Source organism: Stenotrophomonas sp. YJH_SMC_6 (assembly GCF_059371335.1).
The window spans coordinates 1-56002 of record NZ_JCAFUM010000020.1; the positions used below are offsets into that span (position 1 = coordinate 1).

Annotated in this window: 52 protein-coding genes (1 of these 52 cut by a window edge); 27 read left to right on the forward strand and 25 right to left on the reverse strand. The window is 66.8% G+C overall.

Going from position 1 to position 56002, the window contains the following annotated elements:
- Nucleotides 1-30 precede the first annotated feature (30 nt).
- Entirely contained in the window at nt 31-3321 is a 3291-nt protein-coding gene (locus AC5P9N_RS20165) for an Rne/Rng family ribonuclease (RefSeq protein ID WP_099473671.1), read from the reverse strand.
- Between the two features lie 407 nt (nt 3322-3728).
- Between AC5P9N_RS20165 and AC5P9N_RS20170 the strand changes: the two genes are divergently transcribed.
- Complete coding sequence (locus AC5P9N_RS20170) at nt 3729-4703, forward strand: RluA family pseudouridine synthase (protein ID WP_012480803.1); 975 nt, start codon at nt 3729-3731, stop codon at nt 4701-4703.
- Between the two features lie 411 nt (nt 4704-5114).
- On the opposite strand, the gene zupT is transcribed toward AC5P9N_RS20170, so the two are convergent.
- From zupT to AC5P9N_RS20185, 3 genes are all read right to left on the reverse strand, one after another.
- On the reverse strand, nt 5115-5924 hold the full coding sequence (gene zupT / locus AC5P9N_RS20175; protein WP_012480802.1) for a zinc transporter ZupT: 810 nt from the start codon (nt 5922-5924) through the stop codon (nt 5115-5117).
- A gap of 98 nt (nt 5925-6022) precedes the next feature.
- Nucleotides 6023-6439 (reverse strand): energy transducer TonB, encoded by a 417-nt coding sequence (locus tag AC5P9N_RS20180; protein ID WP_005410316.1) that lies wholly within the window; start codon nt 6437-6439, stop codon nt 6023-6025.
- On the reverse strand, nt 6436-6786 hold the full coding sequence (locus AC5P9N_RS20185) for a 4a-hydroxytetrahydrobiopterin dehydratase (protein ID WP_005410315.1): 351 nt from the start codon (nt 6784-6786) through the stop codon (nt 6436-6438). Before AC5P9N_RS20185 ends, AC5P9N_RS20180 begins: the two co-directional genes overlap by 4 nt.
- A 90-nt stretch (nt 6787-6876) precedes the next feature.
- On the opposite strand from AC5P9N_RS20185, the gene AC5P9N_RS20190 reads away from it, so the two are divergent.
- Together AC5P9N_RS20190 and AC5P9N_RS20195 are read left to right on the forward strand one after the other, a co-directional pair.
- A complete protein-coding gene (locus AC5P9N_RS20190; RefSeq protein ID WP_005410314.1) occupies nt 6877-7476 on the forward strand; it encodes an NfuA family Fe-S biogenesis protein in 600 nt (199 codons plus the stop codon).
- Nucleotides 7477-7486: 10 nt separating this feature from the next.
- On the forward strand, nt 7487-9253 hold the full coding sequence (locus AC5P9N_RS20195; RefSeq protein ID WP_099484808.1) for a hypothetical protein: 1767 nt from the start codon (nt 7487-7489) through the stop codon (nt 9251-9253).
- Between the two features lie 104 nt (nt 9254-9357).
- Here the strand turns inward: AC5P9N_RS20195 and AC5P9N_RS20200 are convergent, their stop codons facing one another.
- Together AC5P9N_RS20200 and AC5P9N_RS20205 are read right to left on the reverse strand one after the other, a co-directional pair.
- Entirely contained in the window at nt 9358-9771 is a 414-nt protein-coding gene (locus tag AC5P9N_RS20200; protein ID WP_032129660.1) for a barstar family protein, read from the reverse strand.
- The gene (locus AC5P9N_RS20205; protein ID WP_005410311.1) at nt 9771-10223 is read right to left on the reverse strand and encodes a guanyl-specific ribonuclease; all 453 of its coding nucleotides are present in this window, start codon (nt 10221-10223) and stop codon (nt 9771-9773) included. The genes AC5P9N_RS20200 and AC5P9N_RS20205 overlap by 1 nt, the downstream gene beginning before the upstream one ends.
- A 221-nt stretch (nt 10224-10444) precedes the next feature.
- Between AC5P9N_RS20205 and AC5P9N_RS20210 the strand changes: the two genes are divergently transcribed.
- On the forward strand, nt 10445-11056 hold the full coding sequence (locus tag AC5P9N_RS20210) for a superoxide dismutase (protein WP_005410310.1): 612 nt from the start codon (nt 10445-10447) through the stop codon (nt 11054-11056).
- A 118-nt stretch (nt 11057-11174) separates the two neighbouring features.
- Here the strand turns inward: AC5P9N_RS20210 and AC5P9N_RS20215 are convergent, their stop codons facing one another.
- Nucleotides 11175-12023: an endonuclease/exonuclease/phosphatase family protein gene (locus AC5P9N_RS20215; protein ID WP_043034725.1), complete on the reverse strand. Its 849-nt coding sequence runs from the start codon at nt 12021-12023 to the stop codon at nt 11175-11177.
- Nucleotides 12024-12186: 163 nt separating this feature from the next.
- On the opposite strand from AC5P9N_RS20215, the gene AC5P9N_RS20220 reads away from it, so the two are divergent.
- Together AC5P9N_RS20220 and AC5P9N_RS20225 are read left to right on the forward strand one after the other, a co-directional pair.
- Entirely contained in the window at nt 12187-13752 is a 1566-nt protein-coding gene (locus AC5P9N_RS20220; RefSeq protein WP_024956638.1) for a POT-type proton-dependent oligopeptide transporter, read from the forward strand.
- A gap of 7 nt (nt 13753-13759) precedes the next feature.
- Nucleotides 13760-14386, forward strand: a complete 627-nt coding sequence (locus tag AC5P9N_RS20225; protein ID WP_005410307.1) for a rhomboid family intramembrane serine protease — start codon at nt 13760-13762, stop codon at nt 14384-14386.
- A gap of 55 nt (nt 14387-14441) precedes the next feature.
- Here the strand turns inward: AC5P9N_RS20225 and AC5P9N_RS20230 are convergent, their stop codons facing one another.
- Entirely contained in the window at nt 14442-14603 is a 162-nt protein-coding gene (locus AC5P9N_RS20230) for a hypothetical protein (RefSeq protein WP_005413966.1), read from the reverse strand.
- 209 nt (nt 14604-14812) lie between these two features.
- Between AC5P9N_RS20230 and AC5P9N_RS20235 the strand changes: the two genes are divergently transcribed.
- From AC5P9N_RS20235 to AC5P9N_RS20250, 4 genes are all read left to right on the forward strand, one after another.
- Entirely contained in the window at nt 14813-15115 is a 303-nt protein-coding gene (locus AC5P9N_RS20235; protein WP_005410305.1) for a GNAT family N-acetyltransferase, read from the forward strand.
- A gap of 37 nt (nt 15116-15152) precedes the next feature.
- On the forward strand, nt 15153-16034 hold the full coding sequence (locus AC5P9N_RS20240; RefSeq protein ID WP_099484807.1) for a DUF3298 and DUF4163 domain-containing protein: 882 nt from the start codon (nt 15153-15155) through the stop codon (nt 16032-16034).
- 19 nt (nt 16035-16053) lie between these two features.
- On the forward strand, nt 16054-17169 hold the full coding sequence (gene cfa, locus AC5P9N_RS20245) for a cyclopropane fatty acyl phospholipid synthase (RefSeq protein ID WP_065183473.1): 1116 nt from the start codon (nt 16054-16056) through the stop codon (nt 17167-17169).
- Nucleotides 17170-17311: 142 nt separating this feature from the next.
- Nucleotides 17312-18073: a hypothetical protein gene (locus AC5P9N_RS20250; protein ID WP_060380779.1), complete on the forward strand. Its 762-nt coding sequence runs from the start codon at nt 17312-17314 to the stop codon at nt 18071-18073.
- A 202-nt stretch (nt 18074-18275) separates the two neighbouring features.
- On the opposite strand, the gene AC5P9N_RS20255 is transcribed toward AC5P9N_RS20250, so the two are convergent.
- Nucleotides 18276-20444: a M3 family metallopeptidase gene (locus tag AC5P9N_RS20255; protein ID WP_005410302.1), complete on the reverse strand. Its 2169-nt coding sequence runs from the start codon at nt 20442-20444 to the stop codon at nt 18276-18278.
- Nucleotides 20445-20574: 130 nt separating this feature from the next.
- Between AC5P9N_RS20255 and AC5P9N_RS20260 the strand changes: the two genes are divergently transcribed.
- On the forward strand, nt 20575-21054 hold the full coding sequence (locus AC5P9N_RS20260) for a glutathione peroxidase (RefSeq protein WP_005413962.1): 480 nt from the start codon (nt 20575-20577) through the stop codon (nt 21052-21054).
- Between the two features lie 74 nt (nt 21055-21128).
- Here the strand turns inward: AC5P9N_RS20260 and AC5P9N_RS20265 are convergent, their stop codons facing one another.
- From AC5P9N_RS20265 to AC5P9N_RS20280, 4 genes are all read right to left on the reverse strand, one after another.
- Nucleotides 21129-21908: a ferredoxin--NADP reductase gene (locus AC5P9N_RS20265; protein WP_005410300.1), complete on the reverse strand. Its 780-nt coding sequence runs from the start codon at nt 21906-21908 to the stop codon at nt 21129-21131.
- An 80-nt stretch (nt 21909-21988) separates the two neighbouring features.
- Nucleotides 21989-23860: an ABC transporter ATP-binding protein gene (locus AC5P9N_RS20270; RefSeq protein ID WP_024956642.1), complete on the reverse strand. Its 1872-nt coding sequence runs from the start codon at nt 23858-23860 to the stop codon at nt 21989-21991.
- Nucleotides 23861-24099: 239 nt separating this feature from the next.
- The gene (locus AC5P9N_RS20275) at nt 24100-24552 is read right to left on the reverse strand and encodes a carboxymuconolactone decarboxylase family protein (RefSeq protein ID WP_005413960.1); all 453 of its coding nucleotides are present in this window, start codon (nt 24550-24552) and stop codon (nt 24100-24102) included.
- A gap of 36 nt (nt 24553-24588) precedes the next feature.
- Nucleotides 24589-25485: an RNA polymerase sigma-70 factor gene (locus AC5P9N_RS20280; RefSeq protein WP_043034723.1), complete on the reverse strand. Its 897-nt coding sequence runs from the start codon at nt 25483-25485 to the stop codon at nt 24589-24591.
- Nucleotides 25486-25631: 146 nt separating this feature from the next.
- Here AC5P9N_RS20280 and AC5P9N_RS20285 point away from each other — a divergent pair, with 146 nt between their 5' ends.
- The 3 genes from AC5P9N_RS20285 (at nt 25632) to AC5P9N_RS20295 (ending at nt 28308) form a co-directional block, all read left to right on the forward strand.
- Nucleotides 25632-27149, forward strand: a complete 1518-nt coding sequence (locus tag AC5P9N_RS20285; protein ID WP_005410296.1) for a fumarate hydratase — start codon at nt 25632-25634, stop codon at nt 27147-27149.
- A gap of 126 nt (nt 27150-27275) precedes the next feature.
- Nucleotides 27276-27614: a hypothetical protein gene (locus tag AC5P9N_RS20290; RefSeq protein WP_043034722.1), complete on the forward strand. Its 339-nt coding sequence runs from the start codon at nt 27276-27278 to the stop codon at nt 27612-27614.
- A gap of 58 nt (nt 27615-27672) precedes the next feature.
- Complete coding sequence (locus AC5P9N_RS20295) at nt 27673-28308, forward strand: glutathione S-transferase family protein (protein ID WP_049397922.1); 636 nt, start codon at nt 27673-27675, stop codon at nt 28306-28308.
- Nucleotides 28309-28496: 188 nt separating this feature from the next.
- Here the strand turns inward: AC5P9N_RS20295 and arsC are convergent, their stop codons facing one another.
- The 3 genes from arsC to AC5P9N_RS20310 form a co-directional block, all read right to left on the reverse strand.
- The gene (gene arsC, locus AC5P9N_RS20300; RefSeq protein WP_005413954.1) at nt 28497-28838 is read right to left on the reverse strand and encodes an arsenate reductase (glutaredoxin); all 342 of its coding nucleotides are present in this window, start codon (nt 28836-28838) and stop codon (nt 28497-28499) included.
- Nucleotides 28838-29992 carry a phospholipase A gene (locus AC5P9N_RS20305; protein WP_005413953.1) on the reverse strand — a complete coding sequence of 385 codons (1155 nt, stop codon included), beginning with the start codon at nt 29990-29992 and terminating at the stop codon, nt 28838-28840. The genes arsC and AC5P9N_RS20305 overlap by 1 nt, the downstream gene beginning before the upstream one ends.
- Nucleotides 29993-30111: 119 nt before the next feature.
- Nucleotides 30112-30597, reverse strand: coding sequence for a DUF456 domain-containing protein (locus tag AC5P9N_RS20310; RefSeq protein ID WP_043034719.1), 486 nt, complete (start codon nt 30595-30597; stop codon nt 30112-30114).
- Between the two features lie 236 nt (nt 30598-30833).
- On the opposite strand from AC5P9N_RS20310, the gene AC5P9N_RS20315 reads away from it, so the two are divergent.
- Nucleotides 30834-31043, forward strand: a complete 210-nt coding sequence (locus AC5P9N_RS20315; RefSeq protein WP_005410290.1) for a cold-shock protein — start codon at nt 30834-30836, stop codon at nt 31041-31043.
- Nucleotides 31044-31116: 73 nt separating this feature from the next.
- Here AC5P9N_RS20315 and AC5P9N_RS20320 read toward each other — a convergent pair whose 3' ends face one another.
- On the reverse strand, nt 31117-31611 hold the full coding sequence (locus AC5P9N_RS20320) for a glycine zipper 2TM domain-containing protein (protein ID WP_005410289.1): 495 nt from the start codon (nt 31609-31611) through the stop codon (nt 31117-31119).
- A 136-nt stretch (nt 31612-31747) separates the two neighbouring features.
- The gene (locus AC5P9N_RS20325; RefSeq protein WP_012480790.1) at nt 31748-32182 is read right to left on the reverse strand and encodes a hypothetical protein; all 435 of its coding nucleotides are present in this window, start codon (nt 32180-32182) and stop codon (nt 31748-31750) included.
- A gap of 80 nt (nt 32183-32262) precedes the next feature.
- On the opposite strand from AC5P9N_RS20325, the gene AC5P9N_RS20330 reads away from it, so the two are divergent.
- Complete coding sequence (locus AC5P9N_RS20330; protein ID WP_005410287.1) at nt 32263-33087, forward strand: tRNA threonylcarbamoyladenosine dehydratase; 825 nt, start codon at nt 32263-32265, stop codon at nt 33085-33087.
- A gap of 34 nt (nt 33088-33121) precedes the next feature.
- Here the strand turns inward: AC5P9N_RS20330 and AC5P9N_RS20335 are convergent, their stop codons facing one another.
- Nucleotides 33122-33895, reverse strand: a complete 774-nt coding sequence (locus tag AC5P9N_RS20335) for a TatD family hydrolase (RefSeq protein WP_012480789.1) — start codon at nt 33893-33895, stop codon at nt 33122-33124.
- Nucleotides 33892-34110 (reverse strand): DUF6116 family protein, encoded by a 219-nt coding sequence (locus AC5P9N_RS20340; protein ID WP_005410285.1) that lies wholly within the window; start codon nt 34108-34110, stop codon nt 33892-33894. Before AC5P9N_RS20340 ends, AC5P9N_RS20335 begins: the two co-directional genes overlap by 4 nt.
- A 163-nt stretch (nt 34111-34273) precedes the next feature.
- On the opposite strand from AC5P9N_RS20340, the gene AC5P9N_RS20345 reads away from it, so the two are divergent.
- The 11 genes from AC5P9N_RS20345 (at nt 34274) to AC5P9N_RS20395 (ending at nt 47855) form a co-directional block, all read left to right on the forward strand.
- A complete protein-coding gene (locus AC5P9N_RS20345; protein ID WP_005410284.1) occupies nt 34274-35116 on the forward strand; it encodes a glycine zipper 2TM domain-containing protein in 843 nt (280 codons plus the stop codon).
- A gap of 123 nt (nt 35117-35239) precedes the next feature.
- Nucleotides 35240-35782, forward strand: coding sequence for a GNAT family N-acetyltransferase (locus AC5P9N_RS20350; protein WP_005410283.1), 543 nt, complete (start codon nt 35240-35242; stop codon nt 35780-35782).
- Between the two features lie 176 nt (nt 35783-35958).
- On the forward strand, nt 35959-36615 hold the full coding sequence (locus tag AC5P9N_RS20355) for a glutathione S-transferase family protein (protein ID WP_005410282.1): 657 nt from the start codon (nt 35959-35961) through the stop codon (nt 36613-36615).
- A gap of 62 nt (nt 36616-36677) precedes the next feature.
- Nucleotides 36678-38957 (forward strand): transketolase C-terminal domain-containing protein, encoded by a 2280-nt coding sequence (locus tag AC5P9N_RS20360; protein WP_495223879.1) that lies wholly within the window; start codon nt 36678-36680, stop codon nt 38955-38957.
- A 3-nt stretch (nt 38958-38960) separates the two neighbouring features.
- Nucleotides 38961-40904, forward strand: a complete 1944-nt coding sequence (gene asnB, locus AC5P9N_RS20365; RefSeq protein ID WP_154329552.1) for an asparagine synthase (glutamine-hydrolyzing) — start codon at nt 38961-38963, stop codon at nt 40902-40904.
- A gap of 66 nt (nt 40905-40970) precedes the next feature.
- On the forward strand, nt 40971-41531 hold the full coding sequence (locus tag AC5P9N_RS20370) for an NADPH-dependent FMN reductase (RefSeq protein WP_099473686.1): 561 nt from the start codon (nt 40971-40973) through the stop codon (nt 41529-41531).
- A gap of 317 nt (nt 41532-41848) precedes the next feature.
- Complete coding sequence (locus tag AC5P9N_RS20375; RefSeq protein WP_005410278.1) at nt 41849-43279, forward strand: replicative DNA helicase; 1431 nt, start codon at nt 41849-41851, stop codon at nt 43277-43279.
- A 173-nt stretch (nt 43280-43452) separates the two neighbouring features.
- Nucleotides 43453-45696 carry a TonB-dependent receptor family protein gene (locus AC5P9N_RS20380; RefSeq protein WP_164212630.1) on the forward strand — a complete coding sequence of 748 codons (2244 nt, stop codon included), beginning with the start codon at nt 43453-43455 and terminating at the stop codon, nt 45694-45696.
- The gene (locus AC5P9N_RS20385) at nt 45696-47285 is read left to right on the forward strand and encodes an alkaline phosphatase D family protein (RefSeq protein ID WP_012480785.1); all 1590 of its coding nucleotides are present in this window, start codon (nt 45696-45698) and stop codon (nt 47283-47285) included. The genes AC5P9N_RS20380 and AC5P9N_RS20385 overlap by 1 nt, the downstream gene beginning before the upstream one ends.
- A gap of 115 nt (nt 47286-47400) precedes the next feature.
- Nucleotides 47401-47613 carry a hypothetical protein gene (locus AC5P9N_RS20390; RefSeq protein ID WP_005410275.1) on the forward strand — a complete coding sequence of 71 codons (213 nt, stop codon included), beginning with the start codon at nt 47401-47403 and terminating at the stop codon, nt 47611-47613.
- A complete protein-coding gene (locus tag AC5P9N_RS20395) occupies nt 47610-47855 on the forward strand; it encodes a hypothetical protein (protein ID WP_005410274.1) in 246 nt (81 codons plus the stop codon). Before AC5P9N_RS20390 ends, AC5P9N_RS20395 begins: the two co-directional genes overlap by 4 nt.
- Before the next feature lie 161 nt (nt 47856-48016).
- On the opposite strand, the gene lpdA is transcribed toward AC5P9N_RS20395, so the two are convergent.
- From lpdA to AC5P9N_RS20420, 5 genes are all read right to left on the reverse strand, one after another.
- Nucleotides 48017-49453, reverse strand: a complete 1437-nt coding sequence (gene lpdA / locus AC5P9N_RS20400) for a dihydrolipoyl dehydrogenase (RefSeq protein WP_005410273.1) — start codon at nt 49451-49453, stop codon at nt 48017-48019.
- Nucleotides 49454-49516: 63 nt separating this feature from the next.
- Nucleotides 49517-50713: a dihydrolipoyllysine-residue succinyltransferase gene (gene sucB, locus AC5P9N_RS20405; protein ID WP_049472821.1), complete on the reverse strand. Its 1197-nt coding sequence runs from the start codon at nt 50711-50713 to the stop codon at nt 49517-49519.
- Nucleotides 50714-50753: 40 nt separating this feature from the next.
- Nucleotides 50754-53585 (reverse strand): 2-oxoglutarate dehydrogenase E1 component, encoded by a 2832-nt coding sequence (locus tag AC5P9N_RS20410; RefSeq protein WP_005413939.1) that lies wholly within the window; start codon nt 53583-53585, stop codon nt 50754-50756.
- 186 nt (nt 53586-53771) lie between these two features.
- The gene (locus AC5P9N_RS20415) at nt 53772-54668 is read right to left on the reverse strand and encodes a GNAT family N-acetyltransferase (RefSeq protein ID WP_043034712.1); all 897 of its coding nucleotides are present in this window, start codon (nt 54666-54668) and stop codon (nt 53772-53774) included.
- Between the two features lie 8 nt (nt 54669-54676).
- Nucleotides 54677-56002: the 3' portion of a ribosomal protein uL16 3-hydroxylase gene (locus AC5P9N_RS20420; protein WP_012480783.1), read on the reverse strand. It continues 90 nt past the right edge of the window; the window shows 1326 of its 1416 coding nt (coding positions 91-1416); its start codon lies beyond the right edge, outside the window; the stop codon is at nt 54677-54679.

The window sequence follows — 56002 nt, forward strand, 5'->3', positions numbered from 1 at the left end:
CCGTTTCGCTTTCACGCTATCAAGGAGCGATCAGTTCGCCGGCGGCGTGCGCTTGGCGGCCTCTTCGTCTTCTTCATCAGCCTTGGCTTCTGCAGCTTGGGCTGCAGCGTCGGCATGGCCATCGGCGACCGGATCGATCGACGGCGTCACCACCGCATCAGCGCTCGGGGCGGCGGCTTCGATCGGTGCGGCTTCGACCGCCACCGGAGCGACCGGCTGTTCCACGATCGGCGCAGTCTCGACGACCGGCGTGGCTTCAACGGCCGGGGCGGCCTCCACCACCGGGGCACTCTCACTGGCCACCGGCTTGGTTTCAACCACCGGGGTTGCTTCAACCACCTGCGGCTTCGATTCCACGACCGGCGCGGCCTCGACTGCGACCGGCTTCGCTTCGATCACCGGTGCGGCTTCAACCACCGCGGCCGTTTCAGCCACAACCGGCTTTGCTTCGATGGCCGGCGCAGCAGCGTCCACCACCGGAGTGGCGTTGGCGACCGGTGCGGCAGCGGCGACCGGCTGGACCGGGGTCGCGGCGTCGATGGCATCGAGCATGCTGGTCTGCACCGGCGAGGACACCGCTTCGGTCTTCGCAGCTTCGACCGGTGCCTGCACTTCAGCCACGACCGGGGCGGCGGCTTCGACCACAGCGCTGCTCACCACGGCAACCGGCGCGGCGACAACAGCGGCGGCAGCACGGGCTGGCTTCTCGGCTTCGACAGCGACCGGCTCGGCTTCGTCATCGAAGTCGAACTCCGGCTGCGAACGCGTGGGCTGCACAGCCGCGACCGGCGCAGTGCCGGCAGTGCTGTCGATGTTCGGCTCGGCGCCGTCGGCGTCATCACCGTCATCACCCTCGTCCTGGTCATCACCCAGGGCGTCGCTGCCGGCGGCGTTCTCGGCGCCACCGCGACGACGACGACGGCCACCACGACGGCCACGGCGACGGCGGGTTGCGCCTTCGCCAGCCTGCTCGCCATTGGCGTCGGTTGCAGCCTCTTCACCGGCAACTGCAACCACGTCGGTCGCACTGGCCGCATTGGCAGCGGTGTCGACCGGTGCGGCCGCTTCCACCGGGGCGACCGGGGCGACCGGCGCGGTGGCTTCCTGCGCGTTCACCCCATTGGCGGCGACGGCCGTAGCGGCTACGGCTGCAGCTGCGGTCACGGCTTCGGCAGGTGCTTCGGCGGCATTGCGCTGCGGCTTCTCGGCCGGCTTGTCACCGTCCTGCTGCTGCGGGCGCGGCTGCTTGGGCTGCTTCAGCTTCGGTTGCTGGTTCTGGTTCTGGCCCTGCTGCTCGTTGCGCGGCTTGTTCTGCTGCTGCGGCGGCTGCTGGCCATCCTTGTGCTGAGGCTCCTTCTGCTTGCCCTGCTGCGGCTGCTGCTGCTGCGCATTGCCGTTATTGCCGTTGCGGCCGTCCTTGCGCTGCTCGCCGCGGTCCTTGCGGTTGCCGCCATCCTTCTGCTGCTGCGCGTTGCCATTGCCACGATTGTCGTCGCGACGGTCCTTGCGGTCCTTGTTGCGATCCTTGTTGCGGTCCTTGCGACCGCCGTCCTGCTGCTGGCGTGCAGCCGGGGCGGCCGGTGCCGGCGCAGGCGCCGGTTCGCCACCGAACACGCGCTTGAGCCAACCGATCACGCCGCCCGCCGGGGCCGGCGCAACAGGCGCTGCAGCGACCGGGGCCGGAGCGGCCGCGGCCGGCTCCACTTCCTCGCGCACCGGGGCCGGGGAGGTGTGCTTGACCTGGGTCACCGCCGGCGGCGGGATGTTCAGCTGGCCCTTGGTCAGCGCGTGCACCGGCAGCTTGCGCGGGGTGCCGCGCTGGTAGCTGGGCTTGCTGCTTTCTTCACCCAGCTCGTTCTCGCGCAGGCGGGTCACGGTGTAGTGCGGGGTGTGCAGCTGCTCGTCGGCGACGATCACGATCGGCGCCTCGTGGCGCTGTTCGATCTCGCGCAGGGCGCTGCGCTTCTCGTTCAGCAGGTAATTGGCGATCTCCACCGGGGCCTGCACCAGCACCTGCCCGGTGTTCTCCTTCATCGCATGCTCTTCAGCCACGCGGATGATCGACAGCGACAGCGACTCGACGCTGCGCATGCGGCCGTGGCCGTCACAACGCGGGCAGACGATCTGGCTGGACTCGCCCAGGCTCGGGCGCAGGCGCTGGCGGCTCATTTCCAGCAGGCCGAAGCGCGAGATGCGGCCCACCTGCACGCGCGCGCGGTCGTACTTCAGCGCGTTGGCGAGGCGGTTCTCGACTTCGCGCTGGTGCTTGTTGGACGCCATGTCGATGAAGTCGATCACCACCAGGCCGCCCAGGTCACGCAGGCGCAGCTGGCGGGCCACTTCCTCGGCCGCTTCCAGGTTGGTCTGGAACGCGGTGTCCTCGATGTCGCTGCCCTTGGTGGCACGCGAGGAGTTCACGTCGACTGCGGTCAGCGCTTCAGTCTGGTCGACCACGATCGAGCCGCCCGACGGCAGGCGCACGTTGCGCTCGTAGGCGCCTTCGATCTGCGATTCGATCTGGAAGCGGTTGAACAGCGGAATGTCGTCCTTGTAGTGCTTGAGCTTGCGCAGGGTCTGCGGCATCACCTGCTGCATGAATTCGCGGGCGTGCTCGTACATTTCCTCGGTGTCCACCAGGATCTCGCCGATGTCGGCGCGCAGGTAGTCACGCAGGGCGCGCACGATCAGGCGCGATTCCTGGTAGATCAGGAACGGGGCGGGTTTGCTCAGTGCCGCTTCGGCAATGGCGCGCCAGACATTGAGCAGGTAGTCCAGATCCCACTGCAGCTCTTCCGCATCGCGGCCGACGCCGGCGGTACGGATGATCACGCCCATGTCATCGGGGATGTTCAGCTTGTCCAGGGCGTCCTTCAGCGCGGCCCGGTCTTCGCCCTCGATGCGGCGCGACACGCCGCCGGCGCTGGGCGAGTTCGGCATCAGTACCATGTAGCGGCCGGCCAGCGAAATGAACGTGGTCAGGGCGGCGCCCTTGTTGCCACGCTCTTCCTTGTCGACCTGGACGACGATCTCCTGACCTTCCTTCAGCAGCTCGCGGATGCCGGCCTTGTTGTGGTCGACACCGGCCTGGAAGTAGTCGCGGGAGATTTCCTTCAGCGGCAGGAAGCCATGGCGGCCACCGCCGTACTCGACGAAGGCCGCTTCCAGCGAGGGCTCGATGCGGAAGATCCGGCCCTTGTAGATGTTGGACTTCTTCTGTTCCTTCGACGGCTGTTCGATGTCGATGTCATACAACGACTGGCCATCCACGATGGCAACACGCAGCTCTTCAGCCTGCGTAGCGTTGATCAGCATTCGCTTCATTGTTGCGTTCCTCGCAAGCGGCTACCGCGCGGAACGCCATGGGGTTTCGCCTCTGGACACGGCTCGCCGCCCATTCGCGCAAGCGCGGGGAGGGCGGCTTGGGTTTCCAGCGCTACGACACCACGGCAGGCCGCGGGAGCGCTTCACTCTTATGGTTTTTGGGTGTTGCAGGGCCGCAGGCAGCTGTCAGCCAGGCTGGAGCGCCACGCGGGACATGTTCAGCACGGTTGCGTGTCAGGCATCCGGCGATGGCCGGGAAGGCCGGTGAGCCGCTAACATGGCCGCCCCGCGGGCGGTGGTCGCGCACTGTGCCGGATTCGTCGGAAGCTGGGCTTCTGGCCCTGAGTAACTTCCAACGAAATCAATCCCTTATCTCGCCCCCCGAGTGTAACAGAATAAACAGCCTGATGACCGCCCAAGACCCCACCAAGCCCGCCGGCGACAAGCCTTCCGTGCGCATGATCACCGTTCCCGCCGACCGCGCCGGCCAGCGCCTGGACAACTTCCTGCTCGGCCAGCTGAAGGGCGCCCCGCGCAGCCTGGTCTACAAGCTGGTGCGCAGTGGCCAGGTACGGGTGAACGGCGGCCGCGCCAAGGCCGAGCGCAAGCTGGAGGCGGGCGACGAAGTGCGCGTGCCGCCGGTTCGTCTCACCGAAGAGGGAGACAAGGTGGGTCCCCCGGAGGCATTCATGCGCCGGCTGGAGCAGGCCATCGTGTTCGAGGACGCGCGCCTGCTGGCCCTGAACAAGCCCACCGGCGTGGCCAGCCACGGCGGCAGCGGCATCAGCTTCGGCGCCATCGAGACCCTGCGCGCGCTGCGCCCGGGGCAGACCCTGGAGCTGGTCCACCGGCTGGATCGCGACACCTCGGGCCTGCTGATCGTGGCCAAGAAGCGCTCGGCGCTGAGCGAACTGCAGGCGCTGCTGCGTGAAGACCACGGTGCCGGCATCCGCAAGCGCTACCTGACCCTGCTGGCCGGACGCATGCCCGACGGGGTGATGACGGTCGATGCGCCGCTGCATGTCGGCCTGCGCCAGGGCGGCGAGCGCCATGTGCAGGTCAACGCGATCGGCAAGGAATCGATCAGCCACTTCCGGGTGCTGGAGCGCCGCGGCGGCCATTCCTATTGCGAGGTGCGCATCGAGACCGGCCGTACCCACCAGATCCGCGTGCATGCCCAGCACCTGGGTCATCCGGTGGCCGGCGACGACAAGTACGGCGATCCGGCGGTTAACAAGCGGCTTCGTGAGCAGATCGGGCTGAAGCGCCTGTTCCTGCACGCGGCCTCGCTGGAGTTCGCGCTGGACGACGGCAAGAGCCCGTATGTGCTGAACGCGCCGCTGGCCGATGAGCTGGTCGAGGCGCTGGACCGCCTGCGCTGACGGCAGTTCGGCGGCGCCGGGCGCTTGGTCGGCGCCATTCGCAGCGCTCAGACACCCGCGCCTCTTCGCCCTCGCCGGACCTGCGGTGCTCGGCTCGCTACAAGGCGGACCCGGACATCCGCAGCGTAGGCCCATACCCGCACGCAGCCTTTGTAGACTCGAGTCGTACTCGACTCACGCGCGCAGCGCGCGCTTCGCTCTTCAATCTTTTCATCGCGCGGCTGGCGTGCACGGAAGAATGACGGGGCACGGGCGGGGCCGGCTTGCAGGGGTGTCTGCGGCATGGATGCCGCGGACAAGTCCCCATGGACGGGTTCACGGCGTCCCCTGCAAGCCGGCCCCGCCCGTGACCTCTCGATACTGCGGAACGTGCCAGCCGCGAGGGGGCTCAGCCCGTTGGCCGGGAACCCCTCACCACTTGAACAGCACCAGGCTGATCGCCAGGGTGCCCATGCCGGCCACCAGGCCATATACCGTCTCGTGGCCCTTGGCATAGCGCTTGGCTGCCGGCAGCAGCTCGTCCAGCGCCAGGAACACCATCACGCCGGCGATCAGTCCGAACACCCAGCCAAACGTGGCGTGCGACAGCGATCCTGACAACAACCAGTAGCCCAGCGCCGCGCCCACCGGCTCAGCCAGGCCGGACAGCAGGCTGGCACTGAACGCATAGAACTTGTTCTGGGTGGCGAAGTACACCGGCACCGCGATCGCGATGCCCTCGGGAATGTTGTGGATGGCGATGGCGAAGGCCAGCGGCATGCCCACCGACGGGCTTTCCAGCGTAGCGAAGAAGGTCGCCAGGCCTTCCGGGAAATTGTGCGCGGTGATCGCCACCGAGGTCAGCAGCGCGACCCGCTTCAGGTACTCGCGGCTGTTCTCGCGGAACGCAGGGTCCTGTTTGTCCAGGCTGTCATGCGGATTGGGAATGAAGTGATCGATCAGCACGATCACGATCACGCCGGCCAGGAAGGCCAGCGTGCCGTAGGTGAAGCCGGTGCGCTCGCCATAGGCCAGGGCGAACGATGCGATGGATTTGTTGAGGATTTCCGATAGCGACACGTAAACCATCGCGCCGCCGGCGAAGGCCAGGCCGAACGCCAGCAGGCGCGGATTGGGGCGGCGCGAGAACAGCACCAGCAGGCTGCCGATGGCAGTGGCCAGGCCGGCCGCGAGGGTGACCGCCAGTGCGATCCAGACATTTTCGGGGGGAATCTGCAGCATGTACCGACGCGGTCCTGGTCAACAGACAGCCGCCCCGGATGAGCCCGGGGCGGGGAGGGCGAGGCGGGCGTCGGCTGGCCTCGTCGGGGCGCGCGCGATCAGCCGCCGCGGCGCAGGCGTTCTTCGATGGCGAAGCACTGATCGGGCTTCGGCTGCGGCGGGTTGAAGCTGACCGGCACCTGGATGGTGGCCGGCACGGCAGCGCCATTGCGGGTGGCGGCCTTGAACTGCCAGCCCTGAACGGCCGTTTTGGCCAGTTCGTCCAGCTGCGGGTTGCCGGCGCCGGTCAACAGGGCGACCTCGCTTGGCTTGCCGTCGGTGCCGATGGTCACCTTGAAGGTGCTGGTGCCGCCTACGCCCATGCAGGCCAGTTCAAGCGGGTACTGCGGTGGCGGCGTCTTCACCGCGGCCACTTCGGTCGGCGGCGGCGGCGGTGGTGCCGGCGGTTCCGACGGGCCACAACCGGCCAGGCCGGTCGCAGCAATCAGGGACAGGCTCAGCAAGCGTACGTTCATGGCAGTTGCTCCGTCAGGGCCGAAGTCTTCGCAGCGCAGATGAAGTCGTTCTCGCTCAGGCCGCCCACGTCGTGGGTGGAAAAGCGCACCACAGCGCGGTCGTAGTGCACGCCCAGGTCCGGATGGTGGTCCTCGCGGTGGGCAATCCAGGCCAGCGCGTTCACGAAGGCCATGGTGGCGTAGTAATCCTTGAAGCGGAAGGTGCGCGTCAGGGCCTGTCCGCCCTCGCTCAGCTCCCAGCCGGGAATCTGCGGCAGCAGTTCGGCCAGGCGGGCTTCACCGAGCTTGTGGTCGCTGCCTTTGCGCGGCACGCAACGGGCCTGGGCCAGTGGAATCAGGTCGGCCATGGGAATCTCCACCTCGTGTTGACTGAACAATGCGCCGGACGGTGTATAAATCGAATGAGCGGCTGACGCTTACTTGGCTAGAATAGCCTGATGATCCAGATCTCCGACACTGCCCAGACCCATTTCCGCAAGCTGATCGAACGCGAGGGCGTGCCCGGCATGGGTGTGCGCTTGAGCGCGGTCGATCCCGGCACCCCGCGCGCCGACGCCCGGCTGGAGTTCGCCGAACCGACCGACCTGCTCGGCGACGAGTGGGCGGTGGACTGCGACGGTTTCACGCTCTATGTTGATGCTGGCAGCGTCGGTTGGCTCGATGGCGCCGAGATCGACATCGTCGCCGGCAGTGCCGGTACCCAGCAGCTGACCATCAAGGCACCGCGCATCAAGGGCGAAGCGCCCGGCGATGCCGCCTCGCTGGTCGAGCGCGTGCACTGGGTGGTGGAAAACGAAATCAATCCGCAGCTGGCCTCGCATGGCGGCAAGGTGGCCGTGCAGGAAGTTTCGGCCGAAGGCGTGGTGCTGCTGCGCTTCGGTGGCGGTTGCCAGGGCTGCGGCATGGCCGACGTGACCCTCAAGCAGGGCATTGAAAAGACCCTGATGGGCCGCGTGCCGGGCGTGACCGCCGTGCGCGACGCGACCGACCACGACAGTGGCCACGCGCCGTATATCCCTCGCGGCAACGCCGCCTGATCGCTGACGCGTGCCTCTGACCCGGGCCGAGCAGTTCATCGACCTGCTGCTGGCCCGCCAGCAGCCCAGGGCCGTCCTCGAGAAAACCACGCGCCTGCCGTATGGCTGGGCGCTGTGGCTGCGCTCGCTCGGTCCGTTGCCGAGGCCGCTGCACGCCAGCGAGTTGATCGCGGTGCTGCTGCCGCGTCCGCTGCCGGGGCCACCCGGGCAGTTGCCCCGGTTGTCACCCTTGCAAGCGTTGCGCCGTCTGTTCTGGCAGGACTGGGATGCTGCGCCGCGCGACCAGCGCTGGATGCGTTGGGTCTCGGCCTTGGCCAGTGCGCTGCTGCATCTGCTGTTCTTCATGCTGCTGCTATGGGTGGCAGTGATCCGCACCTCGGCACCGGAAGAACAAGGCGCCGAGGGCGAGCGCGTGCAGGTGGAGTTCGTCGGTCGCGCTACCCAGGAGGGCGGTGGCGATCAGCCAGGTGCGGAAGCGGCGGCCGCTGCACCGCCGGGCCAGGTTGCAGCTGGCCAGAACGCAGGGGCCGCAACGGCGCCTGAGTCGCGTCCGGCGTCCGCGTCGGCAGCTGCGTCCGCACCCGCTCCGGCTGCAGTGGCCAGCGTGCCACCGCCGCCCGCCGAATCCGAGCCGGCGCCGGTCGCGGCACCGCCGCCGTCTCCGGTGCAGGCCACCGAAGTAGCCGAGGCCAGTGCGGATTTCGTGGTGCCACCTGTCAGCGTGCCGCGCACGGAGATCAGCATCGTGCCGCGCGACACGGTACCGACGGTGCGCGAGCGCAGCGTGCAGCCGGTGCAGGCGCCGCCGGCCCCGGCCGCACTGCGTGCGCCGGAGATCGCGGTGCGGACGCCGCAGCTGCGTGACATCCCGGTGCAGGAGCGTGAAATCAGTACGGTCGATGCACCGGCGATATCGCAGCCGCTGCGCACGGCCGATGTACAGGTCCGTGTGCCGCAGCGCGATGTGCAGGTGCGCGAGCGCGAAGTGCAGGCCGTGGTCGATCCGCAGGTACGGATGGCTGCTGTGGCCGGGCGCGAGCCGACCGTGCGTGCGCCGGCAGGCCGTGACCTGCAGGTGCGCGAGCGCGAAGTTGCGTCGGCACCCGCGGCGGCGCCTTCAACGTCCAGTGGCAGCGCGCCAGCGGCAACGCCCGCGCCTGCGGCCAGTAGCACTGCAACCCAGGCCAACAGCAGCACGCCACGGCCATCCGCCTCCAGCACGACACCGGCCCAGGCCGGCGCGCGTCCGGCTCCCAACCCGGGCAACTGGGCTACGCCTGCCAAGGGCGACGACTGGGGCGCGTCGAGCCGCAACCACGACGGCGCCAGCAGGGGCGCAAGCCAGGCCAGTGCCGCCGGCAAGGGCAATGGCCTGTTCAATGCCGACGGCAGCGTGCGCGTGCCGGGGCAGGAAGGTGGCGGTCACGCCGAACGTGGTGCCCCCGGTGGCGCCAACGATGGCTGGAGCAAGGAGCGCATCGCGCAGTCTGGCACCTGGTTGAAGCGACCGCCGTACGATTACACGCCGACCTCGTTCGACAAGTATTGGGTGCCGCAGGAATCACTGCTGGCCGAATGGGTGCGCAAGGGCATCAAGTCGATGGAGATTCCGTTGCCGGGCACCGGTACGAAGATCTCCTGCGTGATCTCGATCCTGCAGGCGGGTGGCGGCTGCGGCCTCACCAATCCGAACATGCAGGACCAGCCGGCGGTGGCACGGCCGCCGCCGGACATTCCGTTCAAGAAAGAGCTGCAGGAAGATAACGGGAGCCGCTAGGCAAGGCGCGCGCGCCACACGCTGGCCGGCTCGCGTTTGGGTAGGTGCCAACCTTGGTTGGCACAGGAACGCCGACCAAGGTCGGCCTCTACCAGGGCATTGCCCTACGCGCTCTGCGACAGGAACACCCAGAACGGCACGTCGCGGCCGACCCAGTCGCGGCTGGCTTCGTCCATCACGTCCAGCAACGTGTCGAAATCCTTCTGTGTGGAGGCGCGCAACGTATCCACGTCGGCCAGGAACAGCGCGTAACCGTTGGCCGGCAGCCATTGCAGATCACGCAGGTTGTCCGACAGTGCATCCCAGTTGCCACCGAAGCCAGCCGGGAAATCCAGCTGCGCCGCCAGCCGGGCGAGCAGGGTGCGCTTGTCGGCCACGCCTTCCAGGTCGATGCGGATCACCTTCAGGCCGGCATCGCGCATCGCTGCGGCCAGTGCGCCGATGTCGTCGCTGTCGATGGCGTAGACGCCGGCATTGTTGATGTCATGCAGGCCGAGGCCGAAATCGTCGTGGCTCATCACTGCGCTCCTTGGGCCGGTACGGTGAAGCTGCGGAACGATTCGTAGTGGTCGTCGGTGTAGTACCACGCCTCCGGCGGATCGCCGCCGGTGACGATGCGGCGCGTGCCACGGGTGCGCGCGCCGGGGGTGTCCACGGTGTATTCGCGGTAGTAACCGCGCGGACGCTGCGGCAGCTGCTGTTCGCGGTTACCGAAGGTGCTGCCATCCTGGCGGTGCGGGAACGGCCCGCCGCGCTGGATCAGCGCGATCGTCTGCAGGGCTTCGGCGGGCAGGAAGGCGGGCAGACCGTTGCCCTTGCCGGGCGTGGCCGTGGCCGGTGCGCGCGCGGCAGTCGCACCCTGCAGGTCCGGCGCGAACTGCGGCGCCGGCGGGCGCTGCATGAAATGGTTGACGACCAGGCCGAGCAGCAGCAGGGCGATGGCGGTGATCAGCAGCCGGGGGTTGCGCATGGGCAAGGAAGCGGGCGAGGGTGGTGCTCGCACTGTAGCGCCTGCGCGCTGCACGGTGCATGAGGACGGCGCCGCGTCACCGCTGCGTAACAATTGCCGTCGTGCTCACCGGCAGGACGCAATTTCCTTTACATCCCCCTTGGTAATCTGGCGGTCTGTCCCCATCATTCACCGCGCAACGCCCGACACCGTCGGGTGCCCTCGCAATCAGGAGATGCATCATGGCCTATACCCTGCCCAAGCTGTCCTACGCCTACGACGCGCTGGAACCGCATATCGATGCGGCGACGATGGAAATCCATCACACCAAGCATCACCAGACCTACATCAACAACGTCAACGCGGCGCTGGAAGGCACCGAGTACGCTGACCTGCCGGTCGAAGAACTGGTGAAGAAGCTCAAGTCGCTGCCGGAGAACCTGCAGGGTCCGGTGCGCAACAACGGTGGCGGCCATGCCAACCACTCGCTGTTCTGGACCGTGATGGCACCGAACGCGGGCGGTAACCCGGTGGGCGACGTGGCCAAGGCCATCGACAAGGACCTGGGCGGCTTCGACAAGTTCAAGGACGCCTTCACCAAGGCAGCGCTGACCCGTTTCGGCAGCGGCTGGGCCTGGCTGAGCGTGACTCCGGACAAGAAGGTGGTGGTCGAGAGCACCGGCAACCAGGACAGCCCGCTGATGGAAGGCAACACCCCCATCCTCGGCCTGGACGTGTGGGAACACGCGTACTACCTGAAGTACCAGAACCGCCGCCCGGAATACATCGGCGCGTTCTTCAACGTCATCGACTGGAACGAAGTCGAGCGCCGTTACCAGGAAGCGATTGCCTGATCGTGGTAACAGGATGAACAGAAAAGGCCGGGGGAAACCCCGGCCTTTTTGTTTTCCGCATTGGTAGTGCCGGCCGCTGGCCGGCAGCCTTGGAATGCCGGCCAGCGGCCGGCACTACCTATTCGGCCGTGGCCGCATCGCCCTGCAGGCGCAGGGTGGCCATTACGCCCAGACGCAGGCCCGGCAGGTCGCCGTCGGCCGGCAGCAGGATCGGCTGCTGGCGGATGCCGCCGAAGTGCTTGACCTGGAACAGCACGTCCAGGCCATGACCACTGGCGCCACCGCCGCTGGCCGCCGGCGGCTCGGGGCGGCCACCCGGATTGCGCCGGGCCGGCTGGAACCCCGGGGTACTGCGCACGAGCTCGACGGTGGTTGCCGAGAAATCACCGGCGATCAGGCTGGGCATGCCCTCGGCGGTGGCGCCGATCCAGGTCATCAGGTCGCTGGTCTGGTGCTGGCGGGCAGTGGCCTCGTCCGGGTCCGGGCGCAGCCGTGCCACATAGATGTTTACCAGCGCCTGGCCCAGCTTCAGCCGCATCATGCCGGCGGCGCTGAAGGTGCCGGGTGGGTGCAGCAGGGTCACGCCATCCTCGCTGACCGGCAGCCGGGTCAGCATCGCGTTGCCGTGCCGCAACGGCTGGCTGGGCGGATCGGCGGTAACGAAGTCGCAGCTGTAGCGCAGCCGGCTGGCCAGCCAGCAGGCCGGATTGCGGCCCTGCTGCTGCAGCACCTGCTGTACGGAGATCACGTCCGGCTGCAGCTCGGTGAGCAGGTGCGCCACCTGTTCGCGGCGCTGCTTCCACTGCGCATCATCGCGGCTGGGCAATTCCAGCGCGGCCACGGTCAGCTGCCGGGGCTCGGCCTCACCGCTGGCGGCGGCCGGTGCCTGCGGCCGCGCCTGTGCCTGCAACGCCAGCAGCAGCACGAGACAGCTGAGCAGGAGACGGGCGTGGGCGAGGGGGCGCATAACGATAAGTTTACGCTTTTGTCGTGCAGGTGCCGTGACTTCCGGCATGTAGTGACGTTGCCTGCCACGGATTGGCACCGTTGTCATGCAGCCCTGCAGCGTGCTTCGCAAGCCCCGCTTCCGGTAACCTTGCGCCTTTCGCTTTGCAGGATTGCCTTACAGGATGAGCCACGACGCAGTTGCCCCCATCGCCGGCCAGGGAAAGATGCCGCGCCAGATCCCGTACATCATCGGCAATGAGGCCTGCGAGCGGTTCAGTTTCTACGGGATGCGCAACATCCTGGTGCAGTTCCTGATCACCTCGCTGCTGCTGCAGGAAATCACTGCGGAAGGCCGTGCCGGTGAAGCCAAGGACATCATGCACAGCTTCATGATCGGCGTGTATTTCTTCCCGCTGCTCGGAGGCTGGCTGGCCGACAGGTTCTTCGGCAAGTACCACACCATTCTCTGGTTCAGCCTGGTCTACTGTGCCGGCCATCTGTGCCTGGCGCTATTCGAGAACAGCCGCGAGGGCTTCTTCCTCGGCCTGGGCCTGATCGCGCTGGGTGCCGGTGGCATCAAGCCGCTGGTGGCCTCGTTCATGGGCGACCAGTTCGACCAGAGCAACAAGCACCTGGCCAAGATCGTTTTCGACGCCTTCTACTGGATCATCAACTTCGGCTCGCTGTTCGCCTCGCTGCTGATCCCGCTGGTGCTGAAGAACTGGGGCCCGCAGTGGGCGTTCGGCATCCCGGGCATCCTGATGTTCATCGCGACCTTCGTGTTCTGGCTGGGCCGCAAGCGCTACGTGCTGGTGCCGCTGCCGCCGAAGGACCCGCATTCGTTCGCCAACGTGGTGCGTACCGCGCTGACCACGCGCGTGGCCGGCCAGGGCCGTCCGGGCCTGGTGATCGCCGTACTCGGCCTGGTGCTGGCAGTGGCCTCGTTCGGCCTGGTTGGGTCGCTGGGCATCGTCATCTGCCTGTGCCTGGCGCTGGTGTCGATCCTGGCCGGTATTGGCGGTGGCACCTGGCTGCAGCTCGATCGCGCCCGTGGCCTGCACCCGACCGAAGCCGTGGAAGGTGTGCGCTCCGTGCTGCGCGTGCTGGTGATCTTCGCGCTGACCACGCCGTTCTTCTCGCTGTTCGACCAGAAGGCCTCGACCTGGGTCCTGCAGGGCCAGCAGATGCAGATGCCGAGCTGGTTCACCGCCTCGCAGATGCAGGCGCTGAACCCGCTGCTGGTGATGATCCTGATTCCGTTCAACAACCTGGTGCTGTACCCGGCCCTGCGCCGCTTCGGCTTCGAGCCGACCGCGCTGCGCCGCATGACCGCCGGCATCGCCTTCAGCGGCCTGGCCTGGATCGTGGTCGGCGGCATCCAGGTGGTGATGGACGGTGGCAATGCCATGTCGATCTTCTGGCAGATGCTGCCGTATGCGCTGCTGACCTTCGGTGAGGTGCTGGTCTCGGCCACCGGCCTGGAGTTCGCCTACAGCCAGGCGCCGCAGGCGATGAAGGGCGTGGTGATGAGCTTCTGGAACCTGACCACCACCATCGGCAACCTGTGGGTGCTGCTGTCCAACGCTGCTGTGCGCAACGATGCGGTGACCCACAAGATCGCCAGTACGGGCCTGAGCGAGGCGGCATTCCTGATGTTCTTCTTCGCCGGTTTCGCCTTCGTCGCGGCGTTGGCCTTCGGTTGGTACGCGAAACGCTATCGTATGGTCGACAACTACCGTAGCGCCTGAGCCTGACATGACCCCCGTCAATCTGCTGTTGATCGCCATCACCGCCCTCCTGTCGTGGATGGCGTTCAACAACCGCAAGCTGGCCGACCGCCTGATCCTGTGGCCGCCGGCCATCGACCGTCACCGCCAGTACGACCGGCTGGTGACCTATGGCTTCATCCACGCCGACTGGTCGCACCTGATCTTCAACATGATCACCCTGTTCTTCTTCGGGGGATTCATCGAGAGCGTGATGGTGCAGCTGACCGGCAGCTACCTGACCTACCCGGCGTTCTACATCGGTGCGCTGCTGGTCTCGATCCTGCCCAGCTACCTGAAGAACCAGAAGAACCCGAACTACCTGAGCCTGGGCGCGTCCGGGGCGGTGTCGGCGGTTCTGTTCGCCTTCATCCTGATCAAGCCGTGGTCGATCATCCTGGTGTTCTTCATCCCGGCACCGGCCATTGTCTATGCCGCGTTCTACGTGGGCTACAGCATCTGGATGGACAAGCGCGGTGGTGATCGCATCAACCACAGCGCCCACCTGGCGGGCGCGGCGTTCGGTGTGATCTTCATGCTGGCCATGCAGCCGAGCATCTTCACCCACTTCCTGCGCGAGCTTTCCAACCCGACCTTCCGCCTCGGCGGCGGTTGAGGGGCCGGGGTCGGATCCACTGGATCCGCCCCCGGGGGCAGGGACCCGCTCCTGGTCAGGCGCGGGTCTGCTGGCCGTAGGTGTCCAGCAGGCGGGCGAATACCTCTTCGCCGATGCGCTGGAAATCCTGATCTTCGGTCTGCCCTTCCACCGCCAGCTGCAGCAGGCCCTCCAGCAGGGCGCGGTCGGTGTCGGAATGGGAATCGCTGGGGTGCATCGGAGCCTCCGCGGTGGTGCGCATGATCAACGGTCGCAAGGGCCGTGCCAGCATGGCCGTACCCCTCCACAGGCGATAGCGGCCGTCCTCGCTCCAGCTTGAGGGTCGAAAACTGACGTGAATGGATTGGACTTGCCCCTGTTCAGGCTTCACGCGATCATGGCGCCCGGCTGCGCACCATCCACGCAGTCGCCGCAGGAGACAGTTCCATGGCTTCGGTCACGCCCCCCGGTCTGGCCTACGAGGTCGAACACGACCTGGCCAACCATCGCTTCACCGCCCGTGTGCGCGGACAGCTGGCGGTGCTCGATTACCAGATCAAACGCAGGCGCATGGTCATCACCCACACCGAGGTACCCGAGCCGATTGCCGGCCGTGGCATCGCAGGTGAGCTGACCCGCGTGGCACTGCGCTTTGCCCGCGAGCAGAAGTACAAGGTGGTGCCGGCATGTTCCTACGCCGAAGCCTTCCTGCAGCGGCACGAGGAGTACCACGACCTGCTCGCTGGCTGAATGCCAGCGGGCCACGCTTCAGCCATGGCAGGCGATGATGTACAAACATAAACAGGGGATCCCGATGAAGATTGGAAACAACCGGCCATTGCACGGCAGCGTGCTGGCCGGCGTGGTGGGCGTGCTGTTGCTGGCCGGTTGCCAGCGTGAAAGCGAGCCGGCACCGGCGACCGACGCGGCCCCCGCCGCCGAGGCCACTGCCGCAGGTGAAACGCCGGCCACGGAAGCGCCGCTGGACCTGCGCGACGTGATCGAGAACAACGAGCGCGAAGTGGTGGGCATCAGTTACCCGGCCGGCATCGATCGCTACCCGGGCCTGGCGCGCGCGCTGCAGAACTACGCAACCAGCGCACGCAGCGACCTGCAGCAGGCACTGGACGGGCTCGGCAATGACAAGCCGACCATGCCCTACGAACTGTCGCTGAGCTTCGAGAAGCTGCTGGAAACGCCGCAGCTGGTGGTGGTCAGTGCCGATGGCAGCCGCTATACCGGTGGCGCCCACGGCGAGCCGCTGGTGGCGCGTTTCGTGTGGCTGCCGGCGCAGCAGCAGATGCTCAGTGCCGACAAGCTGGTGGCCGATGCCAAGGGCTGGAAGGCGATCAGTGATTTCGTCGCCGACCAGCTGCGCGAACGCGTGGCCACCCGCCTCAGTGGCGAGGACATGGACCCGGCCCAGCTGCAGGAATCGCTGCGCAACGCATCGCGCATGATCGCCGACGGTACCGGCCCCCAGGCCGACAATTTCAGCCAGTTCCAGCCGCTGACCAACGACAAGGGGCAGATCACCGCGCTGCGCTTTGTTTTCCCGCCGTACCAGGTGGGTCCATACTCGGACGGCACCCAGACCGCCGACGTACCGGCGGCGGTGCTGTTGCCGCACGTGGCCAAGGACTACGTGGAGCTGTTCGCACGCGGTTGACCGCAGTCGAGGAGGTGGCGTGGATACAGGGTTGCAGGAGCGGGTCGCCGGCCTGCTGCAGGAAGCCGGGGTCCGCATCGGCGGCACCCAGCCACAGGACATCCAGGTGCATGACCCGCGTTTCTTCGCGCGGGTCATGGCGCACGGCTCGCTCGGCCTCGGCGAGAGCTACATGGACGGTTGGTGGGATGCCAACGTCCTCGATGAATTCCTCGTCCACCTGATGCAGGCACACCTGGATGAACGGGTGCACGGTTGGCGCGAAGTGGCCGATGCGCTGAAGGCGCGCCTGTTCAACCTGCAGGTCGGGCAGGGCAGCTACGAAGTGGGCCGCCGCCACTACGATCTTGGCAACGACCTCTACCAGGCCATGCTCGGCCAACGCCTGGTGTACAGCTGCGGCTACTGGCGCAATGCCGGTGATCTCGATGCCGCGCAGGAGGCCAAGCTGGACCTGGTCTGCCGCAAGCTGGGGCTGCGCCCCGGGCAGCGTGTGCTGGACATCGGCTGTGGCTGGGGTGAAGCCCTGAAGTTCGCAGCAGAGCGCTACGGCGTCACCGGCGTCGGCGTGACCATTTCGCAGGAACAGGCCGGGTACGCACGCGAACTGTGCGCCGGCCTGCCGATCGAGATCCGCCTGCAGGACTATCGCGAACTGGATGAGCCGTTCGATGCGATCTTCTCGATCGGCATGTTCGAGCATGTCGGCGACAAGAACTACGCCAGTTTCTTCGAGGTGGCCAGGCGCTGCCTGTCTTCGCGCGGGTTGCTGCTGCTGCACACCATCGGCACCAACATCTCGCGGCATCGCACCGATCCGTGGATCGCGCGCTACATCTTCCCCAATTCAATGCTGCCGTCGGCGGTGCAGATCAGCAAGGCGTTCGAAGGGCGCTTCGTGCTGGAGGACTGGCACAACTTCGGCACCGACTACGACCTCACCCTGCAGGCTTGGCGACGCAACGTGGAAGCGGCGTGGCCGCAGCTGGACGCGCGCTACGACGAGCATTTCCGCCGCATGTGGCGGTTCTACCTGGCCGGATCGATGGCCACCTTCCGCTGCCGGCACGCGCAGCTGTGGCAGCTGGTGCTGTCGCCGGAAGGCGTACCGGGTGGGTACGTGGCGCCACGCTGAGGGTGCGCAGGGGTAGATCAGGCCGGATGCGATACTTACTGACGCCAAATCCGTGTGTTGCACGGTCAGCTCCGCGCGTGGGCGTCGTCGACGCTACGCTGTTGGGTCGGCGGGGTTACCGCATTCCTGAAGGCGTTGCAGCATGGGTTGGGACATCACCTACCATCCAGTCGCGGATTCGGAGATCCGTGACATCTATTTCCGTGCTCTGGAGGACGTGACGCTGGTCGAGGCGCTGCAACAGCGGTTCCGGATCGAGCCGTTCTACATGGAGCAGTTGCAGGAACGCATCGACGAGGCTCGCTCGATCAGCGCCGACGTGCCTTTCGAGAAGGGGCACGCTTTGTACCTGGCGATCGTGGCCGGCCACCTTCGGCGGTATCACTATCTCCGCGGGAGCGCCCTTTCGTTTTTCATCGACGATCCGGCGGTCGCCCGGTATTTCGCGGACTGGCGGCAACTGGTGCCGTTGCAGTGGGCGGATGCTGCCGCCGGCAACCATCTACGTGAAAACTATGGTGGTGGCGTGTTCATCACGCATGCCCGGCTGAAGCAATTACGCGCTGATTATGCAGTGGACAGCGCACTTGCTGCGCGCCTGGAGGAGCTGTTCTCCGATGGACGCCTGGTCGTTTTCTGGCGTGTTGTCGATGAAGCGATCGCCAGCGGATGCGGATTGCTGGAGGCCAGCGAGGTGGTCGAGCCGAACCCGATGGATCTCAATGCATCGACCAGCTTGAGCAATCTGCTGAACTGCGCGCCGGACGGCGCGATCCTTTATGCGGAAGCCGCGGCGGCCCAGCTGGCGGAGTTCGTGGCAGCGCACCCGGATATCGCATCGACTGCCGCTGCCGCGCCCGGTGCGCCGAAACGACGGTGGTGGGAGCGACTGTTTCGGCGCTGATCTGGAAGCGCATCCACGCATGGCGCGGATCTACTGGAGTGCGTCATGTGTGGATCGATGATGCCGGGGTTCGTGGCGCGAATGGATCGTGCCGACCAACGGTCGGCACCCACCAGTAGATCCACGCCATGCGTGGATGTCCCAACAAAAAAACCGCCCGGTTTCCCGGGCGGTTTTTCGTTTCAGGCTACTGCGCGGGCGATCAGTTGCCGGCGCCGGTCAGGCCACGCTTTTCCAGCAGCGGTTCGATCTGCGGCTCGTGGCCGGCGAAATCGCGGAACAGCTGCATCGCGTCGACGCTGCCGCCCTTGGACAGCAGGGTGGCGCGGAAGTGGTCGCCGTTCTTGCGGCTCAGGCCGCCGTTGTCCTTGAACCACTTCTGGGTGTTGGCGTCGAGCACTTCCGACCAGATGTAGGCGTAGTAACCGGCCGAGTAGCCGCCCATGATGTGGCTGAAGTACGGGGTCTTGTAGCGCGGCGGCACCGGCGCGTAGTAGATGCCGTCCTTCTCCAGCGCGGCGCGCTCGAAGGCCATCACGTCCTTGGCGGCCGGCACCTGGTCGGCGCCGATCTGGTGCCAGCGCTGGTCCAGCATGGCCGCACCCAGGTACTCGGTGGTAGCGAAGCCCTGGTTGAACTTGGCTGCCGCCAGCACCTTGTCCAGCAGTGCCTGCGGCATCGCCGAACCATTCTGGTAGTGCTTGGCGTAGTTCTTCAGGATGACCGGGTTGTCGGCCCACATCTCGTTGACCTGCGAGGGGAACTCGACGAAGTCACGCGGCACCGAGGTGCCCGAGAAGTACGGGTACTTCACGTTGGAGAACATGCCGTGCAGGGCGTGGCCGAACTCGTGGAACGTGGTGTTCACCTCGTCCCAGGTCAGCAGGGTCGGCTGGCCGGCCGGCGGCTTCGGAATGTTCAGGTGATTGGCGACCACCGGCTTGAAGCCGGTCAGCTTGGACTGCGAGACGTAGGAGTTCATCCACGCGCCACCGCGCTTGGAGGCGCGTGCATACGGGTCGAAGATGAAGATCGCCAGCTGGCTGCCGTCGGCGTCGAACACGTCGTAGACGGTGACGTCATCGTGGTAGACCGGCAGGTCGGTGCGCTGCTTGAAGGTCAGGCCGAATTCCTGGCCCGCGGCGTAGAACACGCCGTTCTCCAGCACGTTCTTCATTTCGAAGTACGGCTTCAGCTGCGACTCGTCGAAGTTGTACTTGGCCTGGCGCACCTTCTCGCTGTAGAAGGCCCAGTCCCACGGTTCCAGCTTGAACGTCGGCTTGCCAGCGGCCTTCTGTTCCTGGTCGATCATCGCCTGCAGGTCGGCGGCTTCACGCTTGGCGTTGGCCACCGCGGCCGGGGCCAGCTTGCCCAGCATCGCGTTGACCGCTTCGGGGGTCTTGGCGGTCTGGTTGGTCAGGTTGTAGGCGGCGAAGTTCGGGAAGCCCATCAGCTTGGCCTTGTCGGCGCGCAGCTGCATGATGCGCGAGACCAGCGCGGTGTTGTCGAACTCACCGCCGCGGCTGCCGCGGCTCACCGATGCTTCGTAGATCTTCTGGCGCAGGGCGCGGTTGGCCAGGTTGGTCAGCGGCGGCTGGCCGGTGGTGTTGAGCAGGGTGATCACGTACTTGCCGTCCTGGCCGCGGGCCTTGGCGGCTTCGGCGGCGGCGGCGATCTGCTCCTTGGACAGGCCGTCCAGTTGCTTGACGTCGTCGACGGTGATCGCCGAAGCGTTCACCTCCGACTGCACGTTCTGGCTGAACTTGGTACCCAGGTTGGCCAGCTCGGCGTTCATCTCCTTCAGCTTGGCCTTGTCGGCGTCGGACAGCTTGGCGCCTGCGCGCACGTAGTTGTCGTAGTACTTCTCGACCAGGCGCACGCCTTCGGCGTCCAGGCCCAGCTGGCTGCGGGTGTCGTACAGCGCCTGGATGCGGGCGAACAGCTTGCCGTTCAGCGCGATCGCATCGCTGTGCGCGGCGAACTTCGCCGAGTAGTCGGCCTGCAGCTTCTTGCGGGTGTCGTTGGTGTCGGCACCGACCAGGCTGAAGAACACGGTGGTCGCGCGGTCGAGGATGTCACCGCTCTTTTCCAGGGCGATGATGGTGTTGTCGAAGGTCGGCTTGGCCTTGTTGTTGGCGATGGCCTCCACTTCCTTCAGCTGCTGCGCCATGCCGGCGTCGAAGGCCGGGGCGAAGTCGCTGTCCTTGATCTTGTCGAACTGCGGGAAGTGCAGCGGCAGCGGGCTTTCGGCGAAGAACGGATTGGCCTGCTGGGCGGTGCTGCTGGCGGCCGGGGTGGCGGCGCCGGCCGAGAAGGCGGGCAGGGCAAGGCCGAGGGACATGGCCACGGCAAGGGCAAGGCGGGTGGTCAAGGCAGGAACTCCGGTAAGGCAAACAAGGGCCCGAGGGTAACCCGGCCGGCGGCGCCCGCACTTGTGTCAAAAGGCATGTTGCCGCGGCCGGGCGCGGGTACCATGCATTCACCGCCCACGGTTCAGCGCCATGACCACTGCCTACGATTTCAGCTTCCGCGACCTCGACGGCCAGCCACAGGCCCTCGCCGGGTACCGGGGTCACCCGCTGTTGCTGGTCAATGTCGCCAGCCGCTGTGGCTTCACCCCGCAGTACACCGGGCTGGAACAGCTGTGGCAGGAATATCGCGAGCGTGGCCTGGTGGTGATCGGCTTCCCATGCAACCAGTTCGGCGCGCAGGAGCCGGGGGACGCCGCCCAGATCCGCCAGTTCTGTTCGCTGGATTATCCGGTCAGCTTCCCGCTTTCGGAGAAGATCGAGGTCAACGGCGAGGGGGCTGATCCGTTGTGGGCCTGGCTGTCACGCGAGAAGCGCGGCCTGCTGGGTAGCGCCCGCATCAAGTGGAATTTCAGCAAGTTCCTGGTCGATCGCCAGGGGCGGGTGGCTGCGCGCTTTGCGCCAACCACCAGGCCGGAACAGCTGCGCAGCGCGATCGAAGCGCTGCTGTGAGGTAGTGCCGGCCGCTGGCCGGCAATTCCGTAGCGCACGGAGAGCAGGCCAGCGGCCGGCACTGCCGTTGCAGATCATTTCTCGACGAACGCGCGTTCGAACACGTAGTGACCCGGCTGGCCGATGCGCGGCGAGACCTGGAAGCCGCGGGCATCGAGCACGCTGCGCAGATCAGCCAGCATCTGCGGGCTGCCGCAGATCATCGCGCGGTCGTTTTCCGGGCTCAGCTCCGGCAGGCCGAGGGTGCGCTGCATCTGGCCGCTTTCCATCAGCTGGGTCAGGCGGCCCTGGTTGGCGAACGGCTCGCGGGTGACGGCCGGGTAGTACAGCAGCTTGTCGCCGATCATCTCGCCCAGGAACTCGTGCTCACGCAGTTCCTTCTCGAAGTAATCGCGGTAGGCCAGATCCTTCTCGTAGCGCACGCCGTGGCAGAGGATCACCTTCTCGAAGCGCTCGTAGGTCTCCGGGTCCTTGATGACCGACAGCCACGGCGCCATGCCGGTGCCCGTGCCCAGCAGGTACAGGTTCCTGCCCGGGTGCAGGTCGCTGATCAGCAGGGTGCCGGTGGGCTTCTTGCCGACCAGCACCTTGTCGCCCGGCTTGATGTGCTGCAGGCGCGAGGTCAGCGGTCCGTCCTGCACCTTGATGCTGAAGAACTCCAGGTGCTCTTCCCAGTTGGCGCTGGCGATGGAATAGGCGCGCAGCAGCGGCCGTGCCTCGGTTTCCAGGCCGATCATCACGAACTGGCCGTTCTCGAAGCGGAAGCCGCTGTCGCGGGTAGTGGTGAAACTGAAGTAGGCATCGGTCCAGTGACGGACCTCAAGCACCGTTTCGGCGCCGAAAGCGGAGGACATGGGCGTATCTATCGAAAGTCGTCGGGGTTGATTCTATCTCAAATGAGATGGGTTCTCATTGGGCGGAACGAGAGGCGTTCTCAGCGGTAACCCGCCGCCTGCAGCTCGAACAGCTCGGCGTACCGTCCTCCCTGGGCCATCAGCTGCGCATGGGTGCCGCTGGCCTCGATGCGGCCATCGGCCAGCACCAGGATGCGATCGGCCATGCGTACCGAAGAGAAACGGTGGGAAATCAGCACTGCCGTACGATTATCCGCCAGCTCCCTGAACCGCTGGAACACTTCGAACTCACTGCGCGCATCCAGCGCTGCCGTTGGCTCATCCAGGATCATCACCTGCGCATTGCGCATCCACGCGCGGGCAATGGCGATCTTCTGCCACTGGCCACCGGACAGGTCCACGCCCTGCTTGAAGCGGCGCCCGATCAGCTGGTCGTAGCCGCCGGGCAGGTCGTCGATCACTTCCTCGGCCATGCCTCGCCGCGCGGCATCGGCGATGCGTGCCTGGTCGTCCATCGCCTCGACCTGGCCGACGCCGATGTTCTCGCCGGCGCTGAGGTTGTAGCGCACGAAGTCCTGGAAGATCACCCCGAGGTTGGCGCGCAGGTCGTCCAGGTCGTAGTCGCGCAGGTCGCGGCCGTCGAGCAGGATGCGGCCTTCGTCCGGCTCGTACAGCCGTGCCAGCAGTTTCACCAGCGTGGTCTTGCCCGCGCCGTTCTCGCCGACCAGGGCCAGCACTTCGCCGGCCTGCAGCTGGAAATCGAGGTGGCGCACCGCCCACTGTTCGGCATCGGGATAGCGGAAGCCGACGTTCTCGAACACGAAGCCCTGGCGGATCGGCTGCGGCACGCGTATGGCGCCTTCACGCGAGTGGATTTCCGGCTCGATCTGGAAGAACGAGAACAGGTCGTCCAGGTACAGCGCCTGGCTGGCCACCTGCGAGAAGCCGATCAGCAGGCCTTCCAGCAGCTGGCGCAGGCGCAGGAAGCTGCCGGCAAGGAAGGTCAGGTCGCCAATCGAGAAATCGCCGCGTACCGTGCGCCAAGCGATGTAGGCGTAGGCGGTGTAGTAGCCCAGCGTGCCCAGCGCAGCCAGCAGCGTGCCCCAGAACGCGCGGCGCCGGGCCAGTGCACGGTTGGCCTGGAACAGCGCCACCGACAGCCGCCGGTAACGTTCCACCAGGAAGCGGTGCAGGTTGTAGATCTTCACTTCCTTGGCCGTTTCCACGCTGGCACCGAGCTGGCGCAGGTAGTCGAGCTGGCGGCGCTCGGGCGTCCACTGGAAGTTGAGGCTGTAACCGGCCGCATTGAAGTGCGATTCACCGATGAAGGCCGGCACCAGTGCCAGCACCAGCAGCAGGATCAGCCACGGTGCGTAGACCAGCAGGCCAACGGCGAGGCTGGCCACGGTGATCGCGTCCTGGACCTGGCCGAACAGCTGGCTCATCAGGTTCATCCGGCCCATGGTCTGGCGCCGCGCACGGTCCAGCTTGTCCTGCAGGTCCGGGTCCTCGAAGTCCTCCAGATCCAGCGTTGCCGCGTGTTCCATCAGCCGGATGCTGGTGACGTTGGCGAACAGCTCGGAGAGCAGGGCATCGGCGTAGCTGACCAGCCGGCCGAGCAGGTCCGAGGCGATGGCCAGGCCGAATTCCAGCGCCAGCAGGCCCAGCAGCGGATTCAGCACGCCGCTGGACAGCGCTTCGCCCAGCGGCGGGAAGCCCGCGTCGTGCTGGCTCAGGTGCAGGGCGCTGTCGATGATCAGCTTGCCGACGTACAGCATCGCCACCGGCAGCAGCGCGCGGATCAGGCGCAGCCCGAGGCTGGCCAGGGTGAGCGCGGGACTGGTCTTCCAGACCATGCGCAGGAACGGCGGCAGGTTGCGCATCGCCCTGAAGCGCTGGCGCAGGCTGGGTTTCTTCGCGGCGGCAGCGCCAGCGGTGGGGGTAGCAGGCATGCGCGTATTGTGCGCGCCTGATACGTGCAGAGGGGGTCAGTGCAGGCGTGTGGCCGGCACCGGGGTCAGATCCCTTTGCGCGGCAAAGGGCTCTGACCCCAGCGACCCACAGCGGGTCAGGGCCCTTCGCGAAGCGAAGGGATCCGACTCTCCCGCATCCACGCATGGCGTGGATCTACCGTGTCGACCAAGGTCGACACCTACCAGCAGCACCGATGAACTGTCGAAGGCGGGGTGGGTCAGGCCGGCAGCGGCGGCAGCAACCCCGCACCGAGGCGGTTCCAGGCATTGATCACCGCGATGCCCATGCTCAGGTCACTGATGCCCTTCTCATCGAAGTGCGGCGCCAATGCATCGAACGCCGCCTGCGACGGCGCGCCGTCGGTCAGCCGGGTCAGTGCCTCGGCCCAGCCCAGCGCCGCGCGCTCGCGTTCGTCGAAGAAGCGGCTCTCGTGCCATGCCGGCAGCGTGTCCAGCTTGCGCGGCTCGATGCCGCCCTTGCGCAGCGCCGTGCCGTGCATGTCCATGCAGTAGCCGCAGCCGTTGAGCTGCGACACGCGCAGGAACACCAGTTCCATCAGGGTCGGATCGATCGAGCTGTCATGCACCGCCTGGCTGGTGGCCAGCAGGCCCTTGAAGGCCTCGGCGGCCAGGCGGGTGTAGGGGACGCGGGGAGAAGTGTGATTGGACATCGGGGGCTCCACGGCGGCCACGATGGCCGCCTTTCACTACCAGGACGCCGCAGCGTCGCCGCGCGTGACAACCTTCGGCAACTTTTCCGGATTCAACACGCTGTACACGTTGGCGATGCGGCCATCGACCACCTCGATGGTGGTGACCGAGTGCAAGCGATCACCGACAAAGCGCAGGATCGCCGGCTCGCCGTTGACGTAGCCCAACTGCGCCGGATGCACCGCGCCGCGGCGGGCAATGGCCCAGAACAGGCGACCGATGCGCTCGGCGCCCAGCAGCGGGCGCACCGCTGCGGTGACCACACCGCCGCCGTCGGACACCAGCAACGCGTTGGTGTGCAACAGGGCCTGGATCGCCTCGCTGTCGCCGCGCTGCGAGGCATCCATGAAGCGCGCCAGCAGCTGCCGGTGCTGGCTTGCATCGGCGTTGAAGCGCGGCCGTCCGGCCTGCAGGCGCTGCCGGGCACGGTGCACCAGCTGCCGGCAGTTGGCCTCGCTGTGGCCGATCAGCTCGGCGATCTCGCGGTAGTCGTGGTCGAAGGCCTCCTTCAGCAGGAAAGCGGCGCGTTCCTCGGGGCCGAGCTGTTCAAGCAGGGTCAGGAAGGCGACCGAAACGTCGTCGGCCAGGGCATGCAGCTGGGCCGGGCCGGGCGCCGGGTCGGGCTCCAGGGTGACCGCCAGCGGCTCGGCCAGCCATGGGCCGACGTAGTGCACGCGCTCGCGCTTGGCCGCGCGCAGCCGGTCCAGGCCGAGCCGGGTGGTGGTGGTGACCAGCCAGGCTTCGGGGTCGCGGACGGCCGCCGGGTCGGCGCCGGACCAGCGCAGCCAGGCATCCTGGACCACGTCTTCGGCGTCGGCGCGGCTGCCAAGCAGGCGGTAGGCCAGGGCCATCAGGCGCGGGCGGTGGGTCTGGAAAGCGGTTTCGGCGTTCATGTGGGCAGGGACGCCGCAGTGGCGCGTGGCGTGACAGAGCGTCGGGGGAATCTTGCCGGCCAGCGGCCGGCACTACCACCCCGGGGCCGGGGGAGGGGGTAAAATGGGCGGATTACCCCCGCCAGCCTCGAGCAAGCGAGCAAGACGTGACATCGATCAAGCAGGAAGACCTCATTCAGTCCATCGCCGACGCGCTGCAGTACATCTCGTACTACCACCCGGTCGACTACATCAAGAACCTTGCCGCCGCTTACGAGCGCGAGGAGTCGCCGGCCGCGAAGGAAGCGATGGCCCAGATCCTGATCAATTCGCGGATGTGCGCCGAAGGCCACCGTCCGATCTGCCAGGACACCGGCATCGTCACCGTGTTCCTGGAAATCGGCATGGACGTGCGCTGGGACGACGCCACCATGGGCGTGGAAGACATGGCCAATGAAGGCGTGCGCCGTGCCTACATGCACCCGGACAACAAGCTGCGCGCTTCGGTGCTGGCTGATCCGGCCGGCAAGCGCATCAACACCAAGGACAACACCCCGGGCGTGGTCAACGTCAAGGTCGTGCCGGGCAACAAGGTCGACGTGATCGTCGCCGCCAAGGGCGGTGGTTCGGAAGCGAAGACCAAGTTCGCCATGCTCAACCCGTCCGACTCGATCGTCGACTGGGTGCTGAAGACCGTGCCGACCATGGGCGCCGGCTGGTGCCCGCCGGGCATGCTCGGCATCGGCATCGGTGGCACCGCCGAGAAGGCGATGCTGCTGGCCAAGGAAGCACTGATGGAGCCGATCGACATCACCGAGCTGCAGGCCCGTGGTGCGTCCAACCGCATCGAAGAGCTGCGCCTGGAGCTGTACGAGAAGGTCAACGCGCTGGGCATCGGTGCGCAGGGCCTGGGTGGCCTGACCACCGTGCTCGACATCAAGATCAACGACTACCCGACCCACGCGGCCAACCTGCCGGTGGCGATGATCCCGAACTGCGCGGCCACCCGCCATGCGCACTTCACCCTCGATGGCAGCGGCCCGGTGATGCTGGACCCGCCGTCGCTGGAAGACTGGCCGAAGCTGACCTACGACGCGTCCAAGGGCACCCGCGTGGACCTGGACACGATCACGCCGGAAGACGTGGCCAGCTGGAAGCCGGGCCAGACCCTGCTGCTCAACGGCAAGCTGCTGACCGGCCGCGATGCCGCGCACAAGCGCATGGTCGACATGCTCAACAAGGGCGAGCAACTGCCGGTCGATCTGAAGGGCCGCTTCATCTACTACGTCGGCCCGGTCGATCCGGTGCGCGACGAAGTGGTGGGCCCGGCCGGCCCGACCACCGCCACCCGCATGGACAAGTTCACCGAGCAGGTGCTGGCACAGACCGGCCTGCTGGGCATGGTCGGCAAGGCCGAGCGCGGCCCGGCCGCGATCGAGGCGATCAAGAAGCACAAGTCGGCCTACCTGATGGCCGTGGGTGGCTCGGCCTACCTGGTGTCCAAGGCGATCAAGGCCGCCAAGGTGGTTGGTTTCGCTGACCTGGGCATGGAGGCGATCTACGAGTTCACCGTGCAGGACATGCCGGTGACCGTGGCAGTCGACTCCACCGGTGAATCGGTGCACAAGACCGGCCCGCGCGAATGGCAGGCCCGCATCGGCAAGATTCCGGTGGTGGTGGAGTAACTCCCCGCGCGCTCCGGTCCAGACAACGGCGCCCGTGTGGCGCCGTTGTTGTATCCGGGGGGAGGATTAACGCGCCTGTAGCCCTTGCTCTGCTACGGTCGGCACACCCTCGCACAGGACGTGTCCATGGCCCTGCATCGATTCATCGCGGTAGGCATGCTGCTGGCGCTGGCCGGCTGCAACACCCCAGCGTCGCACGAAGGCGCGGATTTCCCTGCATCGGCGCAGTGCCGCGTGCAGTGCCAGGCCGGCTATCGCAGCTGCATGGCGCAGAATGACTCTCTCGGCAGCCGCCAGAGCAATTGCGAGCAGCGGATGGTGCCGGCGCCGGACAAGCGCTGCAAGGACGTGGACAACCCGGACCTGCGCCATGCCTGCGAACTGAAGACGCATGACTGTACGATGCGCGCGCCGATGATGTCCTGTGGCGAACGCCGGGATTCCTGCATGAGCAGCTGCGGCTGAGCAACGATCGTGCGCGCGGGCGCATAATCGGCTGATCCACCTGTACAGGATCTTCTGCATGATCACCACGCTGTATGGTTCGACCAGTACCGCCGCGCTGGTGGTGCACTGGCTGCTGATCGAGCTGGGCATCGAGCATGAACTGGTGCTGCTGGATTTCGACGCGCGCGAGCACAAGTCGGCGGAGTACCTGGCGCTGAATCCGGCCGGTGTGGTGCCGACACTGCTGATCGATGGCCTGGTACTGACTGAAGCGGCGGCCATTGCGTTGTACCTGGCGGATCGCCATCCGGACGCCAACCTGCTGCCCGCGCTGGGCACGCCGCAGCGCGCCGATGCCTACCGCTGGATGTTCTGGTGTGCCAATACGCTGCAGCCGGCCTATCGAGCCTGGTTCTATCCACACGAAATGGCGGGCGAGGCGAATATCGAGGCCAGCCGCGGGATGGCACGGCAGCGCCTGGAAGCGGCCTGGCAGCATGTGGCCGCGCACCTGCATGCACATGGCCCCTACCTGCTGGGCGCCACGCCCTGCGTGGTCGACTACATGCTGGTGATGCTGATGCGCTGGTCGCGCAACATGCCCAGGCCCACCGACACCTGGCCGGTACTGAAGGCGCACGCCACGTTGATGAAGGCGCGCCCGGCGTTCGCCGAGGTGTACCGCCGCGAAGGCATCACCGACTGGCTGTAAGCCAGCCGGGGAGGAGGGCGTCCGGGTAGAAGAGGGCGCTGGGGTAGAGTCGAATGTCAGTCGACTATCGCACGCAGTGCGGGCTTTTCCGCGGATGCATATGAAGGGTGAGGAGGGAGTCGACTAACAGTCGACTCTACCAACAGTCGACTCTACCAACACGCTCCGCTACGTGGCGGCGAGGCGGGTTACAGGATCTCCAGCACTGTTTCCGGTGGACGGCACAGGCGTGTGCCCTTGTCCGTGCGCACCACGGGGCGGTTGATCAGTCGCGGGTGTTCGGCCATCGCGGCCAGCAGCGTGGCCTCGTCCGCACCTTCCAGGCCCAGTTCGGCGAACTGCGCTTCCTTGCTGCGCACCAGATCACGTGCGCTCAATCCTGATTCGGCCAGCACCTGGCGCAGTGTGGCCACATCGGGTGGATTGCCGAGGTACTCGATCACCACTGGATCAAAGCCGGCATCACGTATCAGCTTCAATGCGCCGCGCGAGTTGCTGCAGGCCGGGTTGTGCCAGATCGTCACGGGCATCAGAACCACTCCAGCAGCGACACGCCCACGCCCACGTAGGTGGCCTTGTGGTTGTAGTCGATCAGGCTTTCGCCATAACCGTCGAACACCTGCACATGCCCGCGCAGCAGGTTGCTGATCGGGAAACCGTAATCCAGCTGCAGGGCACCGTGCGAGCGGCTGCCGGTGCGCAGCGAATGGCGCGCCATCAGCGAGACTTCGTGGCCGTTGCGGTTCCAGGTCAGGGTCGCATCACCGCGGCCCATGTAATCCTCGATGTCCGGGTTGTTGTCGTCGCTGCGGGTCTCGGGAATGCGGTACCAGGGGCGCAGTACCAGCGCCCAGTTCTCGCGGTCCAGGCCGATGTTGAGCATCACCCGGTTCCAGCTGCGCGAAAGCGGGTCGGCGCGGCCGTTGGATTGGTGGTTCAGCGCGATGCCGGTCATGCGCCCGCGCCAGCCACCGATCGAGTAGCCGTTGCGGAACACCATCATCACTTCCGGCTCGTAATTGGTTTCGCGGAACGGGCGTGAATCCTCGCCGTTGTAGGCCTGCCAGCGCGAGCTCTGGGTGTAGCCGGCCCAGATGTCGCCGTTGTCGCCGAACAGGTTCTCGGCGATCTTGGTCTTGAAACTGATCTGGAACTTCAGCTCGGCACTGTCCAGCACCTGCGGCGTGGTGACCGTGTTGGCCGGGTTCGGCGAATGCGGCGTGGTGTTGCGATCGCTGGTCCAGAACGCCGGCAGCAGGTACACCGGCTTGTAGGCGCGCAGCTGGAACGGGCCCAGCTTGGAGTCCTCGGCCAGTTCCCAGCGGCTGTCCAGCAGCGAACCGCGGCCAGCATTGGCCAGTGCGCTGTCAGGGGCTGCTGGACGGAACAGATCGCTGACCCGCTCGCGCAGCTTCTCTTCGCCCTGGCTCACGCGTGCAGTCTGACGTTCTTCGCGACGGGCCTGCGCGGCCGCCTCGGCCGCAGCGTCGGCCTCGGCAGTGGCCTGCGGGGTACGGCCGAACTGGCGGTCATAACAGGCCAGGCGGGCAGCATCGGTGGTAATCGCCGCGCACGCGGCCGGCGAGGCTTCGGCGCTGGGCGCGAACTCCTGCGCGGCCAGCGGCGCACTGGCCAGGGCCAGCGCCAGCGGCGCGAGACGGGGAAGCAGCGGAGACAGGGTCATTGCAGCAGGCCCTTAGGTGAATACGGGAATCGCACAGTGTGGCGGCTGCACCGGTTCACGGCCAGCCCCCACGGTTTATGCACGGGCACCGCGTGCGCGCGGCGTGAAGGCAGCGCGGGTTACAGGAACCAGGCGAAGGCGAACAGGCCGAGCATCGCGATCACCACGGCCAGTTTCAGCGCCAGGCCGAGCAGGATACCGAGCCAGGTGGCCAGGCCTACCCTGGTCGAGCGCCCCAGTTCGCGGGTGTGCCAGTACTCGCCGGCCAGGGCGCCGATCAGGGGGCCTGCAAAGAGGCCGATCGGCATGAAGAACAGGCCGACGATGCTGCCGACGAACGTACCCCACAGTGCCTTGCGGCTGGCACCGACCCGCTGCGCACCCACCACCGTGGCCAGCACGTCCACCAGCAGCGAGAGGACGGTCAGTACGCCCAGCGCCACCAGGGTCGGCCAGCCGACGTGGGTGAAGCCGTCCGCCCAAGCCGCCAGCAGCAGTCCGATGAACACCAGCGGGATGCCGGGCAGGGCTGGCAGGATGATTCCGGCGATGCCGACAAGGACAAAAATGACCGCTAGCAGATATAAGATGAATGAGAGTCCCATGCTGTCCCGTATGGTCGCCGTTTTGGGGTTGACAGTGAAAGATTTTGCCAGTTGCTTTTTCGTTTTGGGCGGGTTAAGTTGCAGTCGCTGAGCTTGGCAAGGTCACCGTGGATCGTGGCCTGATGAAGCAAGATCTTCCCGATCCGCTGCATCGATGCACCTCGCTTCCCCCTTGCTTGTCAGCCGCCCACCAGGCGTTTCCAACAACAAGAGAGAGTCACCAGGGAGTTAGTGAGATGTCTGATCGCGAGACCGGTACCGTCAAGTGGTTCAACGATGCAAAGGGCTTCGGCTTCATCAGCCGTGAAAACGGCGAAGACGTGTTCGTGCACTTCCGTGCCATCCAGACCCAGGGCTTCAAGAGCCTGAAGGAAGGCCAGAAGGTCACCTTCACCGTCGTGCAGGGCCAGAAGGGCCTGCAGGCCGACGCCGTGCAGCCGACCTGATCGCGCTGCAAGCCGTCACATGAAAAAGGCCCGCGCAAGCGGGCCTTTTTCTTTGCCGCCGGCCCGGCGCAGGTCAGCGCAGGATGACCTTGCCGTTGACCACGCGCACGTAGGTGTTTTCGCGGATGCCGCCGAGGTCGCGCTGGTTGACCACGATGGTGCGGCCATCGTCCATGCGCACGCTGATGTCGTAGGTATCACTGGTCACGTTCTTCTGGATCTGGTTGCCGGCCAGCGCGCCACCGACCGCGCCTGCGGCCGCAGCGATGTTCTTGTTGCCACGGCTGCCACCGGTGTGATCGGAGATCTCATGGCCGGCCACGGCACCGACGATGCCGCCGAGGATGGCGCCGGTCGCGCTGGGCGCGGTGCGGCCCGACGGCACGGTGTTGATGCGGGTGACGATGCCACAGTCAGCGCAACGGCCCTGGTTGTAACCGCCGTTGTTGCCGTAGCCACCATTGTTGTAGCCGTTGTTGTAACCACCGCCACCGTAGCCGGGCGAGGTGGCACAGCCAGCCAGGGCGAGGGTAGCGATGGCGCTGGCGGCAATGAGCTGGATCTTCATGGAGCGTCTCCTGGCCGTGAAGGCGGGTGTGTTGGGTGGTACTGCGTCATGCAGCAGGGTGGACGAATCCTCTCCTTTCGAACGTGAACAAGGTGCCAACCAGGCGTGCCTTGCCCGGCTACAGGATGAATGCGCGTCAGCGGAAGTCCTGGTGGCAGGCGCGGCAGTCGGCCTGCACGGTTTCCACGACCTTGGCCAGGGCGGTGCAGTCACTGGGCGGAGCCGCCAATGCGGCGTTGAGGTTGCCGCGCAGCTGGCTGGCGTGCTGCTGGAACCGGCCGTTGTCCTTCAGCCCGGGAAAGGCCAGGTCGAGGTCGTTGGACAGAAGGCGCAGGGCCTGCAGCCGCGGCACGCTGTCGGCCAGGCTGCAGCGGTTCTGCTGCTGGGCCTGCTGCAGCAGCTGCGCTTGCCGCTGCATCACCTGCATCAGGCTGTCCGGGAACGGGTCGCGGCGGGCCTGCAGGGCGCGGCCGACCATGACCGTGGCGACCAGGCCGATCAGCAGGCCCAGGCACAGCACGAACAGGTACCGCTGGGCAGTGGACGGGCGGCGGGGCGGGCTGGCGTTCATGGCGGGCTCTCCTGGCGTGCAACGGTGGGTTCGATGCCGGCGCGCTGTAGGCGCTGGCGCCTGCACGTTAAAATAGCCGCATGAACGAACAGGTCAAACAACGCTTCGCCGGCATCGAACGGCTGTATGGCGTAGGTGCGCTCGAGCGCCTGCAGGGCAGCCGCGTGGCGGTGGTGGGCATGGGCGGGGTCGGCTCGTGGGTGGTGGAAGCGCTGGCGCGTTCGGCGGTCGGCCACCTGACCCTGATCGACGCCGATGACATCTGCGTGTCCAACACCAACCGGCAGCTGCCGGCGATGGAAGGCAACTACGGCCGCAACAAGGCAGAGGCAATGGCAGAGCGCTGCCGCGCGATCAATCCGGACATCGAGGTCGATGCCGTGCAGGCATTCCTGACCGTGTCGAACATGGCCGAGTTGCTGGACCGTGGCTTCGACCTGGTGATCGATGCCTGCGACAGCTTCCGGGTGAAGGTCGAGACGATCGCCTGGTGCCGCCGCCGCAAGCTGCCGCTGCTGACCGTGGGGGCTGCCGGTGGTCGCACCGATCCGACCCTGGTGCGCATCCGCGATGTTTCGCGCACCGAGCATGACGCCATGCTGGCGCTGATCCGCAAGAAGCTGCGCAGCGAGTTCAATTTCCCGAAGAATGCCAAGCGCTATTTTGGCGTACCGGCGGTGTACTCGCTGGAAAACGTGAAGTATCCGCAGGCCGATGGCAGTGTCTGCGGCATCCGCCCGAACCTCGGTGCGGATGCTGCATTGAAACTGGACTGTGGCGCAGGCCTCGGTGCGGCAACCCACATCACCGGTGCCTTCGCCTTTGCGGCGGTCGGCAAGGCGCTTGAAATGCTGCTGGAGCCGAAGAAGGTGAAGGCCGAAGTGGTCGAGTCCAGCGAGGTGTGATGGATCGTGCCGGCCAGCGGCCGGCACCTGCCCGTTACATTGCCGGCAGCGCGAACAGGCGCCGCGCATTCTCCGTCGTGGCCTGGGCCACCGCGTCCAGCTCCATCCCGCGCAGTGCGGCCACGTGGCGGGCGATGACTGCCAGTCGCGCTGGTTCGTTGCGCTGGCCGGGGATGCCGGCGTCAGGCTGGTCGGGCGCGTCGGTCTCCAGCAGCAGCTGTTCCAGCGGCATCCCGCGCACCAGGCGCTGCAGCCGTTGCGCGCGATCGTAGGTCAGCGGACCACCGAGACCGAGCAGGAAGCCTTGCCGATGTAGTTGCGCGGCCTGTTCCGGGCTGCCGGAAAAGCTGTGCACCACGCCGCGCAGGCCGCCGACGCGACGGATCGCGGCAATGACCGCATCCACCGCGCGTCGCGCATGCACGATCACCGGCAGCTCGAACTCGCGGGCCAGTTGCAGCTGGCCGATGAAGTACGCCTGTTGCGCCTCTGCATCCAGTCCCTCGACGAAGAAGTCCAGCCCGCATTCGCCGATCGCGCACGGGCGTTCGCGAACGATCCATTCGCGCAGCAGCGGCAGATGGTCGGGCCGGTGCTCGGCCAGGAACATCGGATGCAGGCCGTAGGCCGGGTACAGCCCCGGTGCCTGCCGGCAGACCTCGCGCAGCTTCGGCCAGCTGGCGGCCGTGACGGCCGGTACCACCTGCTCGCGCACGCCCGCGGCGCCCGCGCGCTCGATCACCGCCGTGCGGTCAGCATCGAATTCACTGGCATCCAGATGGCAGTGGCTGTCGACCAGCGGGATCAACGCTGTTCCAGCGGCGGCGGGGCCGGGACTGTATTGCGGCTCTTCCAGTTGGCCAGCAGCAGGGTGCCGAAGCCCAGTACCAGCTCGTCGACGAACGGAATCGGGTCGGGAATGAACAGGGTCAGCACGAACAGGCCGGCGGTCAGCTTGAACAGGGTGGGGTAGCGCAGCCGGCGGGCCCATTGCAGTACCGGCAGCAGCATCGGGTTGGCCATGGCGTGGATCCTCGTGGGGAATATGCAAACGCTACCACGGGCCCAGCATTTCCCGATGCTGAATGGGTTACAGGAATGAGCAGGAAATGTGGAGATTCCGTTCAGGCAGTGCATGCTGCAATCTGGGCCGAGAACGTTGCGGATGGTCCGCAAGGAGCAGGTCATGAAAAGCACAACTACAACTGTCCTGGTCGCAGCGGGCGCGCTGCTGGTCGGTGGCATCGCCACCGCCGCCTTCATGAAGAGTGGCGACAAGTCGCCTGATTCCATCAGCGCCGGAACCCCCAACGGTGAATCGCGGCTGGTTGACGGCAATGCCGTTGACGATGGCGCGCGTGGTGACAAGCTCGACCCGTCTGCACCGCGCGGGCTGGAATACGCCGACGTGCTGAAGGTCGACCCGATCACCGAGAAGCAGAAGGCCTACGCCACCGTGATCGGCACCGATCCCGTGCGCGAGACCTCCACCACCCAGACCCCGCACGAGGTCTGCCAGGACGTGACCGTGCAGGAGCGCCTGCCGGAGCGTGACGGCAACGTCGGCGGCACCGTGGTCGGCGCGGTGGTCGGCGGCCTGCTCGGCAACCAGGTCGGCGGTGGCAACGGCAAGAAGGCCGCGACCGCAGCCGGTGCCGTGGCCGGTGGCTTCATCGGCAACCAGATCGACAAGCGCCATGTGGGTGGCCGCGTGGTCAACCGCACCGAGCGCCAGTGCCACACCGAGACCGCCACTTCCGAGTCGAGCCGTGTTACCGGTTACAACGTGACCTACCGCAACGAAGACGGCACCACCGGTACCATGCGCATGGCCAGCAAGCCGGGCAACCGCATCGCCATGGGCACCAATGACGTGGTGAAGGGCTACAACGTGACCTACCGCTACGACGGTGCCGAGAAGACCGTGCGCATGGACAACAAGCCGGCCAGCGATCGCCTGCCGGTGGTCGATGGCCAGCTGGTCACGCAGACCGCTGCTGCCGGCGCCACTGCGGCCACGCGCCAGTAATCCAGAATACGTGCTGTACCCGACGGGCCGGCGCATGCCGGCCCGTTTCGTTGTGAGCGCGGGCATTCATCCGTGTGGAGGCGGAATCCACCATCATGGTGGCCCCTTCGACATGGAGTCGGCATGAGCATCTTCGACCTGCGCCTGGAAACCGAGCGCCTGATCCTGCGTCCGCTGCTGCGCGAGGACTACGAACCCTATCTGGCGTTCTGCGCCGACGAGGAAACGATGCGCACGCTCGGTGGCGTGCAGCCGCCTTCGGTAGCCTGGCGCGGCTTCTGCAGCCTGGCTGGCGCCTGGCAGCTGTTCGGCTTTTCGATGTTCAGCGTGATCGAAAAATCCAGCGGGGACTGGATCGGGCGGATGGGCCCCTGGCAACCGCAGGACTGGCCGGGTACCGAGGTCGGCTGGGGCATCCGCCGCGCCAGCTGGGGCCGGGGCTATGCGCCGGAAGCGGCGGTCGCGGCGATCGACTGGGCCTTCGACACGCTGGGTTGGCACGAGGTGATCCATACCATCGCCGAGAACAACGACAACTCGCGGGCGGTCGCGCGCAAGCTGGGCAGCACGTTGCTGCGGATGGGCGAACTGCCGCCGCCGTACAACGACAAACCGATGCAGATCTGGGGCCAGTCGCGCGAACAGTGGCGGCAGCGTGCACGCTGAACGTGGCCCGGTAGTGCCGGCCGCTGGCCGGCAATCGCTTGGATCCAGCTGCATGGAGGATGCCGGCCAGCGGCCGGCACTACCGGGGTGCCATGCTGCATCCGCGCTTGGCATTCCCTGGCGCACTTGCCAGACTGCACGCAGCCGGCCGCCGGCCGGATCCGATGGAGCAGGCAATGGTGGAAGAGCGCGTCCCGCTGACGGTGCATGGCATGTCGGTCTCGGGCAATTGCCACAAGGTCCGGCTGCTGCTTGAGCAGCTCGGCAGCCGTTACCGCTGGGTGGAAGTGGACAGTGCCCATGGCCAGACCCACACGCCCGAATTCCTGGCGCTCAACCCGAATGCCAAGGTGCCGCTGATCGTCCGCGACGACGGCCGCGTGCTGACCGAGTCCAACGCGATCCTGTTCTGGCTGGCCGAAGGCACGCCCTACCTGCCCAGCGATGGCTGGGAGCGTGCGCAGGCGTTGAGCTGGATGTTCTTCGAGCAGTACACGCACGAGCCGTGCGTGGCGGTAGCGCGCTTCATCCGGGGCTGGACGGCGCCCGACTCGCCACGCCGTGCCGAACTGCCACGCCTGCACGAGCGTGCCGCCACCGCGTTGGCGGTGATGGAGCAGCACCTGCGCGAAGCGCAGTGGTTCACCGGCAGCGGATACGGCATTGCCGATATCGCCCTGTTTGCCTATACCGATGTGGCGGGCGAGGGCGGCATCAGCCTGGAGCCGTTCCCGGAAGTTCGCGCCTGGCTGCAGCGCGTGCGTGCGCAGCCGCGCTTCCTGCCGATGCCGGCGGTGACCGCCGAGGTGCGCTCGCGCTTCGAGGCGGCTTGATGCCCACAGGGTAGCGCCCGGTATTGCCGGGCGGAACGCAACAACGACACGGAGGGTGTTCGATGTTCGCTGTGGTTCCGGATCCGATTCCCGCACGCATGCGGGGGCTCAACCGCGCCGAGGTGTGCGACGTCAATTTCCTTGAGGCGGTGCGCGGGTGGCGCGGGACGCCGCGCCCGCGACCCGCGGCAGATGCTCCGATCCTGCCGGGCAGTACGCTCACCGCTGCCGCCTTCGATGAACTGTTCGACTCGCAGCTGGCCAGCCGCCAGCTGGACCTGATGGCGCGCGTGCTGCGCGTGCAGAACAAGGTCTTCTACACCATCGGTTCGTCCGGCCATGAAGGCAACGCGCTGCTGGCGCGGGCCTGCCGGCACACCGATCCTGCCTTCCTGCACTATCGTTCCGGCGCCTTCATGGCCGAGCGTTCGCGGCAGGTGCCGGGTATCGATCCGCTGCGCGATGCGGCACTGTCCTTCGCCGCCAGCGCGGATGATCCGGCCAGCGGTGGCCGCCACAAGGTGTGGGGCAGCAAGCCATTGTGGGTGCTGCCGCAGACCTCGACGATTGCGTCGCACCTGCCCAAGGCGCTGGGTACCGCGCTGGCCATCGAGAGTGGCAAGCGGCTGGGGCAGGCGCTGCCCATTCCCACCGACAGCATCGTGCTGTGCTCGTTCGGCGATGCGTCGGCCAACCACGCCACCGCGCAGACCGCCTTCAATACCGCGATGTGGTCGGCCTACCAGAAACTACCGGCGCCGATCCTGTTCGTCTGCGAGGACAATGGCCTGGGCATCTCGGTGAAGACCCCCGATGGCTGGATCGCCGAGCGCTTCAGCCACCAGCCGGGGCTGGACTATTTCTTTGCCGATGGCCTCGACCTGGCCACCGGGCACGCCCAGGTGCAGGCGGCGGTGGAACACTGCCGGCGCACGCGGCGGCCGACCTTCCTGCATCTGCGCACCACGCGCCTGATGGGCCATGCCGGCACCGACTTTGAAGTGGAATGGCGCGCGCTGCCGGAACTGTGCGCGGCCGAGGCGCAGGATCCGCTGCTGCGCTCGGCGCAGATCGCGCTGGAATCAGGCTGGATGGATGCGGCCGCCATCGAAGTGGCCTACGAAACGATGCGCGCGCGTTGCATGGCCGCTGCCGCCGATGCCGAAGGCAGTGCGAAGCTGCAGTCGCTGCGGGAGGTGATGGCGCCGCTGGCACCGTACACCCCTGCAGCGGTGCAGGCCGAAGCGCAGCGCGAGGTCGCTGCCGAAGCACGCGAGGCACTCTATGGCGGTGCCGAGGCATTGCCGGAACGACAGGCGCCGCGGCATCTCGCAATCCAGATCAATCATGGTCTGCAGGAGCTGCTGGCCAAGTATCCGCAGAGCCTGCTGTTCGGCGAGGACGTGGCGCAGAAGGGCGGTGTCTACACCGTCACCAAGGATCTGCTGCGCCGCTTCGGGCCGCGCCGGGTCTTCAACACCCTGCTGGACGAGACCATGATCCTGGGCATGGCGCAGGGCCTGGCCAACATGGGCATGCTGCCGATCCCGGAGATCCAGTACCTGGCCTACCTGCACAACGCCATCGACCAGCTGCGTGGCGAAGCCTGTTCGCTGCAGTTCTTCTCCAACGACCAGTACCGCAACCCGATGCTGGTGCGGGTGGCCGGGCTGGGCTACCAGAAGGGTTTCGGCGGCCATTTCCACAACGACAACTCGGTCACCGCCCTGCGCGACATCCCCGGGCTGGTGGTCGGCTGCCCATCGCGCGGCGACGACGCGGTGATGATGCTGCGCACGCTGGCGGCGCTGGCCCGGGTGGATGGGCGCGTGGCGGTGTTCCTGGAGCCGATCGCGCTGTACATGAGCAAGGACCTGCATGAGCCGGGCGATGGCCAGTGGCTGTTCGACTACCCGGCCCAGGGCCGGGCACTGGTGCCGGGCGAAGGCCGTGTTTACGGGCCGGAGGCTGGCGACCTGGTGGTCTACACCTACGGCAATGGCGTGCCGATGGCGCTGCGCGCAGCGCGGGCCATCGAACAGCAAATGGGCTGGCAGGTACGGGTGGTCGACCTGCGCTGGCTGGTGCCGCTGGATGCCGGCTTCATCGCCAGCCAGGCCGCCAGCGCACGGCGCGTGCTGGTGCTGGACGAGGACCGCCACAGTGGAGGGGTGGGCGAGGGCGTGGTCACCGCACTGGTCGAGGCCGGTTTCGGCCACCTGCCGCTGCGCCGGGTCTGCGGCGCCGATACCTATACCCCGCTGGCAGGGGCAGCAATGTTCGGGCTTCCAAGCGACAATGCGGTGATTGGCGCCGCCCTTGAACTGGCGCAGGAACCTTGATGCATGTGTGGATTGGCGGGAATGTTGTTGCCGGCGCCGGTGGCGTCGGCCGAGGTGCTGCAGGCGCAGGTCCTGGCCATGGGCGAGGCGCTGCACCACCGCGGGCCGGATGATGGCGGCAGCTGGGTCGATGCCGGGGCAGGCATCGCGCTGGCGCACCGTCGGCTGAGCATTCTCGATCTGTCGCCGCTGGGCCACCAGCCGATGGCCTCGTCCGATGGCCGCTACGTGATGGCCTACAACGGCGAGGTCTACAACTTCGCCGCCCTGCGTGCCGAACTGGAGCCGCTGGGGCATGCTTTCCGTGGCCATTCCGACACCGAAGTGCTGCTCGCGGCGATCCTGCAGTGGGGCATGGAAGAAACCCTGCAGCGTTGCAACGGCATGTTCGCCATCGCGCTATGGGATCGCCAGGCGCAGTGCCTGTGGCTGGCACGCGACCGCGTTGGCAAGAAGCCGCTGTACTACGGCTGGGCCGGTGACACCCTGGTGTTCGGTTCCGAACTGAAAGCGCTGTGGCAGCACCCGGCGTTCGACAACGACATCGACCGCGACGCACTGACCCTGTTGCTGCGGTTGGATTACATTCCGGCCCCGCACAGCATCCACCAGCGCTGCTACAAGCTGATGCCCGGCCGCGTGCTGCGCCTGGACGCCGAAGCCGTGGCGGCGGGTGCATCGGCGCATCGCCCGGAACAGGCGCAGCGCCCGTACTGGGATGCGCGTGCACGCATGCAGGCGGCACTGGCTGCGCCGTTCCAGGGCCGCATCGAGGAAGCAGAGGAGCAGCTGGACGGGCTGCTGCGCGACGCGGTGGCGCTGCGCATGGTGGCCGACGTGCCGGTGGGCGTGTTCCTGTCCGGCGGTACCGATTCGTCGCTGGTGGCGGCGCTGATGCAGGCGCAGAGCGGGCAGCCGGTGCACAGCTTCAGCATCGGCTTCACCGATTCGGGCCACGACGAGGCACCGCTGGCCAGGGAACTGGCCACGCATCTGGGCTGCGACCATACCGAGCTCTACGTCAGCGGCGCGGATGCACTGGCAGTCGTGCCGCAGCTGCCGGCAATGTTCGACGAACCCTTTGCCGATGCCTCGCAGGTGCCAACCGCGCTGGTCGCCCGGCTGGCGCGGCAGGGCGTGACCGTGGCGTTGTCTGGCGACGGCGGTGATGAGCTGTTCTTCGGCTATACCCGCTACGTGCGCGCGCTGCGCAACTGGCAGATGCTGGGCCGCGTGCCGGGCCCGCTGCGACGCTGGATGGGCGCGCGCGCGCAGCACCAGGGCGAGGCCTCGCGGACCGGCGGACTGGCCGCGCTGTTGGCCGAGTCCGGCGCGCGTGGCATCGGCGACGTGTACCGCAACCGCATCTCGCGCTGGCGCGACCCCGCCGCGGCAGTGCCCGGCGCACAGGCCGCCGGCAGCTTCTACGACCTGGCCGATCCGCTGCACGGTGCCGGCACGCCGGCCGACGCGATGATGCTGGCCGATTACGTGACCTACCTGCCGGATGACCTGCTCTGCAAGGTCGACCGCACCTCGATGGCGGTCAGCCTGGAGGCACGCGCGCCGCTGCTGGACTGGCGCGTGGCCGAGTTCGCCTGGTCGCTGCCGCTGGGCTTCAAGCGCAGCGAAACCACCAGCAAGGTGCTGCTCAAGCGCGTGCTTGGCCGCTACGTGCCGCAGTCGATGGTGCACCGGCCCAAGCGCGGGTTCGGCGCGCCGGTCAGCGACTGGCTGAAGGGCGACCTGCGGCCGTGGGCCGAGGATCTGTTGCAACCGGCGCGCCTGGAGCGCGAAGGCGTGCTGTCGGCGGCGGCGGTGCAGCCGCTGTGGCAGCAGTTCCTGGGCGGCCAGCGCAAGTGGCATACCCACCTGTGGAACGTGCTGATGTTCCAGGCCTGGCAGGCGCATTGGCGGCAGGTGCGGAGCCGCGTGACCGGGGGCTGATCTTCACCGGACGGCACGGGCCCGGCGTCTAGGCTGGGCCTCCCGCACCGTGAGGAGTATGTCCCTATGTCCGTCCCCACCATCGCCGTGTTCGTCGGCAGCCTGCGCAAGGATTCCTGCAACCGCAAGCTGGCCCATGCGCTGGAGAAGATCGCTGGCGACCGCGCGCGCTTCCAGTACGTGCAGATTGGTGATCTACCGCTGTACGACCAGGATTTCGATAGCCAGTACCCGCCTCAGGGCACCCGGCTGAAGGATCAGGTGCGCGCCGCCGACGCGGTGCTGTTCGTGACCCCCGAATACAACCGGTCGGTGCCGGGCGTGCTGAAGAACGCCATCGACGTCGGCTCGCGCCCCTACGGTGACAGTGCGTTTGCCGGCAAGCCGGCGGCGGTGATCGGCGCCTCCATCGGCCAGATCGGCACCGCCGTGGCCCAGCAGCACCTGCGCAACAGCCTGGCCTTCCTGGACATGCACGTGCTCGGCCAGCCCGAGGCGTTCATCCATTTCAAGGACGGCCTGATCGACGCCGACGGCACGATCCACAACGAGGGCACGCAGAAATTCCTGCAGGGCTACGTGGACCGGTTCCTGGCACTGATCGCGGTGCATGTGAAGGGCGACTGAGACCGATGGGGTAGCAGCAGCCAGGCCGCGGATCGGATCCCGGCGCGCAGCGGCGGGCCCTGGCCCCACGTTCCGCTGAGCATCGGAGCCCTTGCGCTGCACGGAATCCGACCCTGGCCGCCTGATCTGCGATAATGACCCACCCGGGCGCCGCAACGGCGCCCGTCGCAGGCACTGCGACGCCCCCGCGCCAGAGTGGCCAGGCACTGGCGGATATCCCCCGTTTCTCCACGGCTTATCCACAGGCTTGTCCATGGCTGCCGGGGTCGGCGCATGCCTACACTCGTCCGGCCCACTTTTGCAGGAAACACCGCAGCATGTCCGCTCGTTCCGGCTTCCGTTCCAACCGCAGAGAGCGCGGTGATGGCTTTGATCGTGATCGCGATGAATCGCGTATCGACCAGTTGCGCGTTCCGCCGCATTCGGTGGAAGCCGAGCAGGCGGTGCTGGGTGGCCTGATGCTGGCGCCGGAGGCCTACGACCGGGTCAACGACCAGCTGACCGAGGGCGATTTCTACCGCCGCGATCACCAGATGATCTACCGCGCGATCCGTGAGCTGTCCGAGCGCGAGCGGCCGTTCGACGCGGTGACCCTGGGCGAGTGGTTCGAATCACAGGGCAAGCTGGAACTGGTGGGCGATGGTGCCTACCTGATCGAGCTGGCGAGCACCACGCCGTCGGCGGCCAACATCGTGGCCTATGCCGAGATCGTGCGTGACAAGGCCGTGCTGCGGCAGCTGATCCAGGTCGGCACCGACATCGTCAACGATGGCTTCCAGCCTGAGGGCCGTGACAGCAGTGAGCTGCTGGCCTCTGCGGAGAAGAGCGTGTTCGCCATCGCTGAACAGGGTGCACGCGGCCGTACCGACTTCGTGGCGATGCCTGGCGCGCTGAAGGATGCCTTCGAGGAACTGCGCAACCGCTTCGAGAACGGCGGCAACATCACCGGCCTGCCGACCGGCTACAACGACTTCGATGCGATGACTGCCGGCCTGCAGCCGACCGACCTGATCATCCTCGCCGCGCGCCCGGCCATGGGCAAGACGACTTTTGCACTGAACATCGCCGAGTACGCGGCGATCAAGTCGAAGAAGGGCGTGGCGGTGTTCTCGATGGAAATGTCGGCCTCGCAGCTGGCGATGCGCCTGATCTCCTCCAACGGCCGCATCAACGCGCAGCGCCTGCGTACCGGCCAGCTGGAAGATGAAGACTGGAGCCGTGTCACCAGCGCGATCAAGATGCTGAAGGAAACCAAGATCTTCATCGACGATACGCCGGGCGTGTCGCCGGAAGTGCTGCGCTCCAAGTGCCGCCGCCTCAAGCGCGAGCACGACCTGGGCCTGGTGGTGATCGACTACCTGCAGCTGATGAGCGTGCCGGGCAACAGTGAAAACCGCGCCACCGAAATCTCGGAGATCTCGCGTTCGCTGAAGGGCCTGGCCAAGGAACTGCACGTGCCGGTGATCGCGCTGTCGCAGCTCAACCGCTCGCTGGAAACACGTACCGACAAGCGCCCGGTGATGGCCGACCTTCGCGAATCGGGCGCAATCGAGCAGGACGCGGACATGATCGTGTTCATCTACCGCGACGATTACTACAACAAGGAAAATTCGCCGGACAAGGGCCTGGCCGAAATCATCATCGGCAAGCACCGTGGTGGCCCGACCGGATCGTGCAAGCTGAAGTTCTTCGGTGAGTACACCCGCTTCGACAACCTGGCCCACGACTCGGTCGGCTCATTCGAATAACCGTAGTGCCGGCCGCTGGCCGGCAACCACCCCACGGCTTGCAAACCATTCAGAACGCCAATCTTCCGTACGTGGCGTGTAAATGACATGTAACGCGAGGCTTCTACGATTCCGCCGCTGCTGCTCTTCGACGCCGCCCTTCGGCGTCCAGCGTGCCCAAGGAATCCGCCTCCATGCCGTCCCACGCTCCGCTTCGCCGCAATCTGCTGGCCCTGCTGGTCTGTGCTTCGCTGCCGTCGCTGGCTGTCGCTGAAACCGCCCCCGCGACCGACGCGCAGTCGGCCACGACCCTCGATTCGATCTCGGTGATCGGCCGCGGCGAAGCCCGCCAGGTGCAGCGCGTGACCGCCGAGGACATGAAGGTCCTGCCGCCCGGTGCCAACCCGCTGAAGCTGCTGGCGGCCAAGCCGGGCGTGCATTTCGAATCGGCCGATGCCACCGGCGCCTACGAATGGTCCACCAGCATCAGCCTGCGTGGCTTCAACCAGAATCGCCTGGGCTACACCCTCGATGGCATCCCGCTGGGCAACATGGCCTACGGCAACAGCAACGGCCTGCACATCAGCCGCGCGGTGATCAGCGAGAACCTGGGCGGTGCGGAGGTCTCCACCGGCATTGGTGCGCTGGGTACGCCGTCCACCAGCAACCTCGGCGGCGTGTTCCAGTTCTACTCGATCGATCCGTCCACCGAATATGGGGTCGTGCTGGCACAGAGCTTCGGCAGCGACAATGCGCGCCGCAGCTATGCACGCCTCGATACCGGCGACCACCAGGGCTTTGCCGCTTACCTGTCCGGCGTGTATTCCGAAGGCGACAAGTGGAAGGGCAAGGGCTCGCAGAAACTGAAGCAGTTCAACGGCAAGGCCACCTACAACTTCGGCACGGACAGCAGGATCACCGCGCTGTCCAACGCTTCGCGCCGCGTCGAGGCCGACTACCAGGACCTGTCGCTGGAGATGATCGATCGCCTCGGCTGGGACTGGGACAACTACGCGCCGGACTGGGATCGCGCGGTGGCTGCTGCACGCGGAAAGTACAGTGGTGGCGTCAACAGCCCGTGGGACGCCTATTACTCCGGTCACGGCCTGCGCAATGACGATGTGTCCAGCATTGCCGGTGATTTCGGCCTGAACGAGTCGATGCGCCTGAAGGTCAACGTCTACAACCACAGCAACCGTGGCCAGGGCCATTGGTTCAGCCCGTCCAATCCGTCCAACCCGGGCACCAGCCGCGAGATCCCGATCTCGATCCGCACCACCGAGTATGCGATCGACCGCACCGGCGTGACCTCGGCGTTCACCTGGAACGTGGCGGGCCACGAACTCGAGGCGGGCCTGTGGTACGAAGACAACGGCCACAGCGTGCAGCGCAACTTCTACTACATCGACGGCCCGATCACCGACGACTTCTTCCTGCGCAATCCGGACCAGCGCGTGTGGCACCAGCGCTACACCACCATCACCCGCCAGTTCTACGTGCAGGACCGCTTCCGCCTGTTCGATGACCGCCTGACCATCGACATCGGCGCGAAGTCGCCGCACACCCGCACCCGCGTGCGCACGCCGCTGGGCAGCTATGCCAACAACAGCAGCCTGACCTCGAAGAAGGGCCTGCTCCCGCAGGCGGGCTTCAACTTCAAGCTCAACGAGGGCAACGAGATCTTCGGCTCGTTCGCCAAGAACGTGGCCGCCTACGCGCTGGGCGTGGGCAGCCCGTTCAACGTGCCGCAGGCCGCCTTCGATGCCAGCGCGAAGAACCTGAAACCGGAACAGTCGCGCACCATCGAGCTGGGCTGGCGCGGCTACGGCCAGGGCTATGAAGCCTCGGTAGCGGTGTACGACGTCAAGTTCGACAACCGTCTGCTGGCCATCGCGCAGTGCGTGGGCATCCTCGGTTGCCCGGCGCTGTTCTCCAACGTCGGTTCGGTAACCAGCCGCGGCGCCGAGGCGACCCTGCAGCTGAAGCCGATGCAGGACCTGACCTGGTCCAACGCGCTGTCGTGGAATGACAGCACCTACGACAACGACTACGTCAACAACGGCGTGGTGCCCACCCGCGGCAAGAAGACCGTCGACACCCCGGAATGGATGTTCGCCAGCACCCTGGCTTGGACCCCGGGCCCGTGGGACCTGCGCCTGGCCGCCAACCATGTCGGCAAGCGTTACGTGACCTATACCAACGACGTGTCGGTGCCCAGCTACTGGCTGGTCAACGCTTCGGTGGCCTATGACTTCGGCAAGCTCGGCCCGGCGCAGAACCTGACCGTGGCGCTGAACCTGACCAACCTGACCGACAAGCGCTACCTGTCCTCGATCAACACCAACGGCACCTACGCCGCCGACCCGACCCGCAGCCTGGCGACCATGCAGGTTGGCGCGCCGCGGCAGGTGATGGCCACCGCCACCGTGCACTTCTGATGCGCGGCCCCGTCGATCCGGAAAGCCGTCGTCGCCTGTTGCGCATGGCGTGGCAGGGCACGGGGGCGGCGATCGCACTGGCGGCGATGCCGGGGCTGGCCACGGCCGGCCCACGCCCGCGGTTGGGGCGTGATCCGTTCACCCTGGGCGTCGCCGCCGGCGATCCGGATCCGCAGGGAGCCGTACTGTGGACGCGTCTGGCGCCGGACCCGCTCAACGGCGGCGGCATGCCATCGCGGGCGGTGCCGGTGCGCTGGTTCGTGGCCGAAGACCCGGGCATGCGCCGGCTGGTGCAGCGTGGCGTCGCCGCGGCAGTGCCCGAGCTGGCCCATTCGGTGCACGTGGAGGTCAATGGCCTGCGCCCAGGCCGCGACTACTACTACCGTTTTGCCTGCGACGGTGACGAGGAAAGCGCGGTCGGCCACTTCCGCACCGCGCCGCTGCCCGACACGCAGCTGCAGCAGCTGCGGCTGGCCCTGTGCACCTGCCAGGCCTGGAACAGTGGCTACTACCCGGTGCTGCGCGATATCGCGAAGAATGATGTCGACCTGGTGCTGCATGCCGGTGACTACCTGTACGAGTACAGCCCACTGCAGAACGCGCGTGGTCTCACGCTGGATGCGGAACGCTTCAGTGGCGAGACCGTCGGCCTGGAGCGCTACCGCGACCAGTACGCGCTGTACAAGCTCGATCCCGATCTGCAGGCCGCGCACGCCGCCCACGCGTTCGCGGTGATCTGGGACGACCACGAAGTGCAGAACGATTACTCCGGCATCCATCCGGAGAAGCCCGGCGTCTCGACGGAGGACTTCATCGTTCGCCGCGCGGCGGCCTACCGCGCGTTCTACGAACACCTGCCGATGCGTAGTACGCCTGCGGGCAACGGTGGCCTGCGCGTGCATCGGCGCCTGCGTTACGGCGATCTGGCACAGCTTGCGCTGCTCGACTGCCGCCAGTTCCGTCCGGCCAATCCCTGCGGGGTGGGCGAGTCGCCGCGCTGCGACGCTGCGCTGGATCCACGCATTAGCATGCTGGGCGTGGGCCAGGAAGCCTGGTTCGCGCAGTCGATGGCGGCCGCACGGGGCACGCGCTGGAACGTGGTGGTGCAGCAGCTGCTGATGGCGCAGCTGCGGCTGGACGGCGGCACGGCGCGAGAGCGCTTCTGGAACGATGCCTGGGACGGCTATCCCGCCGCACGCAAGCGGTTGCTGCAGGCGATGCAGGCAGGCGGGCAGGGCAATGCCATCGTGCTCGGTGGTGACTGGCATTCCACCTTCGTCAACGACCTGAAGCTGGATTTCGACGCGGCCAGCGCGCCGGTCGTCGCCACCGAATTCATCGCTCCGGCGATCAGCAGCGGCGGCGACGATACGCCTTATGGCCCGTACTACGGTTCGTCGATTCCGCAGAACCCGCATATCCGCTATTTCGACGGTGACCGCCGTGGTTGGTGGAAGCTGCAGCTGAACCGGCAGACCGTGGATGCGGAGCTGCGCTTCGCCGACAGCGTGCTGCACGCGGATGCGCCGGTGCGCACTGCGGCGCGCTTCCAGGTCACCCACGGCCGCCCGGGCGCAGTGCCGGTGTGAATCCGTTCGGTCGTGCCGGCCCCGAGCCGGGTTTCGTCGCAAACCGTTTGCGGGCGGCCAGAGCGGGGCGCCAAGGTGTCCGCAGGCGGCAAGGTGCCGCCACAAGGAGACCGTGATGAAGACCCTGTTCGCGCTCGGTGTGTGGTGCCTGCTGTTCGTGCTGTGCTGGCCGCTGGCGATCCTTGCCCTGATCGCCTGGCCGTTCGTGTGGCTGCTGAGCCTGCCGTTCCGCCTGGTCGGCATCACCTTCTCGGCGCTGTTTGCGTTCCTGCGCGCGCTGTTCATGCTGCCCGCGCGCCTGCTCGGCGGCGGCCCGGTGGCGGCATGAGGGCTGTGTTGCTGGTCGCGCTGGCATTGCTCGCGGGGCCGGCACTGGCCACACCGGTCCCGCCGTCCGCATGGCTGGAACGCCAGCAGGCCGCCGCTGCCGATGAGGCGGATGCGGCAGCGGCCAAGGCGGTCAAACCCAAGGAGCGCTGCCGGGTGGTGAAGGAGTGGAAGGCCGGTGAAACCGTGGCCCAGCACCGCATCTGTGACGATCCGCCGAAGAAGCCGGCTGGAAAGGTGTAGAACCGAGCCCACGCTCGGCTTCACCCTCCGCGGCTGCCGACCGGAGAGCCGAGCATGGGCTTGGCTCTGCAGGAAAACGGGCAACAAAAAACCCCGCCAAGGCGGGGTTTTTCGTCTGCAGGTGAGTGCCGACCAACGGTCGGCACCGACCATGATGCCGATCAGTTCGCCTTGTGGATGGCGCGCTTGCTGACCGCCATCGCCGCGTCGTGGATCACTTCCGACAGCGACGGGTGGGCGTGGCAGATGCGGGCCAGGTCATCGGCCGAGCCACTGAACTCCATGGTCAGCACGCCTTCGTGCACCAGCTCGGAGACGTTGGCGCCGACCAGGTGCATGCCGAGGATGCGATCGGTTTCGGCATGGGCCAGGATCTTCACGAAGCCCGCCGGCTCGATCATCGCCACGGCACGGCCGTTGGCGGCGAACGGGAAGCTGCCGGCCTTGTAAGGGATGCCTTCGGCCTTCAGCTGGGCTTCGGTCTTGCCGACCCACGCCAGTTCCGGCTCGGTGTAGATGACCCACGGGATGGTGTCGAAGTTGACGTGGCCCGGCAGGCCGGCGATCAGCTCAGCCACCGCGATGCCTTCCTCGAAGCCCTTGTGCGCCAGCATCGGGCCGCGCACGCAGTCGCCGACCGCCCACACGCCGTTGACGCCGGTGTGGCAGTGCGCGTCGACTTCGATCTGGCCGCGCTCGTTGATCTTGACGCCGGTGCCTTCGGCCAGCAGGCCCTTGGTGGCGGCGCGACGGCCAACGGCCACCAGCAGCTTGTCCACGGTCAGGGTCTTTTCGCCTTCAGCGTCGGTGTAGGTGACGATGACTTCCTTCTTCTTGCCCTTGCCGGTGATCTCGGTCTTGGAAACCTTGGCATTGAGCTTGATGTCCAGGCCCTGCTTCTTGAATTCCTTGGCAGCGGTCTTGGCCACTTCGGCGTCGGCAGCCGCCAGGAACTCCGGCATGGCTTCGAGGATGGTGACTTCCGCGCCCAGGCGCTTCCACACGCTGCCCAGTTCCAGGCCGATGACGCCGGCGCCGATCACCGCCAGGCGGTTCGGCACTTCGGTGAAGTCCAGGCCGCCGACGTTGTCGACGATGGTCTCGCCGTCGAACTTGGCGAACGGCAGCTCGATCGAATCCGAGCCGGCCGCGATGATGACGTTGGTGCCCTTCAGCTCGACGATGGAACCGTCATGCTGGGTGACCTTGACCACGTTGCCCGGCTGCAGTTCGCCAAAACCATAATAGGCAGCGACCTTGTTGGCCTTGAACAGCATGCCGATGCCGCCGGTGAACTGCTTGACGATCTTGTCCTTGCGGCCAACCATCGCCTCGACGTCGATCTTGGCATCCTTGAAGCTGATGCCGTGGTCGCCAAAGATGTGGCCCATGTTCCAGAACTGGCGCGAGGAATCCAGCAGCGCCTTGGACGGGATGCAGCCCACGCGCAGGCAGGTGCCGCCGAGGGCCGGCTTGCCGTCCTTGCCCAGCGCCGCGTCGATGCAGGCGGTCTTCAGGCCCAGCTGGGCCGCGCGGATGGCAGCGTGGTAACCGGCCGGGCCGGCACCGATGACGACGACGTCGAATTGTTCAGCCATTGAATTATTCCTTGATGCATTACCAGAACCCCTCCGCGCAGGCGCGGAGGGGCGGGAGGTGTCTTACAGGCCGAACAGCATGCGGCCCGGGTTTTCCAGCTGGTTCTTGATGTCCACCAGGAACTGCACCGAATCCTTGCCGTCGATGATGCGGTGGTCGTACGACAGCGCCAGGTACATCATCGGCGCGATCACGACCTGGCCGTTCTGGGCGATCGGACGCTCCTTGATGGCGTGCATGCCCAGGATGGCGCTCTGCGGCGGGTTGATGATCGGGGTCGACAGCAGCGAACCGAAGGTGCCGCCGTTGGTCACGGTGAAGGTGCCGCCCTGCAGTTCATCCAGGCCCAGCTTGCCGTCACGCGCCTTCTTGGCGTAGTCGGCGATGGTCTTCTCGATGTCGGCGAACGACATGCGCTCGACATTGCGCAGGACCGGGGTGACCAGGCCCTTTTCGGTCGAGACGGCGATCGAGATGTCCGAGTAGCCGTGGTAGATGATGTCGTCGCCGTCGATCGAGGCGTTGACCAGCGGGAAGCGCTGCAGCGCGTTGGCGGCGGCCTTCACGAAGAAGCTCATGAAGCCCAGCTTGATGCCGTGGGCCTTGACGAACTCGTCCTGCAGTTCCTTGCGCGCCGCCGACACCTTGGACAGGTCGACTTCGTTGAAGGTGGTCAGCATGGCGGTGGAGTTCTTCGACTCCATCAGGCGCTCGGCAATGCGCTTGCGGATGCGGGTCATCGGCACGCGCTCTTCCGGACGTGCACCACCGGCCTTGCCGGCGCCGCCGTTGCGGGCGAAGTTGACGATGTCTTCCTTGGTCACCGCGCCGCGACGGCCGGTGCCGTCGACGTCGGCCGGGTTCACGCCTTCGGTGATGGCGGTGAAGCGGGCGCCCGGCGGCAGCGCATCGGCGGCCGACTTGGCGGCCGGGGCCGGGGCGGCGGCCGGAGCAGCAGCGGCCGGGGCAGCGGCTGCAGCCGGAGCGGCTTCGGCAGCCGGAGCCGGGGCAGCAGCCACGGCGCCTTCCTCGATGATCGCCACGACCTGGCTGGAGGTCACGGTCGAGCCTTCGGCGAACTTGATTTCCTTCAGCACGCCGTCGACCGGCGACGGCACTTCCAGGACGACCTTGTCGGTTTCCAGGTCAAGCAGGTTTTCGTCGCGCTTGACGGCGTCGCCCACCTTCTTGTGCCAGGTGGCGATGGTGCCGTCGGCGACGGATTCGGGCAGTACCGGGGCTTTGACTTCGGTGGCCATTGCGGGAGCTTCCTGGTTTGTCTTCTAAATAGGGGGAGGATTATTCAGCGAACGTGTCGTTGAACGGGTTGACCAGCGCGTCGGCGATCAGCTGCTGCTGTTCGCGGACGTGGTCAGCCATGTGACCGGCAGCCGGCGACGCCGAACGTGCGCGACCGGCGTAGTGCAGGTTCTGGCCGTCGGCCAGGCAGAACTGCAGGTGGTGGCGGATCTGGTACCACGCACCCTGGTTCTGCGGTTCTTCCTGCGTCCACACCACGTCGGTGGCCTTGCCGTACTTCTTCAGCTCGGCAGCCAGCAGCGCACGCGGGAACGGATACAGCTGCTCCACGCGGATGATCGCCACGTCGTCCTGGCCACGCTTGGTCTGGTCTTCCAGCAGGTCGTAGTAGACCTTGCCCGAGCACAGCACCACGCGCTTGACCTTCTTGGCGTCCGCACTGGCGTCGCCGATCAGGTGCTGGAACTCGCCGTTGGCCAGTTCGTCCAGGGTCGACACGGCCAGCTTGTGGCGCAGCAGCGACTTCGGCGACATCACCACCAGCGGCTTGCGGGTGGTCAGGTGCAGCTGGCGGCGCAGCATGTGGAAGGCCTGTGCCGGGGTGGACGGAACCACCACCAGCATGTTCTCCAGTGCACACAGCTGCAGGAAGCGCTCCAGGCGCGCCGAGCTGTGCTCCGGACCTTGCCCTTCATAGCCATGCGGCAGCAGCAGGGTCAGGCCGGAAATGCGGCCCCACTTGGCTTCACCGGCGGCGATGAACTGGTCGATCACCACCTGGGCGCCGTTGGCGAAGTCGCCGAACTGGCCCTCCCAGATGCACAGCGTGTTCGGATCGGTGGTGGAGAAGCCGTACTCGTAGGCCATCACCGCTTCTTCGCTCAGCAGCGAATCGATGACGGTGGCCTTCTCCGGCGAATCCACCAGCTGCCGCAGCGGCATGTAGTAGTTGTCGGTCTTCTGGTCGTGCAGGATCGCGTGGCGGTGGGTGAACGTACCGCGACCGACGTCCTGGCCGACCAGGCGCAGTGCGTGGCCTTCGTCGAGCAGGGTGGCGTAGGCCAGGTTCTCGGCAAAGCCCCAGTCGCCCGGGATCTCGCCGGCGGCCATCTTGCGGCGGTCGTCATAGACCTTGGCCACGCGCGAGTGCAGCTGCACGTCTTCGGGAATGGTGTTGATCAGCTTGGCCAGTTCGACCAGCTTGTTCTTCTCGACCTTGGTCGAGACCGGGTCGGACAGCTTGCCTTCCAGCAGCTTCGGCCAATCGACGAACAGCGGGCTGGTCGGCGGGGTCTTCTCGACCTTGGCCAGCTCGGTGGTCACCTCACCGGCATCGAGCTTCTCGCGGTAGGCATCGACCATCGCCTTGCCGGCACCGGCAGCGATCACGCCTGCCTTTTCCAGCTGCTCGGCGTACATCTCGCGGGTGGTCGGGTGCTTGCGGATCACCTGGTACATCAGCGGCTGGGTGATCGCCGGCTCGTCGGCCTCGTTGTGGCCCCAACGGCGGTAGCACATCAGGTCGATGACCACGTCCTTGGCGAACTTCTGGCGGAACTCGAAGGCCAGCTGCGCGGCGAACACCACCGCTTCCGGATCATCGCCGTTCACGTGCAGCACCGGGGCGGCGATCATCTTCGCCACGTCGGTGGCGTAGCGCGTGGAGCGCGTGTCCAGCGGGTTGGAGGTGGTGAAGCCGACCTGGTTGTTGACCACGATGTGCACGGTGCCGCCGACGGCGAAGCCGCGGGCCTGCGACATCTGGAACAGCTCCATGACCACGCCCTGGCCCGAGAAGGCCGCATCGCCGTGGATCAGGATCGGCATGACCTGCTTGCGTGCGGTGTCCTTGCGGCGCTCCTGGCGCGAACGCACGGAACCGGCCACGACCGGGTCGGCGATTTCCAGGTGCGACGGGTTGAACGCCAGCGCCAGGTGCACCGGGCCGCCGTCGGTAGCCACGTCGGCCGAGAAGCCCATGTGGTACTTCACGTCGCCGGCAGAAGCGTGCTCGTCGTGCTCGAACTTGCCTTCGAACTCGTCGAACAGCTTGCGCGGGTTCTTGCCGAGGGTGTTGACCAGCACGTTCAGGCGGCCGCGGTGGGCCATGCCGATCACCACGTCCTTGACGCCATCCTTGCCGGCGTTGCGGATGATGGTGTCCATCATCGGGATCAGCGAGTCGCCGCCTTCCAGCGAGAAGCGCTTCTGGCCGACGTACTTGGTGTGCAGGTAGCGCTCCAGGCCTTCGGCCGCGGTCAGGCGCTCCAGGGTGCGGCGCTGGGTGTCAGCGTCCAGCTGGTAGTTGCCGCCGGCTGCTTCCAGCTTCTTGTAGATCCACTGGCGCTGCTCGACCTCGGAGATGTGCATGAACTCCGCACCGATCGAGCCGGTGTAGGTCGCCTTCAGGCGTGCCAGCAGGTCGCGCAGCTTCATGCGCGGCTGGCCACCGACGCCGCCGGTGCTGAACTCGCTGTTGAGGTCGGCATCGGACAGGCTGTGGAACGGCAGGCCCAAGTCCGGGGTGTTGACCGGCGCGGCCAGGCCCAGCGGATCGAGACGGGCGTCCAGGTGGCCGCGCGAGCGGTAGGCGGTGATCAGACGACCGACATTGCGTTCACGCTCGTCGCCCGCACCGTTGCCGGTGCCGGCCTTCAGCGCTTCCTTGGCCGCGTCCGCAATGTGGGAGATGACGGCCGAGTGCGGAATGTCGCCTGCTTCGCGGCCCTTGAAGCCGTCGAAGTAGGTCTTCCATTTGGGATCGACACTGTCCGGGGAGACCAGGTACTGCTCGTACAGGTCCTCGACATAGGAGGCGTTGCCGCCGGCGAGCTGCGAAGATTGCGCAAACTGCTTCAGTTGATTGTCCACGATGGAGGGTGTTGATTCGCTTTGTGGGGTATGGCTTCAGAAGGACCCGGCAGGAAGATGAATAGCCCTGCGCGGGCGCGTTCAAACAGCCAAATTGTACCCCCATCCGGACAGGAAGGGGCACCAAAACGGGCATCCCGGGTCCCCCGGTGCCGCTTCCAGACAGGTTGAGTGGGCGGTACCCGCTCAGATGCCGAGCGCACGCAGTTCGCTGCAATCGCGCGAACGGTCCCAGACCCGCTGCAATTGCTGCTCGAACGGCTGCGAACGTGCAGGCAGTGCGACGCCTGCCTCGCCGTCGAGGCGATGACCGATCAGACGAAAGTAGAAGTCGCCGGCGTCGTTGAGCAGGCAGGCCGAGGCCAGCGCACGGTCGACCGGATCGGTGGCCTCGCGGAACTGGATCACACTGGGCAGGCGTTGAGCCAAGGCCAGCAGCGGCGCCCCGGCAGACGCGATGGCGGCGGCGTCGTGCACGATCACCCGCAGCTGCTTGTCGTGGCGGGCGGTGACGAAGCGGCGCAGGGCGGCCTGTACCGGCGGCGCGTCGAGCAGTCCCGGGTCCAGCTGACGGCTGTGCAGCCACACTTGGCGGCGGGCGCGGTGGACGATGGCCGTGGTGATGGCCACCGCCTGCTCGCGGCTGTCGATGGCACTGGCCGCGCCCAACCGGCGGCGCATCTGCTGGTGGCCGATGCCGGCCTCCTCGAATACCTCGCCTTCCGGCAGGAAGCCCTGGCGGGCATAGAAATCGCGGGCGGGCAGCTGGGCGTGCAGGTGCAGCTCGGCCAGGCCGAGCCTGCGCCCGGCATCGACCAGTGCCTCCAGCAGGGCCTCACCGACCCCGTGGCTGCGATGGCTGGCCAACACCGCCATGCGGCCGATGCGGCCGTCCGGGGCCAGCCGACCGGTGCCGACCGGCTGGTTGTCACTGTCCAGCGCCAGCACATGGGCGCTGAGCGGGTCCAGCGCATCGCGTTCCAGTTCGGCGGCGGTGCCCTGTTCCTGCACGAACACGCGTTGGCGCACGTCGTGGATGGCAACGTGGGCGTCGGCGTGGCTGACCTGCTGGACCCGGACCATGGCAGGGCTCAGGCGCGACCGTCGTCGCTGTCGTCTTCGTCGTGATCCTCGAAGTTGACGATGACCTCGATGCCGTCGTCGTGCACGGTCACGGTGTGGACATCGTCGGACACCGCCTCGGCGTCGATCGCGTCGACACGGTCACGGCCTTCGACCACTTCGCCGAGCACCACGGCGTCTTCGCCGTCATCCTCATCTTCAGCGTCATACACCTCGTTCGGATCGATCAGCTGGAACACGCCACCGACCAACAGCTGCTGGACCACCGCGCGGCCCTTGTCGGACAGGCCGCGATAGGCGGCGGCATCGAGCTGCTCGGCGCCGGCCAGGCGCTGCGCGTCCTTCACCGGCAGCGCGAAGTCCTGGCCACTGACGTACAGGCTGGCGCCGCGCTTGGCCCGGCGCCAGGCCAGGCGTGCCCACGGATGACGCTGCAGCAGCAGGCCCGAGGCCAGGGCCTGGACCACTTCCTCCGCTGCCGGTGCGGCCTGGTGAGCCATCACTTCGCCGGCCGCGCGGTAGGTGGTGATGAAACGGCCGAACCAGTCACCCAGCTTGTCCGGATCGTTCATGCGGATGGCGTTGAGCGCGGTGATCACCCGCGCCATCGCCACCGTGTCGATCTCGTTCGGGTCGGCCGGCACCTTCAGGTCGGCATCCTGGTAGCGGATGTTCTCGTCGGCGTCGGCGATCAGGGTGTCCAGGTAGTCGCTGATCAGCTCGGCCGAGGACGGCGCACGCATGCCGAAGGAGAAGGTCAGGCAGGGGTCTTCAGCGACGCCGTGGTGCGGCACGTTCGGCGGCAGGTACAGCATGTCGCCCGGCGCCAGCACCCAGTCGTGGGTCGGCTTGAACACCTTCAGCAGCTTCAGTTCCACGTCCGGGCGGAAGCCCAGCGGCGGCTGCCTGCCCTTGATCGATTCGCTGGCATCGATCTGCCAGCGGCGGTGGCCGTGGGCCTGCAGCAGGAATACGTCGTACTGGTCGACGTGGGCGCCGACCGAGCCGCCGGTGGCGGCGAAGCTGATCATCACGTCATCCATGCGCCAGCGCGGCAGGAAGCTGAAGTGCTCGATCAGGGCGCGCACGTCCGGGTCCCACTTGTCCACGTCCTGTACCAGCAGGGTCCAGTCATGGTCGGGCAGGGCGGGGAACACGTCTTCCTGGAACGGGCCGGTACGCACGCGCCAGCCGTCCTGGGTCTTGTCGTGCTCGATCAGGCGCGCCAGCACGCCTTCTTCGCAGGCCAGCCCGGCCAGGTCTTCCGGCTGCACCGGGGTCTGGAAGTCGGGGAAGGCGTTGCGGATCAGCAGCGGGCGCTTCTGCCAGAAGTC

Excerpts from the sequence above, each read along its gene's own strand:
- AC5P9N_RS20165 (WP_099473671.1), bottom strand. The coding sequence starts at position 3,321 with ATGAAGCGAATGCTGATCAACGCTACGCAGGCTGAAGAGCTGCGTGTT.
- AC5P9N_RS20170 (WP_012480803.1), top strand. The coding sequence starts at position 3,729 with ATGACCGCCCAAGACCCCACCAAGCCCGCCGGCGACAAGCCTTCCGTG.
- zupT (WP_012480802.1), bottom strand. The coding sequence starts at position 5,924 with ATGCTGCAGATTCCCCCCGAAAATGTCTGGATCGCACTGGCGGTCACC.
- AC5P9N_RS20180 (WP_005410316.1), bottom strand. The coding sequence starts at position 6,439 with ATGAACGTACGCTTGCTGAGCCTGTCCCTGATTGCTGCGACCGGCCTG.
- AC5P9N_RS20185 (WP_005410315.1), bottom strand. The coding sequence starts at position 6,786 with ATGGCCGACCTGATTCCACTGGCCCAGGCCCGTTGCGTGCCGCGCAAA.
- AC5P9N_RS20190 (WP_005410314.1), top strand. The coding sequence starts at position 6,877 with ATGATCCAGATCTCCGACACTGCCCAGACCCATTTCCGCAAGCTGATC.
- AC5P9N_RS20200 (WP_032129660.1), bottom strand. The coding sequence starts at position 9,771 with ATGAGCCACGACGATTTCGGCCTCGGCCTGCATGACATCAACAATGCC.
- AC5P9N_RS20205 (WP_005410311.1), bottom strand. The coding sequence starts at position 10,223 with ATGCGCAACCCCCGGCTGCTGATCACCGCCATCGCCCTGCTGCTGCTC.
- AC5P9N_RS20210 (WP_005410310.1), top strand. The coding sequence starts at position 10,445 with ATGGCCTATACCCTGCCCAAGCTGTCCTACGCCTACGACGCGCTGGAA.
- AC5P9N_RS20215 (WP_043034725.1), bottom strand. The coding sequence starts at position 12,023 with ATGCGCCCCCTCGCCCACGCCCGTCTCCTGCTCAGCTGTCTCGTGCTG.
- AC5P9N_RS20220 (WP_024956638.1), top strand. The coding sequence starts at position 12,187 with ATGAGCCACGACGCAGTTGCCCCCATCGCCGGCCAGGGAAAGATGCCG.
- AC5P9N_RS20225 (WP_005410307.1), top strand. The coding sequence starts at position 13,760 with ATGACCCCCGTCAATCTGCTGTTGATCGCCATCACCGCCCTCCTGTCG.
- AC5P9N_RS20230 (WP_005413966.1), bottom strand. The coding sequence starts at position 14,603 with ATGCACCCCAGCGATTCCCATTCCGACACCGACCGCGCCCTGCTGGAG.
- AC5P9N_RS20235 (WP_005410305.1), top strand. The coding sequence starts at position 14,813 with ATGGCTTCGGTCACGCCCCCCGGTCTGGCCTACGAGGTCGAACACGAC.
- AC5P9N_RS20240 (WP_099484807.1), top strand. The coding sequence starts at position 15,153 with ATGTACAAACATAAACAGGGGATCCCGATGAAGATTGGAAACAACCGG.
- AC5P9N_RS20250 (WP_060380779.1), top strand. The coding sequence starts at position 17,312 with ATGGGTTGGGACATCACCTACCATCCAGTCGCGGATTCGGAGATCCGT.
- AC5P9N_RS20260 (WP_005413962.1), top strand. The coding sequence starts at position 20,575 with ATGACCACTGCCTACGATTTCAGCTTCCGCGACCTCGACGGCCAGCCA.
- AC5P9N_RS20265 (WP_005410300.1), bottom strand. The coding sequence starts at position 21,908 with ATGTCCTCCGCTTTCGGCGCCGAAACGGTGCTTGAGGTCCGTCACTGG.
- AC5P9N_RS20270 (WP_024956642.1), bottom strand. The coding sequence starts at position 23,860 with ATGCCTGCTACCCCCACCGCTGGCGCTGCCGCCGCGAAGAAACCCAGC.
- AC5P9N_RS20275 (WP_005413960.1), bottom strand. The coding sequence starts at position 24,552 with ATGTCCAATCACACTTCTCCCCGCGTCCCCTACACCCGCCTGGCCGCC.
- AC5P9N_RS20280 (WP_043034723.1), bottom strand. The coding sequence starts at position 25,485 with ATGAACGCCGAAACCGCTTTCCAGACCCACCGCCCGCGCCTGATGGCC.
- AC5P9N_RS20290 (WP_043034722.1), top strand. The coding sequence starts at position 27,276 with ATGGCCCTGCATCGATTCATCGCGGTAGGCATGCTGCTGGCGCTGGCC.
- AC5P9N_RS20295 (WP_049397922.1), top strand. The coding sequence starts at position 27,673 with ATGATCACCACGCTGTATGGTTCGACCAGTACCGCCGCGCTGGTGGTG.
- arsC (WP_005413954.1), bottom strand. The coding sequence starts at position 28,838 with ATGCCCGTGACGATCTGGCACAACCCGGCCTGCAGCAACTCGCGCGGC.
- AC5P9N_RS20305 (WP_005413953.1), bottom strand. The coding sequence starts at position 29,992 with ATGACCCTGTCTCCGCTGCTTCCCCGTCTCGCGCCGCTGGCGCTGGCC.
- AC5P9N_RS20310 (WP_043034719.1), bottom strand. The coding sequence starts at position 30,597 with ATGGGACTCTCATTCATCTTATATCTGCTAGCGGTCATTTTTGTCCTT.
- AC5P9N_RS20315 (WP_005410290.1), top strand. The coding sequence starts at position 30,834 with ATGTCTGATCGCGAGACCGGTACCGTCAAGTGGTTCAACGATGCAAAG.
- AC5P9N_RS20320 (WP_005410289.1), bottom strand. The coding sequence starts at position 31,611 with ATGAAGATCCAGCTCATTGCCGCCAGCGCCATCGCTACCCTCGCCCTG.
- AC5P9N_RS20325 (WP_012480790.1), bottom strand. The coding sequence starts at position 32,182 with ATGAACGCCAGCCCGCCCCGCCGCCCGTCCACTGCCCAGCGGTACCTG.
- AC5P9N_RS20330 (WP_005410287.1), top strand. The coding sequence starts at position 32,263 with ATGAACGAACAGGTCAAACAACGCTTCGCCGGCATCGAACGGCTGTAT.
- AC5P9N_RS20340 (WP_005410285.1), bottom strand. The coding sequence starts at position 34,110 with ATGGCCAACCCGATGCTGCTGCCGGTACTGCAATGGGCCCGCCGGCTG.
- AC5P9N_RS20345 (WP_005410284.1), top strand. The coding sequence starts at position 34,274 with ATGAAAAGCACAACTACAACTGTCCTGGTCGCAGCGGGCGCGCTGCTG.
- AC5P9N_RS20350 (WP_005410283.1), top strand. The coding sequence starts at position 35,240 with ATGAGCATCTTCGACCTGCGCCTGGAAACCGAGCGCCTGATCCTGCGT.
- AC5P9N_RS20355 (WP_005410282.1), top strand. The coding sequence starts at position 35,959 with ATGGTGGAAGAGCGCGTCCCGCTGACGGTGCATGGCATGTCGGTCTCG.
- AC5P9N_RS20360 (WP_495223879.1), top strand. The coding sequence starts at position 36,678 with ATGTTCGCTGTGGTTCCGGATCCGATTCCCGCACGCATGCGGGGGCTC.
- asnB (WP_154329552.1), top strand. The coding sequence starts at position 38,961 with ATGTGTGGATTGGCGGGAATGTTGTTGCCGGCGCCGGTGGCGTCGGCC.
- AC5P9N_RS20370 (WP_099473686.1), top strand. The coding sequence starts at position 40,971 with ATGTCCGTCCCCACCATCGCCGTGTTCGTCGGCAGCCTGCGCAAGGAT.
- AC5P9N_RS20375 (WP_005410278.1), top strand. The coding sequence starts at position 41,849 with ATGTCCGCTCGTTCCGGCTTCCGTTCCAACCGCAGAGAGCGCGGTGAT.
- AC5P9N_RS20380 (WP_164212630.1), top strand. The coding sequence starts at position 43,453 with ATGCCGTCCCACGCTCCGCTTCGCCGCAATCTGCTGGCCCTGCTGGTC.
- AC5P9N_RS20385 (WP_012480785.1), top strand. The coding sequence starts at position 45,696 with ATGCGCGGCCCCGTCGATCCGGAAAGCCGTCGTCGCCTGTTGCGCATG.
- AC5P9N_RS20390 (WP_005410275.1), top strand. The coding sequence starts at position 47,401 with ATGAAGACCCTGTTCGCGCTCGGTGTGTGGTGCCTGCTGTTCGTGCTG.
- AC5P9N_RS20395 (WP_005410274.1), top strand. The coding sequence starts at position 47,610 with ATGAGGGCTGTGTTGCTGGTCGCGCTGGCATTGCTCGCGGGGCCGGCA.
- lpdA (WP_005410273.1), bottom strand. The coding sequence starts at position 49,453 with ATGGCTGAACAATTCGACGTCGTCGTCATCGGTGCCGGCCCGGCCGGT.
- sucB (WP_049472821.1), bottom strand. The coding sequence starts at position 50,713 with ATGGCCACCGAAGTCAAAGCCCCGGTACTGCCCGAATCCGTCGCCGAC.
- AC5P9N_RS20415 (WP_043034712.1), bottom strand. The coding sequence starts at position 54,668 with ATGGTCCGGGTCCAGCAGGTCAGCCACGCCGACGCCCACGTTGCCATC.